Origin of the sequence: Novosphingobium rosa NBRC 15208, from assembly GCF_001598555.1 — a bacterium.
Taxonomy (GTDB): Bacteria; Pseudomonadota; Alphaproteobacteria; order Sphingomonadales; family Sphingomonadaceae; genus Novosphingobium; species Novosphingobium rosa.
The window spans coordinates 1-57,671 of sequence record NZ_BCZE01000022.1; the positions used below are offsets into that span (position 1 = coordinate 1).

Below are 57,671 nucleotides of genomic sequence, written 5' to 3' on the forward strand. Positions count from 1 at the left end.
GGCGCGGCAGGGGCCGGGCGCGGCACCGGCGCGGCAGCGCGCGGCGGTGGCGGGGCAGCGGGCGCGGGCGTTGCCGGGGCCGCTTCCACCGGGCGCGGAGCGCGGGGTGGCGGGGGCGCTGCGGGCGTGTCGTCCGAGCGCTCATTGGCCTTCACGGGCGAGGGGCGTGCTTTCAGCCCCAGGCGGTGCGCCTTGCCGATCACGGCATTGCGGCTGACTCCGCCCAGTTCTTCCGCGATCTGGGAGGCGGTGGAGCCGCCCTCCCACATGCGGGTGAGTTTGTCGATGCGTTCGTCGGTCCAGCTCATCGATTGTCCGAAATTCGAGTGTGGGTGACAAGCGGGCGCTTGCCAGCCGCGAAAGACCCCGATAGTCGCCTAGCCATGGCCGATCAACCCCGCATTGCCGCTGAAAACGCCCTTGGGGCACAGCACGCCAAACCTGCCCTGTTGCCGCGCGGTTTCCCGCCCCAGGGTGAGCCGATCATCCATGGCGTCAACCGCCTGGGCTTGTGGACCCTCTATATGAAGGAGGTCCGCCGGTTTTTAAAGGTGCATACGCAGACAATCTGGGCGCCTGCCGTCACCACGCTGCTTTTTCTGGTGATCTTCACTGTGGCGATGGGGCGCGGCAACCGCATGGTGCTGGGCGTGAACTTCGCCACCTTCGTGGCGCCGGGCCTGATCATGATGGGCATGATGAACAATGCCTTCCAGAATGCATCCTTCAGTTTTCTGGCCGGCAAGATGCAGGGCACGATCATCGATTTCCTGATGCCGCCGCTCTCCACCGGCGAGCTGATGGTGGGCATGCTGGCGGGCGCGATGACGCGTGGCATCATGGTGGGCTGCGCTCTGGCGGGCGCGATGCTGCTGTGGCCGGGGGTAAGCCTGAGTGTGGCGCATCCCTGGGCGCTGGTGTGGTTCGGGTTGATGGGGCCGCTGATGCTGGCGCAAATCGGCCTCATGTCCTCGATCTGGGCCGAGAAGTTCGACCATAACGCCGCCATCACCAATTTCGTGATCCAGCCGATGGCGCTGCTCTCGGGCACGTTTTACGTGATCGACAATCTTTCGCCCGCCTTCCAGTCGGTGAGCCGGGCGAATCCCTTCTTCTATGTGATCTCCGGCTTCCGCTTCGGTTTTCTGGGCCAGAGCGACATCGGCACGACGAATCAGGATGTGCTGCATGGCGCGCTGGGTCTGCTGGCGCTCAATGTGGTTCTGGGCTTTGCGGCCTATCGCCTGCTCAAGTCCGGCTGGAAGCTGAAAGGGTAAGCGTCTGTTTGAAAAAATGCGCGGAAGGGCGCATTTTTGCGGCCCCGGCCCACTCGCGTTGCCTGATTTCTGGCCCGGCCACCCACAGGATATGACCGAGGGATAGCAGGGCGGGAGAATGGTCCGGCGCCACTTCCTGCTGACGACAGCAAAAAGGGCGCCTTGCGGGGCGCCCTTTTCGTATCCGGCGATGGTTTGTTGGGCTCAGTGGCTCATGGCGCGGCGCAGCGGATAGCGGTTGCCGTCGAAATCCTCGAAAATCTGTTCGAGTTGGGGATGGTCCACCGGGCCGGTCTCGCTGTCGTCCAGCAGGTTCTGCTGGCTGACATAGGCGATATAGGCGCCATCCTCATTCTCGGCGAAGAGGTGGTAATAGGGCTGGTCGCGCCGGGGGCGCAGATCCTTGGGGATCGATTCGTACCATTCCTCGCTGTTGGCGAAGACGGGGTCGATATCGAAGACGACGCCCCGAAAATCATATTCGCGATGGCGTACCACATCGCCGATGGCAAAGCTAGCGTGGCTGGCGCGCGGCACATCGATGCGGCGGCCGGCCTGGGGTGAAAAGAAACTCGCACGGTCCATGAGGCTGAATATAGGCGCGGGGGCTGTGGAGAACAAGCAAGGCGAGAGGAAAATCCACCACCATGTCATTTTAAGGGCTTGGCAAGGTGAGAATCATTGGCTAGGGGGCGGCTCCCGACCGGATGAGGGTTCTTCCAGAGCTTTCATTCCTACCTTGCGGAGAGGTGGCAGAGTGGTCGAATGCACCGCACTCGAAATGCGGCATACTCGTGAGGGTATCCAGGGTTCGAATCCCTGCCTCTCCGCCAGCAACCCCTCCATAGGGGTTCGCACTCGTCCACTCGGATTGACGATTTTCTCCTGAAAACCGACGTTTACATGGCCTGAGCGTCCATACTCGTCCGCACGCCTCCGGTGATTCGTGTGGTACGAAACGTGGTATCGGCATTGGAAAAACGTGGTATCGGAGAATGCCCGTGTTGAACGATGCAAAACTGCGTGCGGCCAAGCCGCGCGACAAGGCTTACAAGCTTGGCGACAGCCATCGCCTCTATCTTCTCGTCACCCCCGGCGGCGGCAGGCTCTGGCGCTGGAACTATGCCTTCGACGGCAAGCAGAAGAGCATGGCCTTCGGGGTCTATCCGCTGATCAGCCTATTGGAGGCCCGCGCGATGCGGGATGACGCTCGGCAGCTGGTCAAGCAGGGGCAGGATCCTAACATCGCCAAGAAGCTGAAGACCGAGGCGACGATGGAGGCTGCCCGAGCGACCTTTGAAAAGGTGGCGCGGGAATGGCATGACAATGCCAAGGGCCAATGGGCGCGGGTTCACGCCAATGATGTGCTGAGAAGTCTCGAACGTGATGTGTTCCCGGTGATCGGACAGTTGCCGATCGCCCAGATCACGCCGCCGCTCGTGCTGGAGTTGCTTCGGGACGTCGAGGCGCGGGGGGCCCTTGAGACCGCCAAACGGACGCGGCAGCGGATTTCAGCGGTTTTTGTCCACGCCATTGCTGAAGGCATTGCGGAGAAAGACCCCGCCGAAAAGCTTGCTGCCGTTCTCAAGCCCCTGCGGAAGGGGCGGCAGCCTGCGATCACGGATCTGAAGCGCCTGCGCCAAATGATCAGCGATGCGGAAGAGGATTTCGCGCGACCGGTGACGCGCCTCGCCTTGAGGCTGCTTGCTCTCACGGCGGTGAGGCCCAATGAAATCCGTGGTGCAACCTGGGACGAATTTGAGGATCTCGATGGGCCCGAGCCTCTGTGGCGCATTCCAGCGTCTCGGATGAAGGGGACATTGGATCGCAAGGATGAGGTCGATGGCGATCACCTCGTCCCTCTGGCTCCTCAGAGCGTCGAGGTGCTCAGGGCGCTCTGGCCGCTGACCGGAAGTGCGCTGCTACTCTTTCCGAGCAACCGCCACCAGCATCGGCCCATGAGCGAAAACGCCATTGGCTATCTTCTGAACCGGGCGGGCTATCATGGTCACCACGTGCCCCATGGTTTCCGGGCGGCTTTCTCGACCATCATGAACGAGTGGGCGCAGAAGCAGGGGAATAAGGATGATCGCGCGATCATCGACCTGATGCTTGCGCACGTACCTCGAAACAAGGTGGAAGGCGCATACAATCGTGCGGCATATATGGAGAGGCGTCGCGAGCTTGCAGCGTTGTGGGCAGACATGCTGATCGACAAGTTGCCTCCGCCAAGGGTGCTGGTGGAACGCCCCTCGCAACCGACCAAGGAGAAATCTCGGCGTCGACCTCCGGCACCTGTCGCAATGGATTTCCGTTTTCCGGTCCGCAGTGCGACACGGGTAGCTGGAAGGCGTTGATCGCCTGTCCCACCGGCTCTCTTGTATATCGAGCTTGATGGTGACGTGTCTGGGCGAGTAGCCTGGGCACGTCAGCCTTGTACCTTCGCGAAGCGTTCGGCCACTTGTGGCTCCATCAGTGGAATGTTGCCAAAGGGTGACAATTGATGGCCTTTTTGTGACTACGCCATCTGACCGGTTGCCTATCGCTAAATCCACCATAGATTTTAATATGCGACGTGAATGCGCCGCCGAGGCTTGAGAACCTTGTCCGCGAACCAGTTCTGCTGCACTTGGCTGTGCGGCCGGGTGGCCCATGCTCTGTCCAGGCGGCTCGCGCTGCTAAAGGCATTGGCGCATGTCGTCGGACGTGTTCTCAACACCCGGTTTGCAGCCCTTCTCGCGTCGGCAGCGAGGAATGGGTCTGGCCATGCAAATGCAGCGGCGAAGTATTTCAGGGATTTGCAAGCTGCTCGCGGTCGAGAGCGGATCATGAGCATCCGGTATGACAAGTTAGCATCTGCTACGGCGGCCTCGGGAATAGGGGAAACCAATCCACCCGACCAACCCGCTGGAACCTCTTTTGGTAGGCGGGCGCTTGACGCTCTGTATCGATCTCAGGCGGGACGTCTCCTTCGATTGTTCAATAAACGCACTGACCCGCAAGATGCCGCTGATCTGGTTCAGGAAACTTTTGTCCGCTATGCTCATGCCACCCTGGAGCGTGAGGCATCCCCCGATTGCCCCGAAAGCTATCTGACGCAGGTAGCCGTCAACGTTCTCAATGACCGCGGACGAAGCCCGGCACGGCGGGCAGCGCTCTATTCCATTCCCATCGAAGATGCAGGGCTGACCTCGGCCGATGAAGTCGCAGCCATTGAAGCTAGGGACCTGCTCCAACGCGTTGAAGCGATTATCTTGCTGCTCAAACCTATGACTCGTGACATTTTCATTGCCCGTCGTATTCATGGTTTCAGCCGTGCGGAGATCGCCGAGCAAACAGGCCTGAGCGTGAAGGCGGTCGACAAGCATCTGGGGCGGGCATTCGATCATCTTCGCCGCCATCTGGGGGATCACGATGCCGAATGATAATGCCTCACGTGATGACCTTGACCGTATCGCACGAGACTGGGCTGTGCGGGTGCAACTCGGCGACGCTTCCGGGCCTGGGGAGACGGATGCCGCGCGCGCAGAGACCCTAGCGGAGTTCGAGCGATGGCTGGCCGAAGACCCGGCGCATGCTGCAGCATTTGATCGGATGGCGCGGGTCGCGGACACCTCGGACGTACTCGCACGGGGGCAAGTTGCCGCGCGCAGCCGGTTGAAGCAGGCTCCCCTTCCTCAGCGGTATCCGTTCATCACGGGTGCCATCGCGGCAACACTGGTGGCGGTCGGAAGCTTTTCTCTCTACCGGATGGGACAATCGAACCAGGGCTTGATCGGAACGCAAGGCGCCGTCGGCGAAACGCCGATTAGCACCGTCTATATGACGATGGCCGGGCAGAAACGGACGTATACGCTACCTGACGGATCGAGTTTGTACCTCGATGGGGGATCGCAGGTCCGTGTGCGTTACTCTGCCGGTGCCCGAAGCCTTCGGCTCGAGCGTGGGCGCGCGCAGTTCACTGTGGTTCACGATGTTGCACGGTCGTTCGCTGTCGATGTCGGGGATGGCCGTGTCATTGCCCATGGAACGATTTTTGAAGTGGCTCTGACGCAACGCGGTGTCCATGTCGCATTGGTCCGCGGATCTATCGAGGTGCAAAAGCTTCGCGGAAAGACAGAAAGGTCAGGTTCGCCGGATTCACGCTTCCTCGTCCCCGGGCAGAAACTCGACTTCACGCCCACCGACCCCTTGCCGGCTCCAACAGAGATTGCACCCGGTGAACTCAGTTGGGCCGATGGCCGGCTCTCGTTCCGTGATGTCCCGCTGGGGAACGCGGTCGTTGAAATCAATCGCACCAATTCGCGCAAAGTTGTCCTTGCCGACCCTTCGTTGGCAAACTTGAGAATTTCCGGGGGCTTTGATGCCCAGGCGCCGGAAAGCTTTGCCAAGGCTACGGCGCTTGCTCTCAATCTCAAACTGACGGTGCAGGTCGATGGGAATCTTCTGCTCTCGTCACGCGAAGGCCTAGCGACCCGATAAAATTCGCTTCGAGCAGGGGGGTAGGTTTTTCGCCCCCTCCGTCAAAGCCCCGAGACGCACACCGAAGTCGCGTCAGGGAGGCTTTACGATGCGTTCACGGAAATCTCGATGGCTGGTCGCCGTTGCGGCGGCAACGGTGGGCATGGGCGTAACTGGGCAAGCGCAGGCTCAAGCGCAGCCTGGGGCAAGGTATCAGATCGATCTGCCGGCTGAGTCACTCAGCGCGGCGATCCTTGACCTGGGCAACAGGACTCAGAGCACCATCGCTGCAGCGCCCCCAGTGATCGAGGGTAAGAGAGCTCCTGCGATAAGCGGGAATTTTACGGTCGAGGAAGCGCTGGAACACCTCTTGACGGGTAGTGGTCTGCGGATTGAATCCGTTGCCGACGGATACGTCATACAGCCTGCATCGCAATCGAACACGCCCAATGCAGATATCGTGGTAACCGGCACCCGGATTGCTGGCGCCCCCATCGCATCGCCGGTCATCTCGATCGATCGCAGTGCCATGCAGGAAAGTGGCTTTTCCGATCTGGGCAGCGTGGTCCGGAGCGTTCCGCAGAGCTTCGGCGGTGGTCAAAACCCTGGGGTGGGGACGAATGTGCCCTCCAACCGCGGCTATGATCTGGGCGGCGGCTCCTCGGTCAACCTGCGCGGGCTTGGAAGCGATGCCACGCTCACACTGCTTGACGGGCAGCGTGTCTCTTACACCGCCAGCGCTCAGAGCATTGACGTATCGGCCATCCCGTTCGGGCTTGTTGATCACATCGATATCGTCCCCGACGGCGCTTCCGCGCTCTACGGGTCAGACGCAGTGGCGGGTGTCGCGAACGTTGTCCTGCGTCGCGATATGAAGGGCATCGAAACGACCACACGCGTTGGCGGCTCCACAGATGGAGGCAATTTTCAGCAGCAGTATGGGGTTGCTGCAGGTAACAGTTGGAAGACCGGCGGCCTGATTGTCGCCTATGATCGTTCGTCGTCGGATGCTGTCTGGGGGCGTCAGCGTTCCTACACCAGCGCCATCGCTCCCAATCTGATGCTGATGCCGCAGCTGTGGCACGATAGTGTGGGCTTCAACGGTCATCAGGCACTGGCCAGCAACCTCACGTTCGAAACAAGCGCCTACTACAACAATCGCAACGAGTATGACGTCTTTCCCCAGACGGTCGGATCGGTCCTGGGGTCCGGGCAATTGGCCACCCGCGATCAGGTCTGGGGAATCGCTTCCAAGCTCAAACTGAAGCTGGGGGCCGATTGGCATCTGAACCTGCAGGGCTCGGTTGGGAAGGATCATGTCGATCTCTACAACGGCAATTGCGTGAACGGCACATGCTCGAAGACCAGCAGCAGCTTTTATCGCAACACCGCACATTCAATCGAAGTGAACGGTGACGGCAAGCTTTTTGATCTGCCCGGCGGCCCGTTAAAGGTGGCTCTGGGGGCGGGCTATCGCTCCATCTCACTGGGATATTACGCGGGCTCAGCCATCACCACTATTCAGCGTGGCCAGGACAGCAGCTATGTGTTTGGCGAATTGGCGATCCCGGTGGTCGGTGCTTCCCAGGATGTTCCCTTCATCAAGAGCCTGAGCGTCAGTGCAGCAGTGCGGTATGAGCGGTATCCCGGGATCGACAATGTGGCGACACCCAAATTCGGTCTGATCTATGCGCCGGATGACGATTTCGATTTCAAGGCGAGCTGGGGCAAATCGTTCCGCGCGCCCACGCTCTATGAACAGTATGTCGTGCGTGGCGCCTATGTTTATCCGGCAACGACCTTCGGTGTGTCGGGCTACCCGGCAACTGCGCAGGCTATCTATGTGGTGGGTGGGAGCCCCAACCTGAAGCCGGAGCGCGCCAATACCTGGTCTGCTGGTATGAGCTTTCATCCCCGGAGCGTTCCAGGCGCCAAGCTGGAGGTGAGCTATTACAACATCCACTATCGCGACCGGATCGTCAGCCCGATCACCGTGCCTTCGCAGGCATTGAGCAATCCAATCTATGCGTCACAAATCACTTTGGCACCCGATGCAGCAACCCAGGCGGCTGTGATTGCTTCGGCCAACCGTTACTTGAACGTCTCGTCCTATCCCTATGCGCCGGCCAATGTCGTCGCGATCGTCAACAATTCGACGGTCAACGCGGGCAATCAGTGGATCCAGGGTGTCGACATTCTGGCGGAATATGAACGGGATCTCGGCAAACGAGACCACCTGAAGGTTTCCGTCGATGTGGTCTACATCGACAGCAGGCAGCAGGTGAGTTCCAGTCAACCTATCCTGCCCCTCGCCGGAACGATCTTCAATCCGCCGCATTGGCGTGGGCAGGGCTTTCTGACCTGGAAGCACGATGCAATGACCGTAAACCTCGCGGCCCACTACATCGGCGCCCTTACGGACAATCGCACGACCACCTCATACCCGATCCCGAGCATGACAACCTTCGACACGACGATCGGCTATACCTTCCGCCGCGTGTTTGGGCCGCTCCAGGGCCTGACCCTGACCCTCTCTGCTCAGAATGTGTTCAATGCCAAACCCACGCAGATCGCGATAAAGTCCATGTACGATACGCCCTACGATTCAACAAATTACGCGCCTTTCGGGCGGGTTCTCAGCTTCGGGGTGAACACGAAATGGTGAGCCCCTTCGTGACTGCGCGGCGGATTGTGTTGCTTTCTTCAGCCTTCATCGGATCTTTTGGCTTTGGAGGCACCGCCCTGGCAGGATGTGAAAGCCTCTTGCCCTCGAACGATCCAGCGCACTTTCCCGCCAGGCTGCCAACCGCAAAGGATTTGGCTGAAATAAGGGATATCGGCCAATCGTCGATGATCCTGGGCAAGAGTCCCTTCTCACTCTCGCCCGATGGTAAGGAACTGGCCTTTATCCTGACCCGTGGGCAGGCACAGGATGACACGATCTGCCATGGCGTTGTTGTGCTGCGCCTGGCGGACCACGCGGTGCGCCTGATCGATCTTGGCGGTGAGCAGATCCTGAACTTCGGCAATTTGCGCGGCGCTGACCATCCATCAGGAGAAGCAGCGATTCTGCGTCCGGTCTGGTCTCCGGACGGGCAATGGATCGCCTATCTGCGCCGCGATCAGGGCATCACGCAGGCTTGGCGTGCCAAGGTGGACGGAAGCCACGTGGAAGCGATCACGAGTCTCAGCAGCGATGCCGAGGGTGTGGCATGGAGTTCTGATGGCCAGCGCCTTATTGTAGCCTGGCGCGCTGGGAGGGCTGAAGCCCGGCTCGGTATTGCTCGCGAGGGTGCAAAAGGCTGGCTCTACGACGCCCGCGTTACTCCTCACGAATCTGCGCAGCCAGGCCCGCCATCAGGATTGGTGCAAGGCCTCATCGCGGTTGATGTAGCTTCCCACACCGTGAAATCGGCGTCGTCTGCTGAGGAGGGGGACTTCCAGACCCAGGCGCTGTCCAACGATGCGGCCAAGCCGGAGGCATGGGCGCTGGACGGGTCTCATGCATGGACCCAGCCTCTCCGCAAGGAACTGCGCCCGCAATACCGCATCGAGATTAGCGGCTCTCAGCATCGGCCCATCGCCTGTTCGTGGGACGCGTGCCAAGGCACGATTTTGGGGTTGTGGTGGCAGGAGAAGCCCCGCACCCTGATTTTCCTGCGCAAGGAAGGCTGGAACGCCGGCTCCATGGCCCTTTATCGATGGAAGGCCGGGGGCAGTCCACCGCGGCGCATCCTTCAAACAGATGGAGTCATCAGCGGCTGCGTCGCGGCGGCGGGCGGACTCATATGCAATTCGGAAGAGGCACGTTCGCCTCGGCGGGTCGTTCGGATCGATCCTGGGACTGGCAGGCAATCCCTGTTGTTCGACCCAAATCCCGAATGGTCCCATTTCCAGCTTGGTCGTGTGAAACGGCTGACATGGATCAACAAGTTCGGCTTGCCCTCATGGGGCGACCTTGTGCTGCCATTCGGGTACAGACCTGGAACGCGGCTTCCGCTGATCATCACGCAATATACCAGCCGGGGCTTTCTGCGCGGTGGCACCGGTGACGAATTTCCTGTGTTTCCGTTCTCGGCGCGAGGGTTTGCAGTGCTTAGCCTTGAGAAGCCGCCTTTTTATGCAAGTGTGCTGCCCAATATCCAGACCTTTGACGAGGCGAACGCCGCCAATCAGAAGGACTGGATGGAGCGCCAGAACGTGCTGTCATCCCTGGCGATCGGCGTCGACAAGCTCGTTGAGATGGGGGTGGCAGATCCGAAGCGCGTCGGTATCACTGGTCTTAGCGACGGCGCGAGCACGGTTTCTTATGCTTTGATCAACCATCCGACCTTTGCTGCTGCCGCTATAAGCACGTGCTGTGACGGGCCTCATACCGCGATGACCTACGGCGGCATCGCCTGGGCCGATTGGCAGCACAAAGTCCTCGGCTTCCCCCTCGACATTGAAGACCAGCGTGAATTCTGGCGCCCGCTCGCTCTCTCGCTCAATGCGCGAAAGATCGACACGCCCTTGTTGATGCAACTCTCCGACAAGGAGTTTCGGCTGGGACTGGAGGCCTTCTCGGCTCTGCGTGAAGCCGGGAAGCCGGTTGAAATGCATGTTTTTCCAGATGAATATCATGAAAAGGTGAGGCCGCTCCATCGGTTGAACTCCTACAATCGGAGCATCGACTGGTTTGCCTTCTGGCTTCAGGGCAAGGAGGATCCAGATCCGGAAAAGGCCGAGCAATATCGCCGCTGGGAAAAGATGCGGGCGTCACAGCCAGCGGCAGCGGGGGAAGCAAGCATCAGTCCCACGAGCGAGCCCATGCCTCGGCATCCACCAGTTCCATAATCCGGGCAAATTGAAGGTCGCCTGCTGGGGCTGTATCGTCGATGATCCGGCGCAAAGCATCCAGGTTGAGCAATCCCAAGCCCGCAAGGCACCCTTCAAGGAGCATCTCCCGCACAACAGAGCGGTGTTGTTCGAACACCTCGTTGACGAAAGCCCCAGGCGTGCCCTTGGTACGGCGTTGGATTATGGGTGGAGGGAGGTCATCCTGGAATGCCATGCGCGCCGCCGCGCGGTTCAGGCCTGGGGAGAACCAACACCAGATTGGTATCCCCAACACTGTTTCAATGATCGGCTGGCTCAAGAAGGGAGAAAACTTCGGCAAGCCGCTGCAAGACCGATAACCCTGTTCGGTCGCCGTCTGTGCGGATGCAAGGAGGGCAACATGCGCGGCTTTGCCGGTAGGAATCCCTTTGGGTGGCGTATGCCAGGGGTGACGTGCCCGCAGAGCGACGGCCGCCCCGATGTCCGGCGAGAGAAGGGTGTCGCGAATTTCGAAGCGAAGCTGATTGTTGCGTCGAAAAGCCCGGTCCAGGGTTCGGAGTAAAACCTGTCCAAGACCTACCGATGTGAGGTCAGCAAAGGCTGCGCTGGCACGCAGGAAGCGAGCCCCGGGACCGCATTTACGCAGCACCTCGACCATGGCGGCCAAAGACATATAGTTGAAAAACAGATTGTCGCCACCGCCACCATGGACCACCGCGCTGGCGCCGGCCTTTTGAGCCCATGCAACAGCCTGATGGTCGCTTTCCTGAGTGAACGCGCGCGCATGCGGACGTGCAGCGCGAGCGGCATGCGATATCTTCAGATCGATCAGGCCGAAATCACGATACGCTTCGATTAGCGATGCCCCGGTGGCCTCGGCCGCAAGCCGCGCGAAATGCCGTTCATCGCCTTGGGCGGATTCCGTCACGAGGTTGAGTGCGTGGATCTCTCGATTGGCATGGCGCAAACAAGCCGCCAGGGCGGAGGAGTCGAAACCGCCTGAAAGTAATAAAATTACTGAGGTATGCTCGGCGACCAGAGCCGAGACGGACTGGATGAGCGTTTGATGCAGCAGGCTGGCGGCTTCTGTATGATTTCGAATGTGAGGGTGGTCACGGGTGAATCTCCAAGGCGACCAGAGCTGGTTGATTTCCGGGCCGGGGAGGGTCGAAGTTAGCCTTGTCCCGCCCTCCAGCGATTGAAGATCAGAAAGGCAGGTCTGAGCGGTGGCGACTTCCGGTTGTGTGATGTGCTGTGCGAGGGCTAGGCGATCGATGGTCATTCGTAACAAGCCGGACGCGGCAATGAGCGCGGCACTGGAGGCCAATGACAGCTTATCACCGACTCGTTGCCAATAGCAGGGAAGGGTTCCGAACGGCGCCCTCAAAACGCTGGTGGTCATTCGCCCATTGGGTGCAAGCTTTCTCAGGAAGGCAACATAGTTTCCCCAATAAAGGTCAATCAGGTTCTGGCCGCCGCTCTCCGTGATACTGAGCCAGGCGTCAGCCGAAAGAGTAGTCGCCGGTGCCATGCTCTCCCGGGAGTAGAGTGTCCCGACGATGATGCCATGTTCGGTTAGCTGGTACGGCGTGCCGGATTTGACGAGCAACCTGAGCCAGGGGTCGTCGGTGATGATCTCAAACCCGACCGGGCACGGCACGGCTCGAAACGGCATGATAGCGGACAGCGCAACCTGCGCAAAGAACTCGCCGTTCATCACGCCACCAGGATCGGCGTGAACGTACGCACGACATCGACGTCATCGCCCAGGAGTCGATCCCGATATTGCACCCAGCAATGCGCTTGAAATGGACCAAGCCGAACCCCGAGAATTACCTCGCATTCGACCCCCTGTCGTAGGAGGTAATGGGCAAGGCCGACGGAAACTGGCAGGCATTGGTCAAGGCGCGTCATATAGCGCCCGATCACCGCAAGGAGATTGGCTGCATTCCTGAGCGCGGGTGCGGGGTCATGGAGAAAGGAATTTCGGCTCGCTCGCAGTCGATGCAGTGCCTGCAGAGCCTTGTAAAGACCATGCCTTTTCAGCCGGCGCCGGGCGAGGTGAACATGCCAGGCGAACCTCAATTGGGCTAAAGCGGACACTGCCGGAGGGGTTGAGGACGTGATGGCTCGAGTGGGAACCCTGTGAACGCACGACCGAGGCGGATTTCCCCCTACTGAGATTTTGAGCAAGCCTTCGTCGATCAAGCCATCCATTTGCAGGCGCTCTCCGGCGGTGATTGCCGTGTTAGCTGCCACGGATCTGAAGGCTCGATCCTGATCGGGCGCCAGCGCCAGATAGCGATCAGCGATTTGGTCCAGGAAAATGATCCTGTTGTCGGCGAGACAAAAGCTCACCCCCGGCGGCAATGAAAAGCCGGAACAAGCGTTCTGCATGATGGTCTGCCAAATCATGGAAGGAAGCTGGAAGCCCGAAAACCACGCCCAGTTTAAACTGGGCGTGGTTCCTGGGTCAGTCTGCGACGATGCCGAGGAGGTTCTGACCGTCGACGTGGTCGATCACTGCGCCACCATTGCCCTTGGTCGCTTCGCTGGCAACGGCCAGCTTGATCACTGCATTGCGTTCCATGACTGTTACTCCTTTCTGCCACTTGAGCGTGGCAGGTCCATATTATGGAGGAGCAGCCCCAATCCAAAACTTATACGGCATATATTTGGCATTTATATCGAGTGGCTACTTTGGATATGACGTAATATAGGCCCGCACAGCCTTTTTCTTCGTGAAGTATAACGAGTTACATGCTTTCTCATTTCGGAGAACATGTTAAGGCCGAAGCCCAAAACCATCCCATGAAGTTCGTGTCCGTTTCCCTCGATCAGAAAATTTTCGACCATTCGAGCAGGTCGGAGACGTGCATTGATTCTCGCGATCGCCTTGCCGTGCTCAATGTTCGAGGATCCATCTCCGATCCATTGGAACATGGCCGCGATACGATCAGCGAGGTCAACGTTCTGCGCGTCCTTGATCTCTTCAGGTGCGGGGGCCGAATTTTCCGGCACCTGACAGTACAGCGCCGCAACGACGACATCTGCGTTCCAGGCGTAGAGATCGAAAAGCCCTTTTTCATCCAGCACAGGGGTTGTGAAGCCCCCATTGGGGAGAGCTGTCACCAGTTCCTCTCCGGCGAGGATATGGAGTGCGTCGCGCACGGGGGTTGGGCTGGTGCGGAGTTCGTCTGCCAGAAAAATGGGGTCCAGCCGTGTGCCTGGCCGGTATCCACGTTTCCGCAGTTGCTGCAGCAAGGCATCGTAGATGCGGGCGGAAGTCGGCCCTGCATTCATGACTGACTCTTCGCAAAATCGGCCACGGCTGCAACCTGGTCGGGCCGCAGGGCGTCTATCGCTCCTATAGGGACCAGCATGCGGTCGCCCAGCAGGAGGGAAGGACATCTGCCTTCGACATTGCCCAGGTTCGGGCGGTGTTGCTGGTATCCGACCAGTCCCGCCAATTCGGGTGAAAACGCTCTGGCGGTCGCTGGAGGATAGGTCAGCCATTGGTTTTCATACGGTTTAAGCCAACCGAGGCAGTAGCTGACGATCATGCCGCGGCGAACATCCTGCGACCGGTTGGCGCCGGCACCGTGCAGGGTGGAGCCTAGAAAGACCAGCGCCGATCCCGGGTTCATCTCCGCGATGACGGGCTCGCCATCGGGGGAGCGGTCCAGGCCAGAAGGCGCATGGCTATCAGGCCACAGGAGTGTCGCGCCATTGTCTGCGGTGTAATTCGTGAAGGGCCACATGACGTTGATCAGATATTCGATGCGGCCAACCTCGCCGCGCCACATGTCCTGATCCCGGTGCGGGAATTGTCGTGGCGCACCGGGGTAGATGGCCAGGCCCTGCGTCAGGTTGAGCTGGATCGTGTCGCAAAATGGGCCCAGAATGTTTCGACAGAGCTGGAGGATAATCGGGTGCATCACGAAATCCGCGGCGTGGGGCGAACGTGCGAGCAGTCCGCCGAAGCGCTGTGTCAGAGGCCCGTAAAAGTCGCCTTGGCAAAGCGGCGTCTCGGCGAAAGACGGAGCGAGATCGCTCAGAAGGTCATCGATCTTTTGGCGGGATACCAACTCCGGCAGGATCAGAAAGCCCTCTTCGGTCAGGTCCCGGGCCAGATCGGAACTGTTCATGCCAGTGGGCGGGAGGTCATGCTGCATGACGGACCTCCGCATCCCGGGTCGGCCGCTGGTAGATGCCAGTTGCGGCGAGAAGGGCGGGAGTCTCTTCTGATATGTCGATCTGCAATCCAGTAAGTGGCTGCCCCTGGCGCTCGGCTTGTCCTCCAAGAGCTCGGCAGGCCCAGCCGAATGCCTCGATCTGGCGATACCATGCCAATTCTGCGACGCCGCTGTAAGTCTTGATGCCGAAGGCGAGGGCATAGTCCGCCAGTGCGCTGACCAGTTCGTTTCGTGCCTTCAGACGCTCGCAGGCCTTGAGACGGCGCTCGAGGCAGAAGCGTGTGATCTCCCTTATGGCCGGACCCTTGGGCGGACGGGAACCGCACAGATCTGGAAAGAGAGTATCGAGCAGGTGAGGGCGACCGGTTGGGAGCAACCTGGTTGATGCCCTATGTTGTCCGTCGCGATCGCTCAGCACGAGGTAGACTGCCCCGGGTTCATCGAAGCGATCGAGTTCGTATGAACCATCAAGGGCAGGCAGATCCCATTTGAGCAGATCGATGAAGACGCGCTTGCGGGCATCGAACATCGAACGCAAAATGGGATCCGACCGCCATTCCGGCGTGTAGTGCAAGACGTGCAGCATGGCCGCTCTCCAAGTTACGAGGAGCGGATGCATCAGATAAAATGAGAGGTTTCCATATTCCCATAAATGGGAATGTCACATTGTGGCAAAGTCCCCCAGACTCAGCGTTCCATCCAGCAAAGCCTTGGTGATCAGCAATGTCTGCTTCTCGACCCCATACCGCTCGCGAGCGTGTTTGAGATGCCGCTCGGCTGTCGACTTCTTGTAGCCCTCGATCTGGCTTATCTCCCAGGCCGATTTCCCCACCATCGTCCAGCGGGCGCAGATGATCTGTGCCGGGGTCAGGAGTGGAATGCCAAGCGGCGGAGGTCGCATGCGCCAGAGATTACGGGCACAATCGAAGGCCCTGCGCGCAATATCCGAGGCAGCCATCAACATATGTTCGGGGATCGGCTTGCCGATTGCCATCGCGAAGGACACAGAGCCATTCGACTCACCGGGCACGTTTGCGGGGACGGTGTACCCTTCACCGATGCCGTACTGTCGCGCCAGCTCGATGATCGCCCAGTCTTCGGGACGCATCTGGATCATCCCGCCGATTTGGCTCCAGAGGAAACCATTGTTTTGGGTATGGCTGGCGCGATGGACCGGGTCTACGCGGCCCAACCTGCGCAGGTCGAACTGGCCGGCCCAGATCTCGGGGTAGTCATGAATGCGGATAACCTTGCTTCTGGGATCGAGGATATCGGCATGGTGGGTGAGTGCAAAGTAGTCGAACCCCATCGCGACCTTGGCCCGGAGGAGGGCACGCTTCAAACCGGCAACAGAATCCACTGTGGCGATCTCGGCCACAAATTCTTCGACAATACGGATTCGTATCATGCTGTCGTCGATCGGCATTGGACCAGCGCATCGGACCGCCTGTGGTCGCGCGATCGCCCTTCCCCTTTCTGGGGGCCGGCATTCGGCTTCTCACGCCGCCCGCTGGCCGAATGGAACCCAAGCGCCCATCCGGATTCGTACAGTGAATCCGATTAGGCATTCGTTTCATATGATATTTCGGCATATATGACAAAAATATTTCAAATCTGATTTTTGGGGCCGGGCATGTCTGGCGGTAAGATATTACACATTCCCCTTGCCACAGGGGGGCGCATTGGAGGACATGACGGAATGCGTACGGACCTCGATCATCTGCCTTTGCGTCAGCAAGCCGAGCTGGCTCGTGTGACGAACATGCTGTTGGAAGGCTTTGCGCAGGCAACCGCCTCGCGCTGCCAGCCGCATTTGAAGAATGGTAAGGTCTACAAGATCATCCTGTTTGGCAGTTACGCTAGGAACGACTGGGTGGATGAGCCCGAAAACGGCTATCAGTCGGATTTCGATCTCCTGGTGATCGTCAGTAACCCTGCTCTCACAGATATTGCTGATTACTGGTACGAGGTTGAAGACAGGGTCATGCGAGATCCCTCGATCGGCCGGTTGGTCAATATTATTGTCCATACCCTGGATGAAGTGAACCAGGGACTGCTGCGCGGCGACTATTTCTGGACCGACATTTCACGTGATGGTGTTCTACTACATGATGTGCCGGGGCACTCGTTGGCCACGCCGCGACCTCGCACAGCGAGAGACGCTTACTCCATGGCTAACGCCTATCATGTGAAGTGGCTAAAGCTTGTCGATGATGCGATAAAGGGGGCTGGCTTTTATGTCGAAAATGATGCGCTGCGGGATGCTGCGTTTATTTTGCATCAGGCAACAGAGCGCGCTTACAGCTGCTATTTGCTCGTCACAAGCTTCTACGTACCACGCTCGCATAATATCAAATTTCTTCGGTCACTCGTAGAGGATCGGGAGCCGCGTATTATAGAAGCGTGGCCTCGTATCCACCGTTCCGATCGACGGCTATTTGAGCTTCTCAAGCGTGCTTATGTCGAAGCCCGTTATTCGGACGAGTATCTCATTGAACGGACTGATCTTGAGATACTGACGAATTGGATTCGGGGACTTCGGGATCAGGTCGATGCTCTTTGCCTTGAACGAATTGAACGGCTGGCGATCGAGGTTAGCCAGATGGATAGCACTCAAGGCGATCAGCCATGAAGGTGGTTGGACCCGCCCAAGGACTTCCTATCGAAGCCTGACGGGGAGGGCGTTCCATGAGGCTCCATCGGCTGGTCGATACATTTGATGATCGAGCCGACCGATGCAGAAGCCAATCGGAACTGGGCGAACTCTTGTCCGAAACACTCCCCGATCTGGGCTTTGAATGGTTTTCTCTCATCCAGCCGCTTTGGTTTCAAACGCCCCATCCACGGCTGATCAAGATCGACAACTACGGCGATTTTGGTGAGCAATTCGTTGCACGAAAATATTACCTGAACGATCCAGTGATAATTGCATCTCAGCGTGCAAGCAGGGCATTTCCCTGGGGCCGCCTCGCGACGCTGACAGCGCTGGGTCACAGGCAACAAGATGTGCTGGAAGAAGGGCGGAGGAGGGGCATCTCCAACGGGATAACTCTCCCGATCAATGTAATCGGGGAGCCCTTCGGTCTATGCTCCTTTGCCACCACGAGTGGCCTCTTGCCCTCGCGCTGGCATTGCCGTGCCGCCGTCATCATTGGCGCCAGTGCGTTTCATGAAGCCCGGCGCATATGCAACTACCCCGCCCGCGGGACCGAATTACCCGTGCTCAGCGCCCGGAAGCTGGACGTGCTCCACTGTGCCGCGCTGGGTAAATCAGACCCCGAAATAGCAATGATCCTTGGTCTCAGCCGGGCGACAATCGAGACATATATGAAGCAGCTTCGGATCGCGCTGAATGCATGCAGCCGCACTCAGCTATGTGTTATGGCGCTCAGACTGGGATTGATCGCATTCTAAAAAACGGAGTAATTCCAGAGGGTAATTTAAAATACCTCGGTAATTTTACAGCGATCTGTTAAGATTGGTGGACGACTTTTACGCCGCCCGCAGCGGGCTTGCCCCGCCGCTACCGTGGCCGACTATTCCACCGCCGTTCTCAGCTCACAGCGTTACGCCGAATCGGGATTTCCAATCCGCGTATCGTAGCTCGGTATCCCTTTCACGATGTCGGGATGCGCATGGCCCATCAAGGCGTTGGGGTGATTACCACCTTGGAAAGCATGGTAAAGGCTCACGTTCCCGATGGAAGCCTGAAGCTAATCCGGCCGATTGGGGTCTGGGAGTGTCGGCTGTTTATAAATCCACGCATTGATCTCGTCCGTGCCCTTCAGCTTACAGATTTTTTCCAGAATATTTGCCTGGGAAAGCGGGGCAGCGATGAGGATGGCTTTGATAGTGGAAAGTCAAGTATCTGATAGGTTTCAGATTATTGCCAGTGATGATTATAAATCAAGCGAGCGGATATTTTCTCCGTTGGAGATTGCTCGTGGGGACGTCACGCGTGAGGCCTGCATCGTCGAGCAGACCTTCGGGTCCGTTGGGAATGATGGAGCTTGAGTAGAAAGCACATTCCATGAAATCGTGTCTGGTCAATCTGGCATCATTTGCTGCCATGCTCTTCAGTCCCTCAGCATCCTACGCCGATTCAGGCCTCGCCGCTATCTGTGGCGAGTGTGCGCCCCAGAGAATTGCCCAATGTGGTGGCTTCCTGGAGAGTCCTGCGATTGATTCAAAGGGCAGCGTATGGGTGAGCGACGTCGTAGGCGGGCGCGTCTTGCAGATTTCTCCGGAAGGAGATTGTAAAGCCAAATTCTTGACCGGGGGACATCCGAACGCTGCGAAATTTCGCTCCGACGGAAAGCTCCTCGTGGCGGATTGGCAAGGTCTGTTGCTCTACGATCCTGCGACAGCAACATCGCAATCACTTCCGCTAGAGTACAATGACGAAAAAATAACGGATTTGAATGATTTGGTCATAGACCGGGACGGTGGTGTCTACCTCACAGCCCCTGGGAAGTCGTCCCTCACAAACCCCGTCGGGCGCGTGTTCTATCGATCCGCCAGTGGCGAGGTCAGATTGATCGGTAAGGGGCTGGCCTATCCGAATGGGATTGCCCTCTCAGCCGACGGGGAAGCGGTGCTGGTTTCAGAATTTGCATCGAAGCGGATCATCTCGTTGCCGTCTGTCACGGCGAAGAGTCCCTTCGCAATGGCATATGTTTTCGCGCTTACCGAAGGGGGCGTGGGCGTGGACGGCATGGCGACTGATGGCAAAGGAAGGTTGTACGGTGCCAATTTGGCGGCAGGCGAAGTGCTCGTCTACGATCGCCGTGCAAAGCGCCTCGGCGCGATCGGCCTCCCCACTGGGGCTGGCGCGCTGACAACGAATGTCGCCATCGGTGGGGGGTACATTTACGTCACGGAAGCGGAAAAAGGGCAGGTTTGGCGGATGAAGATCGCAGAATAGGCTCCTCAACTCGCACTAGGGCGGTGAGCTGTCCGGTTGGTGTTTCCAGCGTGAATTAACCCGATCAGCTCGGACAGCGAACAGAGCAGTTTCGAAGCCATGCACGCAGGCTTCGGTATGTCGAGTTCTCTGTCCCAGCCTGGTGAAATTGTAAGGTCAAAGAAGATCGATCCACCAGAAGCCAAGCAGCAGGATGGCAATCGCAGGAATTGCCATGCACACCGCCGAGAAATTGGAGCACGTGGTGGCTGGCCTATGGCTCGAGCACCTGAAATGAGGCTGGCGTGCTTTTTGCTTGGTTCTGGTCATTGTATCCTCCCCGAAGTTTGAATCTAAAGTTTCACCCCAATTCGATTTCTTGATCTGAAACTTGGCGACGAGATCGCGGACGACCACCAAGCGACATGTGGCGGCGCCGGACCATAGGAGGGTGAACGACACCCATGTTGCCGGCGGCACGCCCCTCGCGGGTTTCAGTCCTCGACTCGCGCATCGATAACCAAGTCGCGCTGACGGGCTGCGGATTTCTCGGCAGCCTCGACGGTGTTAACGAGCAGCATCGCCACGGTCATCGGCCCCACCCCACCGGGGACAGGGGTTACCCGCGAAGCGCGGGCCCGGACACTCTCGAAGCTGACATCCCCGACGATGCGACCATCGGGAAGGCGATTGATCCCCACATCGATCACGATGGCGCCGGGCTTGATCATACCTCCGTTGATCAGATCGGGCACGCCGGCGGCCACGATCAGAACGTCGGCCATCGCCGTGAACTGAGCCAGGTTTCGTGTCTTCGCATGGCAGATCGAGACGGTTGCATGTCTCGCAGTGAGCATCGCTGCCATAGGCTTTCCGACGATGTTGCTGGCGCCGATCATGACGACGTTCTGGCCTTCAACCTCGATCTCCTCATGTTCGAGGAGCTTCATGATCCCGTAGGGCGTACATGGTGCGAAGACCGTCCTGCCGGAAACGAGCGCCCCCAGATTGTAGAGGTGGAAACCATCGACGTCCTTGTGCGGGGCGATCGTTTCCAGAACTGTTGCGACATCAATGCCGGCAGGGAGCGGGAGCTGCACGAGGATGCCATGCGTGTCATCGCAGGCGTTGAGCTCGACGATCAGAGCGAGCAGCTCGTCCTGGGATATACTCTCGGCCAGGTCAAAGGTTCGGGACTGGATCCCTGCCTTGCGGCAGGCCTCGATCTTGTTGCGTACATAGACCGAAGAAGCAGGGTCGCTACCGACGAGAATGACAGCGAGGCCGGGAGTAATCCCGGCTTCGCTTTCGAGTTTCCGGACGCGCGCGCCGCAATCCTCCCGAATGGAGCGGGCAATGGCGCGCCCGTCGATGATGTGTGCCGACATGGAGTGGCCTACACCTTGTGCATGTCGACCCGACGGTTGTCGGTCTTGTAGGGAGCGGGGGCGACCGTCGCGCGGATCTTTTGCTGGGGCTGTCCGGGTTCTCCCCAGATTACCGTGACCTCGGTGCCGATCTCGGCATGCGCGACATCGATGACACTGAGCGACAGCATTTCCCGGAAGAAATAGCTGTAGCCACGGGAGGTCGCGACACCGATGATCTTCCCGTCCAGCTCCACACGGTCGGCATACATGAAACCGCGCTGATCCCTGGGCATTTCCATGAAATGATAGGGGGTCTCCTTGCTGAACAGCGAGGCATAGGTCGCGATCACGTCCTCCGAGTTCCACACCAGCGTGCGGATGACGCGGCGGGGTTTGGCAACTTCGGCTTCGAGCGCCTCGCGGCCCAGAAAGTCGTGATCGAACTTGATGTTCTTGCCCCAGCCGAGCTCGACCGGACTGCGATACCAGTCCGACACCTCATCCGAGGCAAAGCTTCCGGCGATGTTGAAGGTGGAGGCAAAGGAGGGCAGACCGGCTTTGAACTCGGCCAGGTAATCCGCCATGTCCTCGTCAAAAATGGCAGGAAGGTAATCCGTGACGATGGTGGGGAAGCAGGCTTCGAGGTGGTTGATAAAAGCGGCACGCCCGCCGAGCTTTCTGATGCCGAATTCAGCACCGGCCTCCACAACGGCCTCATAGACCCGGGGGGCATCCTCCATCGGGCCCTGAAGTTCCCAACCGGGTTCGCCCGACATGCCCTGGCGCAGCGCTACCACGATGCAGCCAGCGATGGTGCAATCCCCGTTCCGCATGAATTTGATGTCGCGGATCGAGTCGCCGACCAGCTTTTCCATGACGGCAGCCGCCTTCGGGCCGGCAACCTGGAAGTTGTATCCTTCCTCCGCGATCGACTGAACGTCGTAGTTGCCGCGACGCAGCTGATAGTCGATCCAGAAGGTGCCCCGGCCGAAGAGGCGGACTTCATCGTCGGCGAGGCGCGTCAGGATGCCCTCGGCGATGACCTTCCCCTTGCCGGTCGTGTGAGTCACATGCTTGGACTGGCCGAGGTCGAATTTCGCAAAGCTGTTGACGGAGAAGTCGGAAAACAGCTTCAGCACATCCGGTCCTTTGTACCGCCGCTGCCAGAGAAAGGACCAGTCGCCGATGTAGCAATTGTCCTTCCAGGACATGCTCTCGTCGATCCAGTCGGTGTATTCCGCGAGGCCCCACCGGGTGGTGAAATAGCCTTCGGGGGTCTTGCGCATTGCGATCGGATCCATGTTCGAAACTCCGGCCTTGGAAATCAGTTGGCGAAGACAACGGTGCGTTGACCGTTGATGATCGCTCGGTCTTCGAGGAACTGGTGGACTGCGCGTGAGAGCACGCGCCGCTCGATGTCGCGGCCCTTGCGCACCAGGTCGTCCGGTGTCGCATCGTGGCTGATGCGCTCGACGTCCTGCTCGATGATCGGGCCTTCATCGAGGTCAGCGGTCACGAAATGGGCTGTCGCACCGATCAGCTTCACGCCGCGGGCATGGGCCTGATGATAGGGCTTGGCGCCCTTGAAGCCAGGGAGGAAGCTGTGGTGGATGTTGATGCAGCGCCCGGACAGAAAAGCGGCCAGGTCGTCCGAGAGGATCTGCATGTAGCGTGCCAGGACAACGAGTTCGGCGCCCGTTTCGTCGACGATAGCCTTGATCCGAGCTTCCTGCTCCGGCTTGGTGTCCTTCGTGATCGGCAGATAATGGAAGGGTATCGAGCCGACATTGCTCACTGAAAGCGCTTCGCGGGGGTGGTTCGAGATGATCGCGACCACGTCCATGGGGAGCTCTCCCAGCCGGTGGCGGTAGAGAAGGTCGCCCAGGCAATGGTCGAATTTCGAGACCATGATGAGGACCTTCTTACGGCTCGATGTCGCCCGCAGGCTCCAGCTCATGCCGAATTCATCAGCGACTGGGGCAAAGGCTTTTCTCAGCTCTGTCTCAGTGAGCTGGGTACCGGTGAATTCGACGCGCATGAAGAACTTGCCCGACTCCAGGTCATCGAACTGCCGTGCTTCGAGAATGTTGGCGCGCACCTTGAAGATCTCGGTCGCCACCCGGGCGACGATTCCGGGGACGTCCCTGCATGCAAGGGTGAGAATGAAGCGCTCGGAAGAAGTGGATAGGGTCATGTCGGTTCCGTGATCTCGGTCGCCTTCTTGGCGCTCGCTGTGAGTGGGGTAGGAACGGCTGGTCCGTCGAAACTCACACAGGTGCCTCAGCCTCGCTCACCCGCCTGCCTCCCCATGTCGTAGCTGATTACGCGATATTGAATATCCAGAAGAATCCGATATTGGTTATTGGAATGGAGAATATCGGACGCCTCGACCTCAACCTGCTGTTGCTGCTGGACGCGCTTTATGCGGACATGAACCTGTCTGCGGCAGCGAGGCGGCTGCAGATCAGTCAGCCGACGGCCAGCACCAATCTGCTCAAACTCCGCGAGTTTTTCGGGGATCAGCTTTTCATCCGGACCGGGCGAGGGATGCGCCCGACACCCTTCGCGGAAAGCATCGCGCCTGCCATCCGGAACTGCCTCGAAATCCTTTCTCGGGACGTCTTGCGCAAGAAGCAGTTCGTGCCCGAAACCAGCGAGCGTGTGCTGCGCATCACCACCTCCGACGTGGGGGTGATGATCTTCATTCCACCACTGCTGGAAGCCATCCGGGTCATGGCGCCTCACGTCAACGTTCGTGTGGTGCCAGTGCCTCATGACGAGCTTGAGGGAGCCCTGGAGCAGAATGTTGTCGATCTGGCGGTCGGCTATTTTCCGGATCTGACCGGGAGCAACATCCTCACACAGACTCTGTTCGATCACACGTTTGCCTGCCTGGTCAGCAGCCGAAACAGCTCGATCACTGATAGCCTTTCGCTCCAGCAGTTTCTTGCGGCCGACCATATCGTCATCAACGAGCAGGGTCGTAGCCAGGAGCTGTTCGAAAGGAGGTTGCGCGAACTGGGACTGACGCGCCGGGTGCTGCTTCACCTGCCTCATTTCATGAGTGTCCCGCAATTGATCGCCCGCAGCAACATGATCGCCACGGTTCCGCGATCGCTGGGTGTCTGGTACCAGGACTCTGGAATCCGCATTTTTCCGCCACCGATCGAAGTGCCCGTCATCCAGTTGCGCCAGTTCTGGCACCGGCGCATGAATGACGATGCTGTCGTTCTCTGGCTGCGGAGGCTGATGGCGGAACTGCTCATTGGACGTGATCCGTCGCTCGCCTTCTCCAGCGACTATGGGCTGGTGGGACAGCCCTGAGGCAAACGGAAGCCGGCCTCTGTCATAAAGGCCGGCTTCGCGAGTGAGGTCAGGCGGCGTTCGCGACCATCCCATGGGGGTCAAGGACGAATTTCTGGGCAGCGCCGTGATCGAAGGTTTCATAACCCTTCGGCGCATCTTCCAGGGAAATGACCTTGGCATTGACGATGTCGGCGATGGGCAGTCGGCCATGAAGGATCGCCTGCAGCAATTGCCGGTTGTACTTGAGGACCGGAGTCTGACCGGTGTGGAAGGACTGAGCCTTTGCCCAGCCCAGGCCGAAACGCAGCGACAGGCTGCCCTGCTTGGCGGCGTCATCCACAGCGCCGGGATCTTCCGTAACATAGAGTCCGGGGATGCCGATCGAACCGGCCGCACGGGTGATCTCCATCATCTGGTTCAGGACGATCGCCGGCTGCTCCCCTCCGGTATGGCCGCGTGCCTCGAAGCCCACGGCGTCGATGGCCGCATCGACCTCATTGCTTCCGGTGATCTGCGCGATCAGATCGCCCAGGCGGTCGCTCTGCGAGAGGTCGACCGCTTCGAAGCCGACATTCGACGCGTGCTGAAGGCGGTCCTTGTTGAAGTCGCCGATCATCACCACAGCAGCGCCCAGAATGCGGGCCGAAGCGGCAGCGGCGAGCCCGACGGGGCCTGCGCCCGCGACATAGACGATCGAGCCGACACCGACGCCGGCCATCATCGCACCATGGAAGCCGGTCGGCAGAATGTCGGAGAGCATCGTGATATCGCGGATCCGTTCCATTGCGCGGTCGCGGTCACCGATCTTGAGCAGGTTGAAATCTGCATAGGGCACCATCACGTAACGGGCCTGGCCGCCGATCCAGCCGCCCATGTCGACATAGCCGTAGGCCCCGCCGGCACGCGAACCGTTGACCGTCAGACACACGCCCGTGTCCTGCGACTTGCAGGTCCGGCAGCGCCCGCAAGCCACATTGAAGGGGACCGAGACAATGTCCCCGATATCGAGCATCTCGACATCGGCGCCCTTCTCGACCACCTCGCCGGTGATTTCATGTCCGAGAACCAGCCCTGCAGGGGCCGTCGTGCGACCGCGCACCATATGCTGGTCGGAACCGCAGATGTTGGTGGTGATAACCTTCAGGATGACGCCGTGCTCGATCTTGCGGCCGTCGGGAGCCTCGAATTTGGGATCAGCGATCGACTGAACCTCGACCTTCCCGGGCCCCATATAGACGACACCTTTGTTGCCACTCATGTTCTCATCCTCTCATCCAGATTTGGGCCAATGGCCATTCAGCCGGCGGTGAGGGTGTCACCGGCGGCTAAATCGGGTCGAAACGTCAGCTGTGCGCTGTTTCCATGTCGTCTGCACCGGCCGGCTCCTGCAGGCCACGTTCGGCGGCGATGGCGCGGTCGATCATCATGCGCGAGCGAACCCCACCCGCATCGATGTTCAGCTTCAGCAGCCGCCGCTCGGGATAGAGCGTCAGATTGGCCTGCTGCTGCTCGAGCATGTCGAGATCCTCGCCGAAGATTTTGCCCTGTCCCTCGCGGATCTTGTCCGTCAATTCGTGATCATCAACGGCGAACTGACGGGCCATGCCCCAAAAATAGTGATGCGAGGTCTCGGTTTCCGGCGTGATGAAGTCGACCACGATGCTGGCCGCCTTCTTCGATTTCTCAGCATCGTAGCCGCCGTGGCCCTCGAGTGCGACGCCGACTTCGATCATCACATGGCTGGGCAGCGAGAAGCGGCAGACCTGCCAGCGATCGACTGTGGCGTCGCGGGGCAACCCCGCGCCTTCGAGCGCCATCTGCCAGAAGGGCGGTGCCTTCACCCCCTCCATGTTCCGGCTGGTATGGACCTCGTCGCCCACGACCCTGGTCTTCACCGGTGCCTCGTCGATCTCTTTCTGACCGATGCTGGAGGCGTGGACGTAGGTTTCATGGGTAAGATCCATGAGATTGTCTACCATCAAGCGATAGTCGCATTTGATGTGATAGAGGCCGCCGCCATACGCCCATTCGCTGCTCTCGGCCCATTCAAGGTGGTGAAGCTTGTCGGGCGAGGCTGCGGCAGGATCACCAGGCCACACCCAGATGAAGCCGTAGCGCTCGATGACCGGAAAGGTGCGGATGGGCGGAAACCCTTTCACGCGCTGGCCGGGCATCTCCTCTGCCTGACCTTTACAGCCCATAGCCAGCCCGTGATACCCGCAGACGAGCAGGTCGTCGCGCACGAAACCAAGCGAGAGCGGTGCGCCGCGATGGGGGCAGAAGTCTTCCAACGCCACAGCGTCACCGCTCGTCTTGCGGTAGAAGACCATGCGTTCATCGCAGATCTTGCGACCGAGCGGCTTTTCCGCGATTTCTTCGGCGGTGCATGCGACATACCAGGCGTTTACCGGCCACGGCGTGGCGGCGGTCGTATGAAGTCCACTCACGATATATGCTCCTGAATTCAATGTAGGGCCGGTGGCATGCGATCCGCAGATCGCTTGCCACGCCGCTCGGGTTAGGCCGCGACCATTCCCGGCTCGCGTTCTGCCTTCATCAGGCGGCGCAGCACCTGGCGGGCTTGACGGCTGCCGACATCGCTGGCGATATCGAGGAGCGGACGATCAGGTTCGGCCGAAATGCGCAACTGCTGAAGTTCGAGGACTTCCTGGTCCTCACGGAACGTATCGGCCGTTTGCTGGAACACCTTTTCAGGCACGCCGTCGGCGAGTGCGTCGGTCGCGACGGACCAGAAATAATGGGTAGTGGTTTCGGTCTCGGGCGTGATGCCATGGAACCCGACCATCGAGAAACCATGCTCGCGTTTGCCCTCATAGGCGCCGGTGTCGGCATCGCAGGCGCCGGTGTTGATGCGGATGAGAACCGGCATGAACTCGATTTCCTGCCACCGATCGACCTTTCCGGTGAAGCCCTTGGCAGTCTTATAAGTCGGAGGCGGTTCGGAGTTGGGCATATGCCGACTGACCCGAACCACATCGCCATCCCGAGTCGAGTTGGTCTTGATCCCGAAATGGAGTTCAGGGTTGCCGCCGATGGTCTGCGCGTGGATGTAGGGCAGGTGCGAGAGGTCCATCAGGTTCTCGATCATGAGTTCCCAATTTCCCTGGATGTCATAGTGGAAGCTCTTCCAGCGGAACCGCGGATTCGCATGCCAGGGATGCGCTGGGATCGCGGTTTCGTCGGCGAGGGCGGGCTCACCCATCCAGATCCACATGAGGGAATCGCGTTCGACGAGCGGATAGCGGCGCACGCAGGCGGTCGAGGGCACCTTGTCCTGCGCCGGAATTTTCTCGCATTTCCCTTGAGTGTTGAACTCCAGTCCGTGGTAGCTGCAGCGAATCCGCTCGCCTTCGACCATGCCGAAGCTGAGGGGCAGGGCGCGGTGACAACAACGGTCCTCAAGCGCCGAGACCTCGCCGCTCTGGGTCCGGAACAGGACGACCGGCTGATTGAGAAACGTCCTGCCGACTCGCTCGCCCGGGGCGAGATCCGTGCCCCAGCCGGCAACGTACCAGTTGTTGTAAAGGAAGCCTTCCTCCTTGGCCGCGGAAGTGCCGGGCATCTCTCTCTCCTGTGCTTGTGATTGGCTTGAACATACCCGGAGAAAGCGGTATAGGCATCACGTATCAAACTTATACATACTATAAACATGTCTAATTTAGATCTCGATCTCAACCTGCTCAAGGTGTTGGAGGTGCTCTTCCATCACCGCAACGTCTCGGCCGCCGCCCGCGCGCTGGGCGTGACGCAGCCGAGCGTCAGTCAGTCGCTCAAACGATTGCGCGAGCATTTCGGGGATGATCTCTTCGTACGCCAGGGCGGTGAGATGAGCCCGACCGCCGCAGCGGAGCGATTGCGGGGGCCGGTGATGCGCATCATGACGGCCGTGCATTCGGATATTGTACCATCCGGGCCTTTCGAGCCGGAGAAATCTGACCGCTGTTTCACCCTCAGCCTATCGGATCTGGGTGAGCTGAGCTTCCTGCCAGATTTAATGGTAGCCCTGCGTCGCCGGGCGCCTCGAATTACCGTACAGTCGGTCACGCTGCCTCCGCGCGAGTTGCGGGAAAGCCTGATCGGCGGTGAGATCGATCTGGCGCTCGGGTATTTCATCGAATTCGACGGCGATCACCTCTTTTCCCAGAAGCTGTTCGAGCAGAGCTTTGTCTGTCTCGTGAGCGAAGATCACCCCACGATCCGCGATTCCCTCACCGTCGAGCAGTTCGTGCAGGGCGAGCATGCGGTGATCGAGCAGGATGGTCGCAGCCAGGAGATCTTCGAGCGCAGACTGGTCGCCCTTGGGATACAGCGCCAGGTTGTGCTTCGCTCCCCTCATTTCATGAGCATCCCGTTGCTCATCGCTCATTCGGATATGATAGCGACCGTTCCTCTCGCGGTCGCCCGCATCTACACACGACTGACTCGCCTCAGGATGCTCGAACTACCCTTCAGCTGTCCCTCGGTCGAACTGAAGCAGTTTTGGCACAGGCGGTCCCATACCGATCCTGGGACCATTTGGTTGCGCAGATTGGTCGCTGAACTCTTTAAGGGACAGGATCCGACCGCAGGCGAGCGTTCTCCCTTCTGGCGAACCTTTTTGGATTCAGCATCGCGGGTTCCAGCACCTGGCGATCCCTCCGCGTCACGAGTGGGCTGAGGCGGCGATTTTTCAGGCCTCTCTGGTTACTGGCTCTGATATGACGTGTCCCATCTGTTTGAGAGAGTTTCTTCCGGCGCCCTATCGCCCGGGGGGATGTGGCTTGAACCGCCGCTGCTCCAGCGCGAGCACATGTGAGAAATGAGCGCGGAAGCATCGAGGCCTGATCGGCTCGACAGCGGTCAAACTGCGCCACTTTCCCGGAAATCCAGCGGCCGCCGGATCGAGTTGATGTCAGCTTCCATGTGACTTTCGATCAACCGGGGCGACTTTTGGTCGTTTGACGAGATTGGACCCCAGAGCGCATCGACACTGCGTTAACGGCCACACGGGCCGTGTACTCAAATCATTGGCATCGCGGTGCCATGGCTGTGGGGAGCGAAATGCGAGATTGGAATTATCGCGACAAAGCCTGCATTGTCGGCGTCGGATCGACTGACTACGGCGTGTTTCCGGAAACCGATGCGGTTGGACTGGGTGTCTCCGCTCTCAAGGCGGCGGTTGACGACGCCGGGATCACCTTCGATGACATCGATGGTGTGATCCTCAACCGGCTGCCGTACGACAGGTTTGCCGAGGTCTCGAACCTCAACACGCCCTATCTGCAGTCGACCCCGGCTCACGGACGATTCTCAGCCATCGCCCTGATGATGGCCGCGGAAGCCATCGCCTCGGGCGCCGCCACGACGATCGCGCTGGTCTACGGCAATGATGGTCGCTCCAACGCCATGAAATATGGTGGCGATCCCAATTTCTGGGCTCCTTGGGGCTTCACCTCGCCGGGCGCCTCACATGCGATGATGTTCCGCCGCCATATGGAGCAGTTCGGGACGACCTCGGAAGATCTGGCCCATATCGCCGTTTCCTTCCGCGAGCATGCGCTGAAGAATCCCGCAGCCGTGATGAAGAAACCGATCACCATCGAGGATCACCAGAAGAGCCGCTTCATTTGCGATCCCCTGCACCTTCTCGATTATTGCCTGATCAACGACGGCGGCGTGGCGTGGATCATGACCACGCCCGAGAAGGCCAAGGACATGAAGAAGAAGCCGGTCTTCGTGTCCGGCTTCGCGCGCCAGGATGATTTTTCCCAGAACTCGCTTCCGCCGAATGACTACTGGTATCCAGCTCTCCAGAAGGTGGAATCGCAGGTCTATGATCGTGCCGGGCTGACCCGCAACGACATCGACGGCCTGATGATCTATGACAATTTCTCGCCCACAGTCCTCTTCGCCCTCGAGGGCATGGGATTCTGTAAGCAGGGCGAGGGTGGGCAGTTCGTCAGGGACGGCATGCTCGAACTCGGGAAAGGGCGCTGGCCGACCAACACAAGCGGTGGCCATCTGTCCGAGAGCTACATGCAGGGATGGGCGCTGATCGTTGAAGGAGTGCGCCAGCTCCGCGGCGAAGTTCCGCCCGATCGGCAGATCAAGGACTGCAAAGCCCTCCAGTTCATTCTCGCAACCGCGGTTGCCGGCTCCATCATCATCAGGAACGACGCATGACCTATCTCAAGCCGCTGCCTGAGGCAGACAAGTGGAGCGGGCCGTTTTTTGAGGGCGCCCGCGAGGGCAAGCTTCTGGCCCAGCGTTGCAACACCTCCGGGAGGTTCTTCTTTCCCCCGTCCCCCGTTTCGCCGGTCACACGGGACGGCAACTGGTCCTGGGTCGAGCTCTCCGGGAAGGGCAAGATCGGTTCGTACGTCGTGATGCACCAGAAGTATTTCCCCGGTTTCGGGGATGAAGTCCCCTATCCGGTGATCGAGGTTGAGCTTGAGGAGGGCGTGCGCCTCCTTTCCTCGATCGTCGAGCTCGGCGACCGGGAACTCTCCGTTGGCATGCCTGTCGAGGTCGTCTTCGACAAGGTGACCGACGAAGTGACGCTGCCGAAGTTCCGTCCCGCGGCATGAGGACGTGAGGCACAAGCGGTCCCATGGCGGGGCCGCTTGCGCCAGAAAAACTCGGAAGAGGAGGGCTTGATGGGCATGAAAGACCAACTGAATCCGCAAGGCGAACTCTCGGAGCGGGTCAGGACGCAGTTCTACATCGATGGACGGTGGTGCGATGCGCGCAGCGCCGAGCGACTGGAGCTGGTGTCGCCAATCACCGAAAACGTCATTCTGACTGTCCCGGGCGGTTGCGCTGAGGACATGTCAGCCGCCGTCGATGCGGCGCGCCGGGCCTTTGATACCGGGCCCTGGCCGCGCATGGCGCCGAGTGAGCGTGCCCAAGTGCTGCGCCGTATCGGTCAGGCCATCGCTGTGCGTCAGGAACTCTTCGCCCGGGTTTGGACCGCGCAGGTGGGGGCCACCATCGGCTTCACCACGATGTTCTCAAGCCTGATTCCCGGCTATTACGATTATTACGCTTCGCTCGCGGATCACTACGCCTTCGAAGACGTACGCAAGACCGCCCAAGGGCATGCGCGTGTCGTGCGCGAGCCGGTCGGTGCCTGCGCCCTGATCCTGCCGTGGAACGCGCCGCTCATTCTCCTATCGCAGAAGCTTGCCGCCGGGCTTTTCGCCGGCTGCACCTTCGTGGTGAAGCCGAGTCCGGAAACTCCCCTCGACGCGCTTATCCTTGCGGAATGCGCGGAGGAAGCCGGTTTGCCACCGGGCGTTCTCAATATTGTGCCTGCGGGGCGCGAGGCTGGCGATGCGTTGATCCGGGATCCACGCATCGACAAGGTCAGCTTTACCGGTTCGACCGATGCCGGGCGGCATATCGGAGCGGTTTGCGCCAGTCGCATCGCTCGCTGCAGCCTTGAACTGGGGGGTAAATCCGCCGCCATCATCTGTGAGGATGCGGACCTGCAGACGGCGCTCGGAACGATCGTTCCCTTCGCTATGCCATTTTCCGGGCAGATCTGCTTCTCGCAGACCCGGGTGCTCGTCCCCCAAAGCCGGCATGACGAAATTCTGGACGCCTATGTCGAAGCGGTCGGTCATATCCGTCTCGGTGATCCGTGGGATACGGCGACGACCATGGGGCCATTGTCGATGGGGCGGCAGCGCGACCGTGTCCTGTCCTACATCGAGAAGGGTCGGGGCGAGGGAGCCCGCCTGGTCAAGGGTGGAGGAACGGGAGGCTTCAATCAGGGCTATTTCGTTGAGCCCACCATCTTTGACCGTGTCACCCCGGACATGGTTATCGCTCAGGAAGAGATCTTCGGTCCGGTGGTTTCCATCCTCACCTATTCCAACGAGGAAGAGGCTGTCGCAATCGCCAACAACAGCCAGTTCGGTCTGTCCGGGACGGTGTTCTCCAAGGACGTCGGTCGAGCGGAGTCCATCGCGCGCCGCGTGCGGACCGGCAATATTTCCATCAACGGCCTGCAGATCGATCCGAGCGTTCCCTTCGGCGGTTTCAAGCAGTCCGGGATCGGCAGGGAAGGCGGAGTCGAAGGCCTTGAGGTCTTCCTCGAACCCAAGGCGATCTACTTTCCCGCATAAGCCTGCAAGTTACGATTTCAACGCAGCGACACCGTTCGCGAGAGGCATTTGGAGTTCATCATGAGTGAAGAAAATCTGGTCGTTGTCGAGGAAAAGCAGGGCTATGCGATCATGCGCATCAACCGCCCTGCCAAGCGCAATGCGATGAGCAAGGCTGCGCGGATCGCCATGCTTGAGGCGATGGAGCAGCTCAAAGGCCGCTTCGGTGTTATCGTGCTGACCGGCACCGATGTCAGCTTCTGCGCCGGTCTCGACCTGAAGGAAGCCAGCGCCGAACGCGAGGCAGGGATCGAGCCGGACCCGGCGACCTCCTGGCAAGCAGTCAACGTTGCAATCCGCGCCCACCCCGCCGTGTTCATCGCTGCGGTCAACGGGTTGGCCCTGGGTGGCGGCGTGACCCTGATCAACGTCTGCGATCTGGCCATTGCCTCGGAGCGAGCCTCGATGGGCATGCCGGAAATGGGCTTTGCAACCTACCCCGGGCTTGCCGGCCCTTCGACGCAATATTCGCTGACCCGCAAGCGTCACGCCTGGATGATGTTCACGACCGACCGTATCGACGGTGCGACCGCCGAGCGCTGGGGCCTGGTCAACAAGGTGGTGCCCCACGAGGAACTGATGGCTGAAGCCGAGGCTGTTGCGGCCAAAATCGGTCAGTTCGACCCAGTTGCCCTCACCGTGAGCAAGGGGGCGATGGATCAGATTCCAGTTCAGATCGATTGGGACGGGGCCTTCACCTTTGGTGTAGGCAAGATCAACGAAATCAATAAAATGACCGCAGCAGGCAGTGAGGGGCTGGCTCGCTTTTCCCAGGGCGAGCGACTCGTCGGGCAGGGCTGAAGGCATAGCCGAACAAAAGCAGGCGTGATCGAGAGAGGCGGTGAAGTAGCGTGAAAAAATACCAGATGTTCATTGGCGGGGAATTTGTCGACGCCGCTGGCGGCGCAACCCTCGAGACACTGGAGCCTTGGTCAGGAAAGGCCTGGGCCAGCATTCCCCGTGGCGGAAGCGACGACGCTACACGCGCCGTTGAGGTCGCCCACGCGGCGCTGACGGGGCCTTGGGCGGGCCTGTCGGCTTCGGCCAGGGGAGCACTGTTGCGCAAACTCGCCGATCTTCTCGCTCACGCCGCTGGCGATCTCGCCGAGATTGAAGTGCGCGACAATGGCAAGCTGCTCACGGAGATGCGCGCCCAGACCGGATATCTCCCCGAGATCTACCATTACTTCGCGGGGTTGGCCGACAAGATTGAAGGGCGAGTCCCCCCGGTCGGCAGGCCAGGCGTTTTCGGGTATACCCGGCTCGAACCGGTCGGTGTCGTGCTTGCGATTACGCCCTGGAACTCCCCGCTGCTGCTGGCGGCGGCGAAAATCGCCCCGGCGCTCGCCGCGGGATGTACCGTCGTGCATAAGCCCTCTGAACACAGCTCGGCCTCCGCGCTTGAATTCGCCAGGCTGGTCAAGGAAGCTGGCTTTCCTGACGGCGTTTTCAATGTTGTAACCGGCCTCGGCAATGAGGTGGGCGCGTCATTGGTCGCCAATCCAAAGGTGGCCCGCATCAGCTTCACAGGGGGTGGCGGAGCCGGCCGTGCGATCAATCAGATCGCCGCAGCGCGCTTTGCTCGTTGTGACCTCGAACTGGGCGGAAAGTCCCCCAACATCGTTTTCGACGATGCCGATCTTGAAGTGGCAGTCAACGGAGCGGTATCGGGGATTTTTGCCGCTTCGGGGCAGTCCTGCATCGCCGGCTCTCGCCTGCTGGTCCAGGAAAGCATCCATGACGCTTTTGTCGAACGCCTTCTCAAGATCGCGGGCAACGCGGTGGTGGGGGAACCGATGGAGGCCGGTACGCAGATCGGCCCGGTGACGACGGCGGAACAGTTCAGCAAGGTCCTCGAGTATATCGACATCGCGAAAGGCGAGGGCGCTCAATGCGTCCTGGGTGGCGAAAAGCTTGATCGGCCGGGATGGTTCGTCAAGCCGACGATCTTTACCGGTGTCAACAATGGCATGCGCATCGCCCGCGAGGAGGTCTTTGGGCCAATCCTCTCGATCATCAAATTCAAGGATGAGGAAGATGCGCTCCGGATTGCCAATGACACCGACTTCGGATTGGCTGCTGGCGTGTGGACAAAGGACTTTGGCCGCGCTTTCCGCATGTCGGAGAAGCTTCAGGCCGGCACGGTCTGGGTCAACAGCTACCGCATGCTGAGCGTCACGATGCCGTTTGGTGGGATGAAGGACAGCGGTACGGGCCGCGAAAACGGTATCGACGCGATCATGGCGAACCTTGAAGCGAAGAGCGTCTTCCTCAATCACAGCGCGCCCGTCGCCAATCCATTTGTCATGAAACTCTAGGCGGTCGCTTGGTGCCCGGCCAGCGAGGCCTGAAAAGCGCTGCGACGGAAGAAAAAAGGGGAGGACCAAGTCCTCCCCTTTTTTCAATTGGCTACATTCGGGCCAGAGCGCAGCTTGAGGGGGCCAACAGCGCCATCGGGCGAAAACGTCAGGAAGAGGGACGCGAAGCAGGGGGGACTGCGAGAAAGCGCCGCACAGCGGCAATGCAGTCTTCGGAAGGCCTTAGCAAGACATCCTCTTGGGTCGCGTTGACAGGCAACAGCGTTGCTGATGGCAAGAGGTCGGCCAGATTTACCTGATATTCCACGCTTGCAGGACCATCCCGCATGGGAGCCATGACCAGCGTTGGCGCCGAGACTTCAGCGAGCATTCCGTCGAGTTCGGCGCTCGATGCGTTGCCGCAGAACTGCAGCTTGCCTTCGCTTCGCGAGCGCTTCGGGGCAGGTGAAGGCAGGTGGTCGGGAGCGCCACAGATAACGATCGAGCGCACACGGTCCGGGAAAAGCGCGGCCGTTGCCAGAGCGTGTGATGCGGCGCTGCCGATGCCCATGAGATTGATTGAACCAATCCCGAACTCCCGCAGAAAGGCGACAAGATCATTGGCCATTGCTTCGAGCGTCTGCGTAAGAGGACGTTGGCTCCCGACCTGCGAGATTGACCGGAAACCCCCGGTGGATGATCCGGTGATCCCCCAGCCGATCCGACCATCGCTGCCAGGCGTCCACCGTGTCGGTGGGGCGATGCAGAATGAGGATGGACTCATCCTGGATGCGCGTCCTCGCGGAGACATGGATTTCGAACCAGGTCTTGTGCTGATCGCTTTCGATATAAGGCACGATCCGCGCCTCCCCCATTTTCTAATGTTTCGAGCCGTTGGAAAGGCCCGTCGTTCAGCAATATCAGCCGAACCAACTGGCAGATGCACCCGCTGGTTCGGCCCGGATCAGCTCAGACGAGAGCTCCTTCATCCTGCAGCTGCTTGATCTCGGCAGTAGTAAGACCGGCACGCGTGCTGAAGACTTCGTCATTGTGTTCGCCCAGCAACGGAGCGGCAAAGCGGGGCCCTACTGCCTGCGACGCAAACTGGAATGGGGGACCGTTGTAGAGGCTGTCTCCCATTTCAGCGTGCTGCAAATAGCGCCAGTGGTCGCGGTGCCGCATTTGCGGATCATCATCCACCAGGTCGCGGGCATTCTGCACAACGCCTGCCGGAACACCTTTCTCCTGAAGTTTGCCCATAAGCTCATATCCATCCCAGAGCGCTGTCTTTCGGGCGATGAGGCTATCGATTTCCGGAATATCCATGGCACGCCTCTCGAGCGTGCCCCAGCGGGCATAAGCGCCCAATGCAGGCTCGAGGATCTGACACAGATCGCGCCATTGCTGATCGCTGGAAATACTGATCGCGATCCAGCGGTCTTCCCCGGATGTGGGATACACGCCGCGAGGCGCATAACCCGCCAGAGCGTTCCCTGTGCGCCCGATCACTCGCTTGTTCGCCGAATATTCCATCACCGGAGTGGGGATAAGGCTGAGCATGGGTTCAGTCTGGGCCATGTCGATCTTTTGACCCATCCCGGTACGCCGCTTGTGCCGGAGCGCACACATGATCGCGAAGGCCGCATGGCAAGGATTGGGTACGTGGTCAGGGTAATTGGTCCCTGTCCCGGTTGGGCCGCGCTCGGGATAGCCGCTGTAGCCGAGGAACCCGGTCAGGGCGGCGATTGTGATGCCGTAGCCGAGCATCGAGCGATCTGGTCCCTCGTCCCCGTTCATGGACATGCCGATGTAGATGAGGCCAGGGTTGATTTCGCTCAGCGCGTCGAAGCCGACGCCCAGCTTCTCCATCGTTCCGGGGCGGAAGTTGTTAGCGACGACGTCGCAGTCGCGGATCAGATTATGCGCGATCTCGACGCCGCGCGGATCCTTCATGTTGATCGTGATGCTGCGCTTCGAACTGTTGCGATCGGCAAAATAGCCGCTTCGGTTCACCCCTGCGATGCCGCCAGCATAGGGCGCTGCGAGCCTTAGGCTGTCGAGCGATTTCGAGCTCTCGACCTTGATGACATCCGCGCCCAGGTCAGCCAGCAGTTTCGTGGTGTAGGAGCCGGCGCCGATCCAGCAGAAGTCCACGATCTTGACGCCGGAAAGAGGTAGGTCAGTCATGGCTTTGAACGTCCTGCAAATCTGTGAGGTCAGCAAGATTGCCGTATTCACCCAGGCCGGGCGCGGCAGTGCGCAGAGCCCAGGGCGAGACGCTGAACTTGTAGGGAGCGCCCGGCATAGCGACCGGACCGATCGCGCTGCCTGACGGGGCGGTGACGAAGTATTGGCGGTGCAGCAACTGCGGGTTGGTCAGCAGATCGACCGCCGTTGACATCGGGGCAATGGGGACACCCCATCGCTTCCCGCCCTGATAGAGCTGGTCCTTCGTCCGGGCCTTTGCGAAAGGGAGAAAGACCGCGCGGAAGGCTTCATCCGCGCCCGGCGCCAGATCGTTCCAATCCGGATCCGAAAAGAGCTCGCAGCCCGTCACCTCTTCGGAGGCCATCCATTTGGCAAAGCTGCCCCACATGGCTGTCTCGCCGATACCGCCAGCCAGCAGATAGACTTCGCCGTCGCTGCAAGGAAAAATCCCCGTGCCTGCGCGCGCACTTGAGGCGGAGCGCTTCCGCACCTTGCCTTCGAGCTGATATGTCTGCGCGGCATTTTCCAGAGCCATGACGATTGCCTCCTGGATGGAGACATCAATGATCTCGCCTTGACCGGTGGCCTCTGCCCGCAACACGGCGGCCAAGGAGGCAACTGCGGCGAACTGGTCGCCGGCGAGCAAGCCTTGCTCGCCAAAAGCCACGACAGGCGCGCTATCTGGGTAACCGGCCATGGTCAGAAGACCACCCATCGCCATCAGAGTGAGATCGTCACCCTTGTATCCAGAATAAGGGCCACTTGTGCCGTATGGGGTGATGCGCGTGCAGACCAATCCGGGGTTTGCGAGGCGCAGCGCCTCCAGATCAACATGGGCGGTCTGGGGATGGTCCGAGAGGATCAGGAGGTCAGCCCGAGACGCCGCAGTAAATAGGGCCTTTTGACCTTCCTCAGTCCCGAGGTCGGCCACCACACTGCGCTTATTGGCCGCAAAATAATTGAAGGGTAGGCTAGTGTCAGGCGACGGCTCGTTGGCCAGAAACGGCGCCTTGGCGCGCATCGGTGAGCCTTCAGCCGTTTCGACCAGCGTGACGGATGCGCCCATGTCGGCAAAGAGCTTGCCGCAATAAGCGCCGTAAAGGCCGGAGAGTTCGAGAACTCTCAGCCCTTCTAGTGCGATGGCCCCGCTCACAGTTCGAAGGGCCTTCCGTCGCGCAGGAGCTCGCGAGCGATCATCCAGCGGTGGACCTCAGAGGGGCCCTCCACGATGCGGAGCACGCGGACCTCTCTGGCCATGAATTCGAGGGGCAGTTCCTTGCTGACTCCCATGCCGCCGAACATCTGAATTGCGCGGTCGATGACCCGGGTCGCCATTTCCGTTGCCTGGACTTTGACCATGGCCGCGCCGCGACGGATCTCGGCGCGCTTGGAGCCTTCCTGAACCTGGTCGAGCTGCCATGCGAGGCGGTAAGTGAGCAACTTGACCATCTCGATTTCCTGGAAGCTGTCGGCAATCCACCACTGGATGGTTTGGCGATCGGCGAGTGGAGCGCCGAAGGTAACCCGCGCCTTGGCCTGCTCGATCATCATATCGAGCGCGCGCTGGGCGTAGCCGAGGCACCAGCAGGCGGTCTCCATGCGGCGAATTCCGAGACGGTTCTGCAAGGGAGCAAACGCCTGCCCGACCTCGCCGAGAACCTGGTCGTCACTCACGGTCACATCGTCAAAATTGACCGAATAGGCATGAAAATTCCCGCCGATCACGGAAAATTCCTGTGGGACGGTCACGCCTGGCGTATCACGATCAATCAGGAACGCAGTCATCCCGCCACGCGTGCCCTTGGACTGATCTGTCGACGCGATGACGATCATGAAATCGGCGGTCCTTGCACCGCTGATCCACATCTTCTCGCCGTTGAGCACCCAGGAGTCGCCCTGCCGTACAGCCTTGAGGCGGATTCCGGCGGCATCCGAGCCAGCGCCTGCCTCAGTCAGGGCGAGACAGGATTTCTTTTCGCCGGAGGCATAAGGGAGGAGGTATCGTTCGATCTGGTTGCCCTTGCAGGACTCTGCCAGGAAATGGAGGTTCGGGCTGTCGGGCGGCAGTGTGAATGGGGTGATCGAGTAAAACATCTGCTCGGTCACGACGCATTTGATGAGCGCGCCCATGCCATGGCCGCCGAAGCGTTCGGGAACGTCGATGCCCCAGAGGCCAAGCTCCTTGGACCGCTCCTTGAGTTTGGCCTCGACCTCATGGGGAATAAGCGGATCGCCACCCATCCCGCGGGCCGCTTCGCGCTCAATGACCATCCGCTCGAGCGGTATCAATTCGTCGGCAACGAAGCGCGCGGTGAGTTCGCCGATCATCCTTGCTTCGTCAGGTAAAGTGAAGTCCATGCCGTCCCAGCCTCTCTGCAGGTTCTGTCCGCTAATTTGCGGCAAGATTGGAGCGCACGGCCGCATCCTTCAATCGAAACACTTTCAGGGTAGTTGACTTTTAGTCACAGGTTGCGCACCCTTTCCCCAGATACAAGGACCCGCTCAAGGGCTTGAGTCGCTGAAAACAGGCGATTGTTGGAGAGGATTTTGGGTATGCGCATTCCGCCGCTGACTGCCCTTCGAACGTTCGAATGCGCGGGCCGAAAGCTGAGCTTCACGCAAGCAGCTTCGGAATTGAGTGTAACCCCCGGTGCTGTAAGCCGTCAAATTCGCGTGCTCGAAGATTTTCTATCGGTTCAGTTGTTTCACCGTGCAAACCGCGAAGTGGGTCTTACGAAGGAAGGAAAGGAATATCTGTCCAGAATAACGGACGCCTTTTCTTTGATAAAATCGGCTACAGATGATTTGATGGATGTTCCGGAGGGTGCGCCTCTTCGGGTTTCGACGTCTTCGACATTCACCTTGCGGTGGCTTATGCCGAGAATGAACTCATTCTATTCGAGAAATCCTAAAAACAACCTTCAGTTAAGTATGAATCTTGCGGCGGTCGATTTCCAGCGCGACGATCTGGATGCCACGATCAAGCTGGGTCACGAAAACACGCCCCAATCCGTGGTGCGCAAGCTGTTCGATGCTGATCTGGTCGCGGTCTGCAGTCCTCGACTGCTTGAACGGCACGGGGAGCTCAAGGAGATCGGCGACCTCGCGAAGCTCACTCTGCTTCATTCCACGGCTCGGCCAGGCAATTGGAGTCTCTGGCTAAATGCGGCTGGTATGCCGAACTTTACCAACCGGAACGTGATGTATTTCGAGAGTTCGAGTCTCGCCTACCAAGCTGCGGCAGAGGGTGTGGGCGTCGCCATTGCGCAACTGCCGCTGGTGCTGGACGATCTTGAATCCGGGCATCTGGTCATGCCGTTTCCGATCGTTGCACCTGATGACGAGGTCTACAACCTGATCTGGCCGGATCGCTCACCCCGCAATCCCAGCTTCCGCCCATTCCGGGACTGGATGCTCGATGAGGCGCAAAAGACCACCGCGCGTGTTGCTGAGGTGATCGCTGCTATCCAGCAGCGCCGTCAGGGTGGGGGCTTTGCCAGAGTTGCATGATCTCGTGTGACTTGGACTCAATCGAAGTGCCCAATTGTCGTTTGAAGATCCGGCGCCCGGTACCGCACAGTCATTGAAAATCCACAGCGAACCCACCACCCGAGCGTGGCGTTCGATCGAGAGAGGTCAGATCATGTCGTTGGCTGGTAAAATCGCCTTGGTGACGGGCGCGGGTAGGGGCTTGGGACGCGAGCACGCACTGGCGCTGGCTCAGGCCGGAGCTACCGTGATCGTCAATGATCTGGGCGGATCGAACACTGGCGATGGGCACGATACCCGCCCCGCTCAAGACGTCGTCGCGGAGATCGAGGCCTCCGGTGGTCGAGCATTCGCGGATACGCGCAGTGTATCGGATTGGGGCGCAGCCCACGCGATGGTCGCGGATGCTGTCGAGCGCTTCGGCGACTTGGATATTCTCGTCAACAATGCCGGCATCAACCGCGCGGGCCTCCTGGGCGACATCACCGAGGCTGACTGGGATCTGGCATCGGCGGTAAATTTTAAGGGCGTCACGGCGACGATGAATGCCGCTGCGGCGCACTGGCGGCGCTCTGGTCCCAAGGCGGGCCGCGCGATTATCAACACCGCGTCGCCAGCGGGTCTTCACCCGATGCCCTTTATCGCCCTCTACAGCGCGACCAAGGCCGCGGTTGCCTCTCTGACGGTCTCGGCGGCACAGGAGCTCGCGCCCCTTGGCGTGAAGGTGAACGGGCTGGCTCCGATGGCTCGCACCCGCATGCTCGATGGAGCTCCCCAGGAAATGATCGACATGATGGCTCCGCGGGAGGGCTTTGACCCCAACGCCCCGGAACATGTCGCGCAAGTGGTTGCTTTCCTCGCCAGCTCGCAATGCCCCTTCACGGGCAGGGTCTTCGGGGCCTGGGGCGGGGATCTCTTCTTGTTCGATGAGTGGGACGCTGCCCACCACGTCAGCAGCAACGGCAAGAAGTGGACAAGCGAGACGCTTGCTGCCGCAACTGCGTCCTTTCCGGTGCAGCAGCGTCGCTGGACTCTTTTCCCCGGTGGACGGATCGAGGGTGAGAACCCGCCCAGCGAGGCTTTGGCCGCGTTGAAAGGCGTCGTCGAGACCGTTTGAGTGACCGCGCGTGCGGCGAGGCTTGGGAAAGGGTTACCCCAATGAGTGCCATTGAAATTCCTACCGCACCGCGTCGTCCGGGCGACGGCGTGCGTCTTTTCGCTTTCACGGTCGGTCACGTCCACATGCCTGTCTCCTATTTCATCGATGGTGAAGAGGGAGAGATCAGGGCCCCTGTGACCGCATTTTTGATCGATCATCCCAAGGGGGCTGTGCTTTTCGACACCGGGCTCGGGCAGCGCTTCGTTCGACCGAGGGGGACGGCGCGGGAGAGCTTCATCGATCTGGAGGCAGGCGAAACGATCGATGAAAAGCTCAGGGCAATTGGGGTGGAGCCGGCGGAGATCCGGTGGATCATCGTCTCGCATTTCCATACCGACCATGCCGGCGGGAACGCCTATTTCCCGAACGCCACAATCGTGACCCAGGAGGCAGAGTACGACTACGCCTTCAACAATGCGGGGGAAGATCCGATCTATGAGATCGCTGAATACGATCTCGGGCAACCCTTTCTCAAGGTTCGCGGCGAACATGACCTGTTTGGGGACGGCACGATCATCATTTTCCCGACTCTCGGGCACACGCCTGGTCACCAGTCGGCCAAAATCCGCACTGATGGCGGCGATGTCGTTCTGACCGGCGATTGCTGCAGCCTCCAGCGGTCGCTCGACGAATTCAAATTGCCCGCAAGTTGCCACGATGCGGACCAGTTTCTGGCTTCCCTCAAGCATCTGGCCTCCCTCCGCGATCGCGGCGCGAAGGTTCTGCCGAGCCATGATCCGGTTTTCTGGGCTGACATGCCCTTATCAGTACCTCTGAGCTGACGTATGTTTGTAGCGCAAACCGAGGTGCTGGCACGCGCAATGCTAGCGAGGGATCGTGCGACAGAATGGCTCAAGGGTCAGGTCGCGGCTGACGGAAAACCTGGCGACAGCGAAGATCGCAATGGATGGATGCGCCTCCCCTGGGGGCTTGCAATCTGCGGAAGGTCAGAGATTGGCGCTGCCGCAGCGCGATGGGTCGAGATCAATCAGTTACAGCCGGGCGGCGCTTTCAAGCCATTTCCCCTGACCGGACAGGCCTATGTGGAGCAATACCCGCACTACTGGCTCGGAACTTTTGTCGTCGGCGCCTGGCTGGTAGGAAGGCAGGACCTGGCCCTGCGCTCGATGCGGTGGCTGGCCTCGGCGCAGAGCCCTTCTGGCGGAATGCCGATGTTGCTGCCCGGTGCCAATGGACAGCCGGTCGACGACATTCTCTCGACGGGGCAGGTTGGGCTGGCCGCGCTGGTTTGTGGCGCGCACGACGTCGCACATAAATGCGCTGACTGGATGATGCGGATCGCTGAGCAGAACGCTGCGGAAACGATGACGTTTTACGCCTGCATGCAGGGAGCTGACCTCTGTACGGAACCTGATCCTTCGGCAAATTGGGCCTCGGTGATCCGGTTCGATCAACCACGGCAGGCCTATTATCCACCGGGCATGGGCGCAGTCTTCCTCGCCAACTATGCTCGCATCCACGACCATCCGCAGGCTTTGCAGGCTGCGCGCCGGCTTCTCGCGTTCAATATGCGGGGGCATGAGGCTCAGTTTACGGATATCGCCTCGGTACAGGCTTGCAAGTTTGGCTGGGCGGTGGGTGAAATGCACCTGACTGATCCCGACGGGGGCTGGTACCTGTGGGTCGAACGTATGACGGAGTGGTTCATCCAGCGTCAGGCGCCTGATGGATCATGGGGACCATCACGCTTCTCTGACACAGAGCCTACCCTTGCCGACCGGATGATCAAGACGGCTGAACACGTGATGGAGCTCACGGTGCTGATGAGGGCACTGGCGTCCGAGCAGAACAGCAGTCGCTGAAGGCCAATTTTATATACCGTCTGCGAGCGCCTTGAAAAATGGATGGTCGCGGGACGGAGCGGAGCAGGATGAACATGAAAGAGTTCGATTACATCGTCGTGGGTTCCGGCTCGGGAGGTGGCGTGGTTGCCTCCAGGCTTTCCGAGGATCGCGATAGCTCGGTGCTGGTCCTCGAAGCGGGTGGATCGGACTGGAACTTCGTGTTCCACATGGGGATCGGTTTCTATCGCAACCGACCGGCCAACCTCAACTGGGGCTTCAAGTCGCAGCCTGAGCCACATCTCAACCGCCGTTCTGTCGACCTGCCGCAAGGACACCTTCTGGGTGGATCGTCCTCGATCAATGGCAAGATATACTCGCGCGGCAATCCCATTGACTATGACGAGTGGCGGCAAATGGGCTGTGAGGGCTGGTCATTTGCCGAAGTGCTCCCTTATTTCAAGAAGGCTGAAGGGAGCTGGCGCCCGTCAGGCCGCTACCACAGCGCCGAAGGCCCGCTCGCGACAACCCATGTCAATCCCGATGGCATGCTGCAGGAACCGCTTCTCGAGGCAGCCCGCAAGCTTGGCTATCCGATCGTCGATGATCTCGATGCCCAGCCGTTCGAGGGCATCTCGCGTATGTCCGACATCACGGTCAACCGCCGGGGGCGCCGCTCCAGCACAGCGCGGACCTACCTGCGCCCCGCGTTGAAGCGACCGAACCTAAAACTCGAACTCCATGCCCGAACGACGAAAATCATCATCGAAGGCGGGCGGGCTGTTGGCGTCGAGTTCGTTCAGGGCGGCGTCAAGAAGCAGGTCAGGGCCCGCAAGGAAGTTATTCTTTCAGCAGGGGTTTACAACACCGCCAGGCTCCTTCTGCTGTCTGGCATCGGGCCGGCCGATGAGCTGGCGCAGGTGGGTATCAAGGCGGTAGTGGATTCACCCGAGGTCGGTAAGAATATCGCTGACCATGCGGCCTTCATGATGGAAAACCTCACGAAGGAGCCAGTGACGCCACTCAAGCAACTGCGCTTTGATCGGGTTGTGCGAAATTTCCTTCAATGGGCGCTGTTTGGCAAGGGCCCGTTCGCTACCCAGCCGCTCAGCGGTCAGGGATTGATCAAGACCCAGGAAGGCCTCGAGCGGCCTGACATCCAGGTCTTTTTCAATCCGCTCCGCCGCGATGCGCAAATCTATGTTCCCGGCCTGTCCAAGAGGCAGGAGCACCGGATCGAGGCAGGGGTCGTTCTTCTGCGCCCCCACAGCAAGGGTACGCTGACGCTTGCCAGTGCCAATCCTGACGACATGCCTCGGATCCAGCTCAATCTCCTGTCGGACAAGCGTGACATCGATACGATGTTGAGAGCCGTGCGGCAGGTGCGAAAGATCTATCAGACCCAGCCCCTCAAAGGCCTGCTCAAGCAAGAGGTGTCGCCTGGAGTGAACGCCCAGAGCGACGAGGAACTGACCGAATATCTGCGACGTTCGCTTTATACGGTCAGGCATCCCGTCGGCAGTTGCCGGATGGGAAGTGACCCGCACTCGGTCGTGGACCCCCAATTGCGGGTGCGCGGCGTCGCGGGGCTGCGGATCGCGGACGCATCCGTTATTCCGGCAATCCCGGGCGGCAACACCAATGCCCCGGTTATCATGATAGGGGAAAAGGCCGCCGACCTTATCCGGGGTCGGACACCTCTCGCTCCTATCGTCGATTGATCAAAAGTCATCGATCCTGAAAATTTAGCGCTGAGTCCGGCAGTTGGTTTCCGGTAGCTTGTCGGGGAAGAATTCAGGATCATCCGGTCACGGTGCGGAGCATCAGGATTGGATCACGACCGGCGGTTAATAGCTAAGCCGCGATGCGTCGGCAGGTCCAGATTTTCGATCCATAATGTAAATCATAATTCGAGGATGTTGGTAGTAATGGCTGAAATGTGGCAAGATCGTCTGGATCATTTCAAAGAGATGGTTCGCGATGACATCGCGAAGGGTCTCTATTACGGTGCAGCTATTCGCGTTGGGCGTGGGGGCAAGCTCGTTTTCAGCGATACCGTCGGCAACAAGTATGCTGACGGCGGACAGGCGATCGAGCCCAATTCGGTGTTCTCGATCTTTTCGATGACCAAGGCCTTCACCAACATCCTCACGCTGCGCGCGATCGAGATGGGGCGCTTTGCTCTCACCACGCGAGTGTCCGACATCATCCCGGAATTTGCCGGCCCCCCGCGCGATCAGGCTACGTTCTATCACCTCCTGACCCATACGGCGGGCTGGCCTGGTCTCTGGGAGGTCCGCCCCGGCGGGTTGCAGGATCAGCTTGCCGAGGTGATCGACGAAATCTGCACCTACGTTCATGGCACGACCGAGCCGGGCATGCGCTGCAATTACCAGCCGCTGATCAATCACGCGCTGATGGGGGAGGCCCTGCGGCGCACAGATCCCAAGCAACGCTCGTTGCGTGACATCTTCCGCGAGGATCTTTTCGAACCCCTCAAGATGTTCGATACCGCCATGGGTGTCCGGAAGGATCTGCAGCCACGGCATATCGTGCCCGACATGCGCGGGACGCTGCCCGTCCAGACGCCCGGCCATACCAACAAAAGCCCCTATGGCATGTTCGAGGAAGAGTTCGCCGAGATGCCCCACGTGGGCTGCGTCTCCACTGCCGATGACATGTGGCGCTTCACGGAAATGCTGCGCGGTGGCGGCGTCCTCGACGGGGCCCGCATCCTGTCGCCGCGGACGCTCAAGCTGGCGAGCACCAACCAAACCGGTGATATGGAGAACGAACTGTATCGCTGGCTGGCGTTGTCGATGGGATGGAAGCCCTATCAGGCCTATCTGGGGCTCGGCTTCTCGCTGAAAGGACCGGCCACCATCTACAGCCAGTATGGTACGCTCACGAGCGAGGGCACGTTCGGAAACAACGGCGCCGGCAGCTCGATTTATTGGGTCGATCCTGTCGCCGATGCGACCTTCGTCTGCCTGACGGCAGGCGTCATGCACGAGGGCGCAAACATCCTGCGCTTCCAGCGCTATTCCGACACGATCGCGTCCGCGATGATCTGAGGGAGACGTGGCATGGTAAAATATGACTTCAGCGGAAAAGTCGCTGTCGTTACCGGCAGCGCCTCAGGAATTGGTCGCGCGATCGCCGAGAAGCTCGCCGGCGCCGGATGCACCGTCGCTCTTTGCGATCTCAACCTTGAAGGCGCCCGAGAAATCGCTGCGTCCATCACGCAGGAAGGCGGGAAGGCGCACGCCTATCAGATGGACGTTTCCAATGAGACCTCCGTCATTCAGGCTATAACTGCCCTGCGGAGCGAATTGGGTGGCCTTGATATCGCGATCAACAACGCGGGTATCGAAGCTGACACTGTGCCGCTTGCTGATCTGGATAGCGACAATTTCCGGAAGGTCTCCGCAGTCAATCTCAGTTCAGTGTTCTACTGCATGAAGGCCGAGATCCGGACCTTCCTTAACCAGTCGGTCAAGGGTGTGATCCTGAACACGGCGTCGATCTCGGGGATTATCGGCGGCTACAATCTGTCGGCCTACACCGCGACCAAGCACGGTGTCATCGGCATGACGAAGGCTGCAGCCGTCGATTACGGTGCGAAGGGCATTCGGATCAATGCCCTTTGCCCCGGGCTCGTCGATACCCCGTTTGTCGCAGCGCTCCCTCAGCCGATGATTGACCGATTGGTCTTTTCGATCCCGGCTGGAAGGCCGGCGCAGGCCTCCGAAATTGCGAATGCCGCGCTCTGGCTCTGCTCTGACGATGCCTCCTACGTCACCGGACACTCCATGGTTGTTGACGGCGCTGCATCCCTTGGAGCTGCTGGCACGAGGTTCGATGACCTGATCTGACAGGTCGGATCGCCCTAAGATTTGAGAGGAAGTAAAAATGTCGACAGCGGATCTGGCTCGTATTCCCGAAGTTTCGCCCATGGCTACGCTGCAGGACTATGCGAAGGCACGTCGCGAGAGCTGGATAGGCCACAGCATGCGTGGTTTTGAGGTCCTGACTCACGACCAGGGCTGGGAGATCATGAGCAGCAAGGAGTTCGACATCGGGGGCGGCTTCGGCGTGGTTCTCGATGCCGTTGGGCTCACTTCCGGTCGATACCGCGAGGAATGGAACAAGCAGATTGTCTGCACGGAAGGCGAACTGCGCACCCGCATGCGTCAGCCCTACATGCGCCTGCTCAAGCCGCAGCAGGTTGCCAAGCTTCAGGGCTCGGTGCGTGAAATGATCCACGGCATTCTCGACGAGATCAAGGATCCGACCGATGTCGATTTCATGGCTGAGATCGCCTGGCGGCTCCCGACCCAGCTCTATTGCGACTTGATCTCGGCGCCGCGCGAGATGGCACCGTGGATTGGCAGGGTCACGGAAGCGATCAATCCCCCGCTCCTCATGATGGACCGCGATCGCCTGGGCGAGTCGGAGGCGGCATACTGGGAAGGGCTCGACTTCATCGAAAAGCATATCGATGAGAAGCGCAAGCATCTGGGGGATGATTTCACCTCCGAGCTCATTCGCTGCGAACTCGAAGGGCTCATCAGCCACGACGAGGTCAAGACCGTGGCGATGTCCCTGCTCATTGCCAGCATGGACAACACGCTGCATCAGCTTGGCTTGACGTTCGGGACGCTTTTGGAAGACCGTTCGCGTTGGGAGCAGACGCTTGCGCGCCCGACCGCAGCCCCGCAGGCGGCTGAGGAAACCTATCGTCTGTGCCCCCGCTTCGGGGTCATCGCACGGCACGCCTCGGTCGATATCCCTGTGAACGGCTTCACCATTCCCGCCGGGAACTGGGTCTGGATCTCAACGCGCTCGGGTGGGCGGGACGAGACGAAGTTTGAAGATCCCGACACCTTCAAGCTTGGACGGCCGGCGTCGCGGGCGCTGATGTTCGGCTCGAACCACTACAGCTGCCTGGGGGCGACGCTTGCTCGTCTCGAAATCACTGAAACGATCAAGATCATCGGGGAGCGCTTCCCGAACATTCACCTCAAGGGTGACTGGGCCAAACGCGAAGGACCGCTGGTGACCGAGGTCGAACACCTCCGGGTCTCACTCGTCTGACATGCGATCCCGTTGAGAGCGGGGCCAAAGGCGGTCGCCCGCCTGATACGAAACAAGGAGCTTGAAATTGGGTGAAATCGTTGTTGTGACTCGTGAGGGCACGGAGCACAAACTGGAAGCGGAAGCCGGGCGCAGCGTGATGGAAATCATCCGCGATGCCGGTATCGATGAGCTGCTGGCGCTGTGTGGCGGCTGCTGTTCCTGCGCGACCTGCCATGTCTTCGTCGAGGAAGAGCCGGGACAGACGCTTCCCGAGATGACCACCGATGAGGATGAACTCCTTGATGGCTCTGATCACCGCAATGAGCAGTCGCGGCTTTCTTGCCAACTCATCTACAGCGACGCGATGGATGGCCTGTGCGTGAAGATCGCACCGGAAGACTGAGCTGTTCGGTCAACGACCGGTACGGAAAATGAAAGACAACCTATGCCCTATTACCACGTTTTGATCGTTGGGGCGGGCCATGCCGGTGCCCAGGTCGCGGTTGCCTTAAGGCAGCGTGGCTTCGAGGGCACGATTGCGATCGTCGGCGATGAGCCTGAACCTCCTTATGAACGTCCACCATTGTCGAAGGATTATCTTTCCGGTGACAAGAGCTTCGAGCGGATACTCATCCGCCCCGTCGAGTTCTGGTCGCAGAAGAAAATCGACCTCGTGCTTGGCGTTAAGGTCGTCCGGGTCAATCCCAAAGAGAGCACGGTTGTGTTGGATAACGGGAAAGCACTCGGTTTCGGTCGATTGATCTGGGCCACTGGAGGTACTGCCCGCAAACTGAGCTGCGCTGGCCATGATCTGGCTAACGTTCACTATATCCGGACCAGGGCAGACGTCGATCATCTCTCGCGAGCCTTGGCGGGCGCCAGTAAGGTGGTTGTTATCGGCGGCGGCTACATTGGTCTGGAAGCCGCTGCCGTTTTGCGCAAGCACGGGAAAAATGTGGTGTTGGTCGAAGCGATGGACAGGGTGCTTGCTCGGGTTGCCGGCGAGGATTTGTCGCGCTTCTACGAAAAGGAACACCGTGAACATGGTGTCGACGTCCGGCTCGGGACGCTGGTCGATGGGATCGAGGGACGTGACGGACACGTCACCGGCGTGAGGCTGGCCGACGGAGAAGTCCTTCCTGCTGATCTCGCAGTCGTGGGGATCGGCATCATTCCCGCTGTTCAGCCGCTGGTGGACGCCGGTGCGAAGGTCGGGAACGGCGTCGAGGTCGATGAATTCTGTCGCACGACATTGCCCGATATCTTCGCGATCGGTGATTGCGCGGCGCACAGCAACCGCTATGCACGCGGCGCGAGCATTCGCCTGGAATGTGTGCAGAATGCCAATGATCAGGCAGCAACCGTCGCAAAATTCATCACCGGAACCCAGGAGCATTACGATGCCGTTCCCTGGTTCTGGTCGAACCAGTATGACCTCAAACTGCAGACAGTCGGTCTCTCGACGGGATTCGACGATACCGTGATCCGCGGTGACGTTGCCGAGCGCGAATTCTCGGTCATCTATCTCCATGAAGGCAAGGTGATCGCACTGGATTGCGTCAATGCCACGCGCGACTACGTCCAAGGGAAGTCCCTTATCGGCAAGAATATTGCAGGGCATGCGGCCGCCCTTGCCGATCGCACTGTACCCCTCAAGGATCTTGCGAAAGCGATTTGACCTCAGCCCCCTGCGCCTCGCCGGCGACGGGCGCGGGGCGTGTCACCGCCCCGTCGCTCGCGAGGCATATCCATGAGCACAATTGTTTTTTTGCCGGGCCTGTTGTGCGACGATGAACTCTGGACAGAGGCTTCGTCCCAGCTTGCACAGTTGCTCGGACCATGCCGGATCGAGATCCTGTCACTAGGTAACGGGGCGACAATCCCCGATATGGCGGACGCGATCGCATCCCGCTTTGCCGAGCAGGCGGTTGTCGTGGGGCATTCGCTCGGGGCGCTGGTCGCGCTTGAACTCGCGCTGCGCTATCCTGACCGCGTGGCCGCACTTGGCCTGGTCTGCATGGGGATCAGGTCGGTCGGAGCAGGGGAAGCTGAAGCCCGCCGACAGGTGGTGCGCGAGGCACTGGGCTCCGGAATCGGCGCCATCGCCGGGCAGTGGGGCGATGTGGTGTTGGGTCGCGATGCCGAGCCTGGGACCCGGGCGCGTGCGCTCGCAATGGCGGGCAGAATACCCGCCGAGCTCTATGCAGCCCAGATCGAGGCGTTCCTGTCGCGCATGCCCATCGAGGAACGGTTGCGCGCGATTGAGGTGCCAGCCGTCCTCGTGAACGGCGGGCGTGACGCGCTTGCTCCGCCCCAGGATGGTCAGTGGGCTGCCGATCGCATCGCCCGCTCGACAATGACAAGCGTGCCATGTGCCGCCCACCTCTTACCTCTCGAACAACCAGGTGCCTTGGCCCGGCTTCTTGCGAGCTTTATCCAGGCCCATTCTGACTACGCATGAGAGGGCGCGCTGGCGCCCGACTGGAACTCCACTTCGAATTCTCAACGTTTGATTCAGAATCATCGTGAATCGCCCTAATTGTCCGAGAAATTAGGGTTGGTGCGGGTATCATCGTTGATCTGAACTCACAAATAACGACCAGAATTGAGTTGTCCGATTTCGGTTGGGGAACGATGAGATCGACCTGTGATCAGGATGGTCGGTAGCCGGGTGAGCGTGCCTAGGGCTGCGCCGCAGACGGTTGGCTGCTCATTCCAGCCGGAGAGGAACCATAAACGATGAAGATCCTCGTGCCCGTGAAGCGGGTGATCGACTATAATGTGAAGCCTCGGGTCAAGTCGGATGGCAGTGGCGTCGATCTTGCCAACGTCAAGATGAGCATCAATCCATTCGATGAAATTGCCGTCGAAGAGGCTATCCGCATCAAGGAGGCCGGGAAGGCGACGGAGATCGTGGTTGTCTCAATCGGACCGGCCAAAGCCCAGGACGTGCTCCGCAGCGCTCTGGCAATGGGAGCCGATCGCGCGATCCTGGTTGAAACCGACGCCGATCTGGAGCCGCTCGCGGTCGCGAAGATTCTCAAGGCGATTGCTCTGGAAGTTGCGCCGGATCTTGTGATCCTGGGCAAGCAGGCGATCGATGACGACTCCAACCAAACCGGGCAGATGCTGGCAGCGTTACTCGCTCGCCCCCAAGGGACCTTCGCAAGCAAGGTGGACATCGATGGCGGACACGTCGTCGTGACGCGCGAAGTCGATGGCGGGCTTGAGACGATCCGTCTCACGCTTCCGGCTATCGTGACGACAGACCTGCGTCTGAACGAGCCGCGCTATGCTTCATTGCCCAACATCATGAAGGCCAAGAAGAAGCCTTTGGAAGTTCGAGCTCTGGCGGACTGCGGGGTCGATGCAACGCCGCGCCTCAAGGTGCTGCGCGTTACTGAACCGCCGGTTCGTGCCGGTGGCGTGAAGGTTGCTGATGTCGATGCGCTGGTTGCGATACTGAAAGAAGTGGGAGTCGCCTGATGAAGACGCTGGTCTGGGTTGAGCATGAAAATTCGCTCGTCAAGGATGCGACCCGTTCGACGGTGACCGCCGCGGCGAAGCTCGGCGAGGTCGATCTGTTGGTGGCTGGCGAGGGGGTAGGAAGCGTGGCGGAGATGGCCGCCCTGATTGCCGGTGTCGGCAAGGTCCATATCGCTGAAAGTCCAGCCTACGGGCATGCGCTGGCAGAGAATGTTGCGCCCGTGATCGTTGAACTGATGGCAGGTTACGATGCCTTTCTCGCCCCAGCGACCACCACCGGAAAAAACATCTCGCCACGGGTGGCAGCATTGCTCGACGTCGCACAGATTTCCGAGATACTGTCCGTTGAGGGCGAACGGACCTTCACTCGCCCAATTTATGCCGGCAACGCCATCGCAACTGTTGAGTCGAGCGACGCCAAGCTGGTGATCACCGTTCGTGCAACGGCCTTCGAAAAGGCTGAGATCGGGAGCGCGGGCGCCGCGGTCGCCTCCTTTGCGGGGCCTGGTGATGTCGGGCTCTCGGTCTTTGTCGGGGCGGAGATCGCCAAGTCTGACCGCCCTGAGCTGACGAGTGCCAAGATCATCGTTTCTGGCGGGCGGGCTCTCAAGGATGCGTCGACCTTCGCTGCCACGATCCTGCCGCTTGCCGACAAGCTCGGCGCTGCGGTCGGGGCATCGCGCGCCGCCGTCGACGCTGGATATGTGCCCAACGATTATCAGGTCGGCCAGACGGGTAAGATCGTGGCTCCCGACGTCTATATCGCGATCGGCATTTCCGGGGCGATTCAGCATCTGGCGGGCATGAAGGATTCCGGGATCATCGTTGCCATCAACAAGGATGAGGATGCCCCGATCTTCCAGGTCGCCAATTTCGGACTTGTCGCGGACCTTTTTACCGCCGTTCCGGAACTCACAGCCAAGCTTTGAGCTGACCTCGTGCCGCGGAGAGCCTAAGTGCCCAGCATCATTGATCGCGACGAGATGGTTTATGACGTCGTCATCGTTGGAGGGGGGCCGGCCGGTCTTGCCGCCTCCATCCGGCTCAAGCAGCTCGATCCAGATATCTCGGTCTGCCTGCTGGAAAAGGGCTCGGAGATCGGGGCTCATATTCTCTCGGGTGCGGTCATCGACCCGAGGGCGCTCGACGAACTTCTCCCCGATTGGAGAGAAAGCGATTGCCCGCTTATCGCAGTGCCCGTCGCGGAGAATCTGCATTGGTATCTGACGGCGAAGGCCAGCTACACTCTGCCTCACGCACTCATGCCGCCGCTGATGTCGAATGATGGCAATTTCACCTGCTCGCTGGGGAGCTTGTGCCGATGGCTCGCCGAAAAGGCAGAAGCTCTCGGCGTGGAGATTTTCGCGGGCTTTCCTGCTGCGGAGGTTCTTTACGATGCCGCTGGCGCTGTGATCGGTGTGCAGACCGGTGACATGGGGGTAGATCATAACGGGCTGCCAAAAGCGGATTTCCAACCCGGCATGAACCTTAAGGCCGACTATACGCTATTTTGCGAAGGAGCGAGGGGGCACCTCACCAAGCGCGTGAAAGCGCGATTTGATCTGGAGGCCGAATGCCAGCCTCAGGTCTATGGACTGGGGATCAAGGAGCTCTGGGACATAGACCCTGCCAGGCACATGAAGGGACGCGTGATCCATACGCAGGGCTGGCCGCTTAATGAGAGTGGCACGTGGGGAGGGGGCTTCCTCTACCATCAGGCCAACAATCAGGTCGCGCTCGGCCTGGTAACAGCTCTCGATTACGCCAATCCCTACGTCTATCCGTTCGAGGAATTCCAGCGCTGGAAGCAGCACCCGGCCATTCGCGCGGTGCTGGAGGGCGGCAGGCGGGTCGCTTACGGCGCCCGCGTGATCAACGAAGGCGGATGGCAGTCCGTGCCGCAGCTTTCCTTTCCTGGTGGCGTCCTCGCGGGCTGCTCGGCGGGCTTTGTCAACGTTCCCCGCATCAAGGGCACCCATACCGCGATGAAGAGCGGAATGCTGGCCGCTGAGGCGGTGCTGCGGGCAATTCGCAGCGGTCGCAAGCAGGATCGGCTTGTCGAGTATGACCGCTCGGTGCGTTCGAGCTGGATTTCACTGGAACTCCAACTGGTGCAGAACGCGCAGCCCTTGGTTACCAAGTGGAACGACAAACTCGGCACCTGCCTTGCCGGCGCGGACATGTGGCTGCGCACGTTGTTCGGCTTTGGATTGTCGCGTCCGATGCAACATCGGTCGGATGCCTCGCGCCTCGAGCGAGGAAAGAAACATCGACCGATCGCCTATCCCAGGCCGGACGGAGCGATCAGCTTCGACAGGCTGACCAGCGTCTCCTACTCCTTCACCAATCATGAGGAAGACCAGCCGGTTCACCTCCGATTGCGGGATTGCAAGGTTCCCATTGATCTCAATCTGGCAGTCTATGCCGGGCCTGAGGAGCGCTATTGTCCTGCCGGCGTCTACGAATTTGTCGGTCAGGGCGAGGGTGCTGTGGGGCTCCAGATCAACGCGCAAAACTGTCTCCACTGCAAGACCTGCGACATCAAGGATCCTTCGCAGAATATCGAATGGGTCTGCCCTGAGGGTGGGGGCGGACCGAATTATCCGAATATGTAGGGTTGCTGAGGTCTGTAAGGTCGCCTGCGGGCGATAGCTAGTGGATTTACGATCTCAACCGGCGACAGCCGGATGTGAATGCAATCAATTGAAAATAATGATGTTGTGCATCCTTTCATGTGACTCAAACTCAATCAAATCGAATTTTTCGCTAGGCTCGATTTCGCCAGAGTGGCGCTAAGAAGGTCTGGTTCTGACAAGAAAATGGTCCGCACGCATGATCAAGGCGTGCCGGAACCATATGCAATATAATGGGAGGGAATCATGAAGCTGAAGGCGTCAATCTATTCATCGGTCGCATTGGTGGGAATTGCTTTCTCGGGCGCGGCGCAGGCCCAGCAGGCCCCTGATGGCAACGCCGGTGCTCCGGCTGTGCATCAGCCCGTCAATGAGCAGGAAATCATCGTGACGGCCCGCAAGCGTAGCGAGCGTCTCCAGGACGTTCCCGCGGCGATCACCGCGGTGAGCTCGGAGCAGATCGCACGCTACAGCTCGAACAGCATCAATCAGATTTCCACGCAGGTCCCCCAGCTGCAGGTCGGACAGGTGAGCGGACCCGGCGGTGGGTCGATCAATCTGCGCGGTATCGGCTCGCCCGGCACCTCTCCCAGCGTTGACCAGGCCGTGTCGATCAACATCGATGGCATCCAGGTCAGCCAGGGCAATGCAATTTCGATGGGCATCTACGACCTTGATCGCGTCGAAGTGCTCAAGGGGCCGCAGGCGCTTTTCTACGGCAAGAACAGCCTGGGCGGCATCATTTCGCTGGTATCGGCTGATCCGGGGCGGAAGCTGGAATGGAAGCTCCGTGGGAGCTATGACTTCGAGGCCCATCGCCAGCAATACGAGGGCATGGTCTCGGTTCCCATCAACCAGAACCTGGGGGTGCGCATCGACGGCGCTTTCGGCGCCCAGGACGGCTACTTCTACAACACTCTGGCCAATGTCCCGGGCAATGTCGGAACCCAGACGTCGCGCGGCCCGAACGGCACGGATTACTTCTTCCGCGGCACGCTCAAATATCAGAGCGATGACAATCGCTTCGGTGCCAAGCTGAAAGTGGCCGTGGCGAACAAGAATCTCGACACGTCCTTGGCGTCCAACAGCCAGGTGTACTACTGCCCGCTGGGCGTGCCGCAGCTTCAGTTGTACGCCGGCAACACGTCCGGGGTGAACGATTGTTCGCTCAATCGAAACGCCCCGGCTCCGCGCATCTCCGCTGCCGTGGCCGCGAGTGACCCGTACTATTTCCGCAACGGCGACCCCTTCTTTGAGCAGCGCCAGTTCCTCTCGTCGCTGCAGCTCGACTTCAAGCCGGCCGACAAAGTGTCCCTGACCTCGGTCACGGGATACTACCATTACAAGGAGCGCTGGGACTGGAACGTGTCGGAAGGAGAGGTCGAAAGCCTTGATACCGCCGCGCGCGTCGAAGACGAACAGATTACCCAGGAAGTCCGCGCGACCACCTCTTTCGAATTTCCGTTCAACGTCGTGACTGGCGCTTACTACCAGAATTCCAAGAAGCACTTCGACGCTCCTTTGGTCGAAACAGGGTTTCTCACCGGCAACACCGGGCCGTTGGTCCTGACTGACGACCGCTTCCGCCAGTCAACCACAGCCTACTCCTTCTTCGCCCAGGGCGTTCTTACGCTTTCGCGGCAGCTGGAAATGACCGGCGGCGGTCGCCTCTCCTATGAGGACAAGTCGCTCCAGGCCCTGCGCTATCCGAGCCTCCTGTCGGGCTTCTCGCCGACGCCGGTTGCGATTGCTCTCAATCCGTCCAAGGTGCATTTCCAGAATTTCTCGCCTGAAGCGACGATCCGTTATCGACCGAACCGCGACATCACGATCTACGGCGCCTACCGCCAAGGCTTCACCTCGGGCGGTTTCAACACCGCGCCGGCTACGGCCGGCGGCGACCTGACCTATCGACAGGCGACGGCTGAAGGCTTCGAAGCTGGTATCAAGGGTTCGCTCTTTGACCATCAGCTGACCTTCGATACCTCGATCTACACATATAAATACAACGATTTGCAGCTCAACGCCTTCGATCCCGTTTCGGTCTCGGTGACGGTTCGCAATGCCGCCAGCGCTCGCACCAAGGGCGCGGAAATGGCCCTTGCGTTTTCACCGCATGGTGTTCCCGGGCTGACTCTGAAAGCCAACGTGGCCTATAACCACGCGCGCTATCTGAGCTATCTGGATGCCGCCTGCTACGCGGGACAGTCGATTGCACAGGGCTGCAACCGCAACCTGGTGGCGAGGACCAACCCGCTGACAGGTGCGTCGCTTGGATCGAGCTACTCCTCGCAAGACCTCTCGGGGGCGCCGCTGGAGCGCGCACCGGATTGGACGATGAGCCATGGCTTCTCCTATGAGACGAGTCTGGGACGGACCAAGAAACTGATGTTCGGCGGGGATGCGAGCTACACCAGCAGCTTCATGCCGGATTCGACCCACAACCCGCATGCCTGGCAGACGGCGGTATGGCGCCTGAATGCATTCGCGACCGTTTCGTCTCAGAACGATGGGTGGCAGCTGTCGCTCATCGGGCGCAATCTGGCGAACAAGCTGCGCATGCAGACCTCCTACGAATATCCGCTGACCGGTGCCTCCTATCCTGGCTACGCAACGCCGGGCCTCGGCGCTGATTTGGCGGGGGCACCGACTGAGCCCCGCTCCATCACGCTCCAGCTGACTGTGAAGAGCACCATTATGCAGTAAGCGGGAGTGATCTTCCCTCTCATCTGCTCGCCGGGGGGCGTCGTGCGGATGGGAGGGAAGTGAACCGCAGCAGGCGATAGGTCGGAAGCGTTCGGTGGACCGGTGCGGGGAAACGAGAGGCGCGAAGATTTCTAATCTGTCCGATCTGAAGGCCGGACTGCAAGGGCCGGGGCGGATCACTCGTATCGCGGTCATTCGCGCTGGTCGTGGTTGATACCGCTATGTTGCCGGGTTGCATGAGGGTGGGGCACAGCTGGAGGCCAACACATCGAGCGCCAGAGGATTTGCACGCCACCAGCCGCTGCCCGGTTGA

The 57,671-nt window shown here is 59.9% G+C and carries 49 protein-coding genes and 1 tRNA gene; 32 read left to right on the forward strand and 18 right to left on the reverse strand.

Annotated elements, in window-relative coordinates; genetic code table 11:
• Positions 1–308 (reverse strand): GcrA family cell cycle regulator (locus SR3_RS08630; RefSeq protein WP_218018781.1); only part of this gene is annotated, 308 nt, incomplete at its 3' end.
• Between the two features lie 75 nt (positions 309–383).
• Here SR3_RS08630 and SR3_RS08635 point away from each other — a divergent pair.
• Positions 384–1,277, forward strand: coding sequence for an ABC transporter permease (locus SR3_RS08635; protein WP_068083840.1), 894 nt, complete (start codon positions 384–386; stop codon positions 1,275–1,277).
• Between the two features lie 204 nt (positions 1,278–1,481).
• Here the strand turns inward: SR3_RS08635 and hspQ are convergent, their stop codons facing one another.
• On the reverse strand, positions 1,482–1,862 hold the full coding sequence (gene hspQ / locus SR3_RS08640) for a heat shock protein HspQ (RefSeq protein WP_068083843.1): 381 nt from the start codon (positions 1,860–1,862) through the stop codon (positions 1,482–1,484).
• 158 nt (positions 1,863–2,020) lie between these two features.
• Between hspQ and SR3_RS08645 the strand changes: the two genes are divergently transcribed.
• The 6 genes from SR3_RS08645 (at position 2,021) to SR3_RS08670 (ending at position 10,574) form a co-directional block, all read left to right on the forward strand.
• Positions 2,021–2,110, forward strand: a tRNA-Ser gene (locus tag SR3_RS08645).
• 168 nt (positions 2,111–2,278) lie between these two features.
• Positions 2,279–3,634, forward strand: coding sequence for a tyrosine-type recombinase/integrase (locus tag SR3_RS08650; protein ID WP_068084183.1), 1,356 nt, complete (start codon positions 2,279–2,281; stop codon positions 3,632–3,634).
• Between the two features lie 471 nt (positions 3,635–4,105).
• Entirely contained in the window at positions 4,106–4,702 is a 597-nt protein-coding gene (locus SR3_RS30500) for an RNA polymerase sigma factor (protein ID WP_169805587.1), read from the forward strand.
• On the forward strand, positions 4,692–5,759 hold the full coding sequence (locus SR3_RS08660; RefSeq protein ID WP_084455224.1) for a FecR family protein: 1,068 nt from the start codon (positions 4,692–4,694) through the stop codon (positions 5,757–5,759). Before SR3_RS30500 ends, SR3_RS08660 begins: the two co-directional genes overlap by 11 nt.
• Positions 5,760–5,847: 88 nt before the next feature.
• Positions 5,848–8,403 carry a TonB-dependent receptor gene (locus SR3_RS08665; protein ID WP_084455226.1) on the forward strand — a complete coding sequence of 852 codons (2,556 nt, stop codon included), beginning with the start codon at positions 5,848–5,850 and terminating at the stop codon, positions 8,401–8,403.
• Positions 8,397–10,574 (forward strand): Atxe2 family lasso peptide isopeptidase, encoded by a 2,178-nt coding sequence (locus SR3_RS08670; RefSeq protein ID WP_084455228.1) that lies wholly within the window; start codon positions 8,397–8,399, stop codon positions 10,572–10,574. The genes SR3_RS08665 and SR3_RS08670 overlap by 7 nt, the downstream gene beginning before the upstream one ends.
• Here SR3_RS08670 and SR3_RS08675 read toward each other — a convergent pair.
• The 6 genes from SR3_RS08675 to SR3_RS08700 form a co-directional block, all read right to left on the reverse strand.
• Positions 10,528–12,273 carry an asparagine synthase-related protein gene (locus SR3_RS08675; RefSeq protein WP_068083878.1) on the reverse strand — a complete coding sequence of 582 codons (1,746 nt, stop codon included), beginning with the start codon at positions 12,271–12,273 and terminating at the stop codon, positions 10,528–10,530. The genes SR3_RS08670 and SR3_RS08675 overlap by 47 nt on opposite strands.
• Positions 12,273–12,971 carry a lasso peptide biosynthesis B2 protein gene (locus SR3_RS08680; RefSeq protein WP_084455230.1) on the reverse strand — a complete coding sequence of 233 codons (699 nt, stop codon included), beginning with the start codon at positions 12,969–12,971 and terminating at the stop codon, positions 12,273–12,275. The genes SR3_RS08675 and SR3_RS08680 overlap by 1 nt, the downstream gene beginning before the upstream one ends.
• 267 nt (positions 12,972–13,238) lie before the next feature.
• Positions 13,239–13,859 (reverse strand): GntR family transcriptional regulator, encoded by a 621-nt coding sequence (locus SR3_RS30505; protein WP_169805588.1) that lies wholly within the window; start codon positions 13,857–13,859, stop codon positions 13,239–13,241.
• Complete coding sequence (locus SR3_RS08690; protein WP_068083892.1) at positions 13,856–14,731, reverse strand: phytanoyl-CoA dioxygenase family protein; 876 nt, start codon at positions 14,729–14,731, stop codon at positions 13,856–13,858. The genes SR3_RS30505 and SR3_RS08690 overlap by 4 nt, the downstream gene beginning before the upstream one ends.
• Positions 14,721–15,338: an acyl-homoserine-lactone synthase gene (locus SR3_RS08695; RefSeq protein ID WP_068083897.1), complete on the reverse strand. Its 618-nt coding sequence runs from the start codon at positions 15,336–15,338 to the stop codon at positions 14,721–14,723. The genes SR3_RS08690 and SR3_RS08695 overlap by 11 nt, the downstream gene beginning before the upstream one ends.
• 75 nt (positions 15,339–15,413) lie before the next feature.
• On the reverse strand, positions 15,414–16,178 hold the full coding sequence (locus SR3_RS08700; RefSeq protein ID WP_068083899.1) for a helix-turn-helix transcriptional regulator: 765 nt from the start codon (positions 16,176–16,178) through the stop codon (positions 15,414–15,416).
• A 273-nt stretch (positions 16,179–16,451) separates the two neighbouring features.
• On the opposite strand from SR3_RS08700, the gene SR3_RS08705 reads away from it, so the two are divergent.
• The 3 genes from SR3_RS08705 to SR3_RS08720 all read left to right on the forward strand — a co-directional run bounded on the left by SR3_RS08705 (position 16,452) and on the right by SR3_RS08720 (position 19,676).
• The gene (locus SR3_RS08705; RefSeq protein ID WP_084455235.1) at positions 16,452–17,384 is read left to right on the forward strand and encodes a HEPN domain-containing protein; all 933 of its coding nucleotides are present in this window, start codon (positions 16,452–16,454) and stop codon (positions 17,382–17,384) included.
• Positions 17,385–17,440: 56 nt separating this feature from the next.
• Positions 17,441–18,166, forward strand: coding sequence for a helix-turn-helix transcriptional regulator (locus SR3_RS08710; protein ID WP_068083903.1), 726 nt, complete (start codon positions 17,441–17,443; stop codon positions 18,164–18,166).
• A gap of 616 nt (positions 18,167–18,782) precedes the next feature.
• Positions 18,783–19,676 carry an SMP-30/gluconolactonase/LRE family protein gene (locus tag SR3_RS08720; protein ID WP_084455237.1) on the forward strand — a complete coding sequence of 298 codons (894 nt, stop codon included), beginning with the start codon at positions 18,783–18,785 and terminating at the stop codon, positions 19,674–19,676.
• A gap of 473 nt (positions 19,677–20,149) precedes the next feature.
• Here the strand turns inward: SR3_RS08720 and folD are convergent, their stop codons facing one another.
• The 3 genes from folD to purU are packed head-to-tail and all read right to left on the reverse strand — an operon-like array spanning position 20,150 to position 23,219.
• On the reverse strand, positions 20,150–21,043 hold the full coding sequence (gene folD, locus SR3_RS08725; protein WP_068083913.1) for a bifunctional methylenetetrahydrofolate dehydrogenase/methenyltetrahydrofolate cyclohydrolase FolD: 894 nt from the start codon (positions 21,041–21,043) through the stop codon (positions 20,150–20,152).
• A gap of 8 nt (positions 21,044–21,051) precedes the next feature.
• Positions 21,052–22,326, reverse strand: a complete 1,275-nt coding sequence (locus tag SR3_RS08730; protein WP_068083917.1) for an aminomethyltransferase family protein — start codon at positions 22,324–22,326, stop codon at positions 21,052–21,054.
• A 23-nt stretch (positions 22,327–22,349) separates the two neighbouring features.
• Positions 22,350–23,219 (reverse strand): formyltetrahydrofolate deformylase, encoded by an 870-nt coding sequence (purU, locus tag SR3_RS08735; protein ID WP_068083921.1) that lies wholly within the window; start codon positions 23,217–23,219, stop codon positions 22,350–22,352.
• Between the two features lie 137 nt (positions 23,220–23,356).
• On the opposite strand from purU, the gene SR3_RS08740 reads away from it, so the two are divergent.
• Positions 23,357–24,349 (forward strand): LysR family transcriptional regulator, encoded by a 993-nt coding sequence (locus SR3_RS08740; protein ID WP_218018782.1) that lies wholly within the window; start codon positions 23,357–23,359, stop codon positions 24,347–24,349.
• A 49-nt stretch (positions 24,350–24,398) separates the two neighbouring features.
• Here SR3_RS08740 and fdhA read toward each other — a convergent pair whose 3' ends face one another.
• The 3 genes from fdhA to SR3_RS08755 form a co-directional block, all read right to left on the reverse strand.
• Positions 24,399–25,589, reverse strand: coding sequence for a formaldehyde dehydrogenase, glutathione-independent (fdhA, locus tag SR3_RS08745; RefSeq protein WP_068083928.1), 1,191 nt, complete (start codon positions 25,587–25,589; stop codon positions 24,399–24,401).
• 85 nt (positions 25,590–25,674) lie between these two features.
• Positions 25,675–26,778 (reverse strand): aromatic ring-hydroxylating oxygenase subunit alpha, encoded by a 1,104-nt coding sequence (locus SR3_RS08750; RefSeq protein WP_068083933.1) that lies wholly within the window; start codon positions 26,776–26,778, stop codon positions 25,675–25,677.
• A 71-nt stretch (positions 26,779–26,849) separates the two neighbouring features.
• Positions 26,850–27,914, reverse strand: a complete 1,065-nt coding sequence (locus tag SR3_RS08755; RefSeq protein WP_068083938.1) for an aromatic ring-hydroxylating dioxygenase subunit alpha — start codon at positions 27,912–27,914, stop codon at positions 26,850–26,852.
• Positions 27,915–28,001: 87 nt separating this feature from the next.
• On the opposite strand from SR3_RS08755, the gene SR3_RS08760 reads away from it, so the two are divergent.
• From SR3_RS08760 to SR3_RS08785, 6 genes are all read left to right on the forward strand, one after another.
• Positions 28,002–29,009, forward strand: coding sequence for a LysR family transcriptional regulator (locus SR3_RS08760; RefSeq protein WP_068083942.1), 1,008 nt, complete (start codon positions 28,002–28,004; stop codon positions 29,007–29,009).
• Between the two features lie 383 nt (positions 29,010–29,392).
• Positions 29,393–30,514 carry a thiolase family protein gene (locus SR3_RS08765; RefSeq protein ID WP_218018783.1) on the forward strand — a complete coding sequence of 374 codons (1,122 nt, stop codon included), beginning with the start codon at positions 29,393–29,395 and terminating at the stop codon, positions 30,512–30,514.
• On the forward strand, positions 30,511–30,918 hold the full coding sequence (locus SR3_RS08770) for a Zn-ribbon domain-containing OB-fold protein (RefSeq protein ID WP_068083946.1): 408 nt from the start codon (positions 30,511–30,513) through the stop codon (positions 30,916–30,918). The genes SR3_RS08765 and SR3_RS08770 overlap by 4 nt, the downstream gene beginning before the upstream one ends.
• 69 nt (positions 30,919–30,987) lie before the next feature.
• On the forward strand, positions 30,988–32,460 hold the full coding sequence (locus SR3_RS08775) for an aldehyde dehydrogenase (RefSeq protein ID WP_245653832.1): 1,473 nt from the start codon (positions 30,988–30,990) through the stop codon (positions 32,458–32,460).
• Positions 32,461–32,520: 60 nt separating this feature from the next.
• The gene (locus tag SR3_RS08780) at positions 32,521–33,300 is read left to right on the forward strand and encodes an enoyl-CoA hydratase/isomerase family protein (RefSeq protein WP_157098725.1); all 780 of its coding nucleotides are present in this window, start codon (positions 32,521–32,523) and stop codon (positions 33,298–33,300) included.
• 50 nt (positions 33,301–33,350) lie between these two features.
• A complete protein-coding gene (locus SR3_RS08785; RefSeq protein WP_068083950.1) occupies positions 33,351–34,817 on the forward strand; it encodes an aldehyde dehydrogenase in 1,467 nt (488 codons plus the stop codon).
• A 148-nt stretch (positions 34,818–34,965) separates the two neighbouring features.
• On the opposite strand, the gene SR3_RS31195 is transcribed toward SR3_RS08785, so the two are convergent.
• The 4 genes from SR3_RS31195 to SR3_RS08805 form a co-directional block, all read right to left on the reverse strand.
• Complete coding sequence (locus tag SR3_RS31195) at positions 34,966–35,607, reverse strand: alpha/beta fold hydrolase (RefSeq protein ID WP_157098726.1); 642 nt, start codon at positions 35,605–35,607, stop codon at positions 34,966–34,968.
• 158 nt (positions 35,608–35,765) lie between these two features.
• Entirely contained in the window at positions 35,766–36,983 is a 1,218-nt protein-coding gene (locus SR3_RS08795) for a CaiB/BaiF CoA transferase family protein (protein WP_068083954.1), read from the reverse strand.
• The gene (locus SR3_RS08800; protein WP_169805590.1) at positions 36,976–38,157 is read right to left on the reverse strand and encodes a CaiB/BaiF CoA transferase family protein; all 1,182 of its coding nucleotides are present in this window, start codon (positions 38,155–38,157) and stop codon (positions 36,976–36,978) included. Before SR3_RS08800 ends, SR3_RS08795 begins: the two co-directional genes overlap by 8 nt.
• Positions 38,154–39,332, reverse strand: a complete 1,179-nt coding sequence (locus SR3_RS08805; protein WP_218018784.1) for an acyl-CoA dehydrogenase family protein — start codon at positions 39,330–39,332, stop codon at positions 38,154–38,156. Before SR3_RS08805 ends, SR3_RS08800 begins: the two co-directional genes overlap by 4 nt.
• 225 nt (positions 39,333–39,557) lie before the next feature.
• On the opposite strand from SR3_RS08805, the gene gcvA reads away from it, so the two are divergent.
• From gcvA to SR3_RS08880, 15 genes are all read left to right on the forward strand, one after another.
• A complete protein-coding gene (gene gcvA / locus SR3_RS30510; RefSeq protein ID WP_157098727.1) occupies positions 39,558–40,514 on the forward strand; it encodes a transcriptional regulator GcvA in 957 nt (318 codons plus the stop codon).
• Between the two features lie 34 nt (positions 40,515–40,548).
• Positions 40,549–41,610 (forward strand): SDR family NAD(P)-dependent oxidoreductase, encoded by a 1,062-nt coding sequence (locus SR3_RS08815; protein ID WP_068083968.1) that lies wholly within the window; start codon positions 40,549–40,551, stop codon positions 41,608–41,610.
• 41 nt (positions 41,611–41,651) lie between these two features.
• The gene (locus tag SR3_RS08820; protein ID WP_068083971.1) at positions 41,652–42,434 is read left to right on the forward strand and encodes an N-acyl homoserine lactonase family protein; all 783 of its coding nucleotides are present in this window, start codon (positions 41,652–41,654) and stop codon (positions 42,432–42,434) included.
• 3 nt (positions 42,435–42,437) lie between these two features.
• The gene (locus SR3_RS08825; RefSeq protein ID WP_068083976.1) at positions 42,438–43,475 is read left to right on the forward strand and encodes a hypothetical protein; all 1,038 of its coding nucleotides are present in this window, start codon (positions 42,438–42,440) and stop codon (positions 43,473–43,475) included.
• Positions 43,476–43,549: 74 nt separating this feature from the next.
• A complete protein-coding gene (locus SR3_RS08830) occupies positions 43,550–45,175 on the forward strand; it encodes a GMC family oxidoreductase (RefSeq protein WP_068084191.1) in 1,626 nt (541 codons plus the stop codon).
• Positions 45,176–45,382: 207 nt separating this feature from the next.
• Positions 45,383–46,528 carry a serine hydrolase domain-containing protein gene (locus tag SR3_RS08835; RefSeq protein WP_068083979.1) on the forward strand — a complete coding sequence of 382 codons (1,146 nt, stop codon included), beginning with the start codon at positions 45,383–45,385 and terminating at the stop codon, positions 46,526–46,528.
• A 12-nt stretch (positions 46,529–46,540) separates the two neighbouring features.
• A complete protein-coding gene (locus SR3_RS08840; protein ID WP_068083982.1) occupies positions 46,541–47,329 on the forward strand; it encodes an SDR family NAD(P)-dependent oxidoreductase in 789 nt (262 codons plus the stop codon).
• Positions 47,330–47,366: 37 nt separating this feature from the next.
• On the forward strand, positions 47,367–48,551 hold the full coding sequence (locus SR3_RS08845; RefSeq protein WP_068083984.1) for a cytochrome P450: 1,185 nt from the start codon (positions 47,367–47,369) through the stop codon (positions 48,549–48,551).
• Between the two features lie 67 nt (positions 48,552–48,618).
• Positions 48,619–48,936: a 2Fe-2S iron-sulfur cluster-binding protein gene (locus SR3_RS08850; RefSeq protein ID WP_068083987.1), complete on the forward strand. Its 318-nt coding sequence runs from the start codon at positions 48,619–48,621 to the stop codon at positions 48,934–48,936.
• A gap of 42 nt (positions 48,937–48,978) precedes the next feature.
• Positions 48,979–50,211 (forward strand): NAD(P)/FAD-dependent oxidoreductase, encoded by a 1,233-nt coding sequence (locus SR3_RS08855; RefSeq protein WP_068083990.1) that lies wholly within the window; start codon positions 48,979–48,981, stop codon positions 50,209–50,211.
• A gap of 72 nt (positions 50,212–50,283) precedes the next feature.
• Complete coding sequence (locus SR3_RS08860; protein ID WP_084455247.1) at positions 50,284–50,994, forward strand: alpha/beta fold hydrolase; 711 nt, start codon at positions 50,284–50,286, stop codon at positions 50,992–50,994.
• A gap of 278 nt (positions 50,995–51,272) precedes the next feature.
• Positions 51,273–52,019 carry an electron transfer flavoprotein subunit beta/FixA family protein gene (locus SR3_RS08865; protein WP_068083997.1) on the forward strand — a complete coding sequence of 249 codons (747 nt, stop codon included), beginning with the start codon at positions 51,273–51,275 and terminating at the stop codon, positions 52,017–52,019.
• Entirely contained in the window at positions 52,019–52,948 is a 930-nt protein-coding gene (locus SR3_RS08870; RefSeq protein WP_068084000.1) for an electron transfer flavoprotein subunit alpha/FixB family protein, read from the forward strand. The genes SR3_RS08865 and SR3_RS08870 overlap by 1 nt, the downstream gene beginning before the upstream one ends.
• 54 nt (positions 52,949–53,002) lie before the next feature.
• Positions 53,003–54,634, forward strand: a complete 1,632-nt coding sequence (locus SR3_RS08875; RefSeq protein WP_407668158.1) for an electron transfer flavoprotein-ubiquinone oxidoreductase — start codon at positions 53,003–53,005, stop codon at positions 54,632–54,634.
• A gap of 264 nt (positions 54,635–54,898) precedes the next feature.
• Positions 54,899–57,358: a TonB-dependent receptor gene (locus tag SR3_RS08880; protein WP_068084003.1), complete on the forward strand. Its 2,460-nt coding sequence runs from the start codon at positions 54,899–54,901 to the stop codon at positions 57,356–57,358.
• Positions 57,359–57,671 lie beyond the last annotated feature (313 nt).

What these genes read in the sequence shown, in the direction of transcription:
- SR3_RS08635 (WP_068083840.1), top strand. Translation starts at nt 384, where the DNA reads ATGGCCGATCAACCCCGCATTGCCGCTGAAAACGCCCTTGGGGCACAG.
- hspQ (WP_068083843.1), bottom strand. Translation starts at nt 1,862, where the DNA reads ATGGACCGTGCGAGTTTCTTTTCACCCCAGGCCGGCCGCCGCATCGAT.
- SR3_RS30500 (WP_169805587.1), top strand. Translation starts at nt 4,106, where the DNA reads ATGAGCATCCGGTATGACAAGTTAGCATCTGCTACGGCGGCCTCGGGA.
- SR3_RS08660 (WP_084455224.1), top strand. Translation starts at nt 4,692, where the DNA reads ATGCCGAATGATAATGCCTCACGTGATGACCTTGACCGTATCGCACGA.
- SR3_RS08665 (WP_084455226.1), top strand. Translation starts at nt 5,848, where the DNA reads ATGCGTTCACGGAAATCTCGATGGCTGGTCGCCGTTGCGGCGGCAACG.
- SR3_RS08670 (WP_084455228.1), top strand. Translation starts at nt 8,397, where the DNA reads ATGGTGAGCCCCTTCGTGACTGCGCGGCGGATTGTGTTGCTTTCTTCA.
- SR3_RS08675 (WP_068083878.1), bottom strand. Translation starts at nt 12,273, where the DNA reads ATGAACGGCGAGTTCTTTGCGCAGGTTGCGCTGTCCGCTATCATGCCG.
- SR3_RS08680 (WP_084455230.1), bottom strand. Translation starts at nt 12,971, where the DNA reads ATGATTTGGCAGACCATCATGCAGAACGCTTGTTCCGGCTTTTCATTG.
- SR3_RS30505 (WP_169805588.1), bottom strand. Translation starts at nt 13,859, where the DNA reads ATGAATGCAGGGCCGACTTCCGCCCGCATCTACGATGCCTTGCTGCAG.
- SR3_RS08690 (WP_068083892.1), bottom strand. Translation starts at nt 14,731, where the DNA reads ATGCAGCATGACCTCCCGCCCACTGGCATGAACAGTTCCGATCTGGCC.
- SR3_RS08695 (WP_068083897.1), bottom strand. Translation starts at nt 15,338, where the DNA reads ATGCTGCACGTCTTGCACTACACGCCGGAATGGCGGTCGGATCCCATT.
- SR3_RS08700 (WP_068083899.1), bottom strand. Translation starts at nt 16,178, where the DNA reads ATGCCGATCGACGACAGCATGATACGAATCCGTATTGTCGAAGAATTT.
- SR3_RS08705 (WP_084455235.1), top strand. Translation starts at nt 16,452, where the DNA reads ATGCGTACGGACCTCGATCATCTGCCTTTGCGTCAGCAAGCCGAGCTG.
- SR3_RS08710 (WP_068083903.1), top strand. Translation starts at nt 17,441, where the DNA reads ATGAGGCTCCATCGGCTGGTCGATACATTTGATGATCGAGCCGACCGA.
- SR3_RS08720 (WP_084455237.1), top strand. Translation starts at nt 18,783, where the DNA reads ATGAAATCGTGTCTGGTCAATCTGGCATCATTTGCTGCCATGCTCTTC.
- folD (WP_068083913.1), bottom strand. Translation starts at nt 21,043, where the DNA reads ATGTCGGCACACATCATCGACGGGCGCGCCATTGCCCGCTCCATTCGG.
- SR3_RS08730 (WP_068083917.1), bottom strand. Translation starts at nt 22,326, where the DNA reads ATGGATCCGATCGCAATGCGCAAGACCCCCGAAGGCTATTTCACCACC.
- purU (WP_068083921.1), bottom strand. Translation starts at nt 23,219, where the DNA reads ATGACCCTATCCACTTCTTCCGAGCGCTTCATTCTCACCCTTGCATGC.
- fdhA (WP_068083928.1), bottom strand. Translation starts at nt 25,589, where the DNA reads ATGAGTGGCAACAAAGGTGTCGTCTATATGGGGCCCGGGAAGGTCGAG.
- SR3_RS08755 (WP_068083938.1), bottom strand. Translation starts at nt 27,914, where the DNA reads ATGCCCGGCACTTCCGCGGCCAAGGAGGAAGGCTTCCTTTACAACAAC.
- SR3_RS08760 (WP_068083942.1), top strand. Translation starts at nt 28,002, where the DNA reads ATGTCTAATTTAGATCTCGATCTCAACCTGCTCAAGGTGTTGGAGGTG.
- SR3_RS08765 (WP_218018783.1), top strand. Translation starts at nt 29,393, where the DNA reads ATGCGAGATTGGAATTATCGCGACAAAGCCTGCATTGTCGGCGTCGGA.
- SR3_RS08770 (WP_068083946.1), top strand. Translation starts at nt 30,511, where the DNA reads ATGACCTATCTCAAGCCGCTGCCTGAGGCAGACAAGTGGAGCGGGCCG.
- SR3_RS08775 (WP_245653832.1), top strand. Translation starts at nt 30,988, where the DNA reads ATGGGCATGAAAGACCAACTGAATCCGCAAGGCGAACTCTCGGAGCGG.
- SR3_RS08780 (WP_157098725.1), top strand. Translation starts at nt 32,521, where the DNA reads ATGAGTGAAGAAAATCTGGTCGTTGTCGAGGAAAAGCAGGGCTATGCG.
- SR3_RS31195 (WP_157098726.1), bottom strand. Translation starts at nt 35,607, where the DNA reads ATGTCTCCGCGAGGACGCGCATCCAGGATGAGTCCATCCTCATTCTGC.
- SR3_RS08795 (WP_068083954.1), bottom strand. Translation starts at nt 36,983, where the DNA reads ATGACTGACCTACCTCTTTCCGGCGTCAAGATCGTGGACTTCTGCTGG.
- SR3_RS08805 (WP_218018784.1), bottom strand. Translation starts at nt 39,332, where the DNA reads ATGATCGGCGAACTCACCGCGCGCTTCGTTGCCGACGAATTGATACCG.
- gcvA (WP_157098727.1), top strand. Translation starts at nt 39,558, where the DNA reads ATGCGCATTCCGCCGCTGACTGCCCTTCGAACGTTCGAATGCGCGGGC.
- SR3_RS08820 (WP_068083971.1), top strand. Translation starts at nt 41,652, where the DNA reads ATGAGTGCCATTGAAATTCCTACCGCACCGCGTCGTCCGGGCGACGGC.
- SR3_RS08825 (WP_068083976.1), top strand. Translation starts at nt 42,438, where the DNA reads ATGTTTGTAGCGCAAACCGAGGTGCTGGCACGCGCAATGCTAGCGAGG.
- SR3_RS08830 (WP_068084191.1), top strand. Translation starts at nt 43,550, where the DNA reads ATGAAAGAGTTCGATTACATCGTCGTGGGTTCCGGCTCGGGAGGTGGC.
- SR3_RS08835 (WP_068083979.1), top strand. Translation starts at nt 45,383, where the DNA reads ATGGCTGAAATGTGGCAAGATCGTCTGGATCATTTCAAAGAGATGGTT.
- SR3_RS08840 (WP_068083982.1), top strand. Translation starts at nt 46,541, where the DNA reads ATGGTAAAATATGACTTCAGCGGAAAAGTCGCTGTCGTTACCGGCAGC.
- SR3_RS08845 (WP_068083984.1), top strand. Translation starts at nt 47,367, where the DNA reads ATGTCGACAGCGGATCTGGCTCGTATTCCCGAAGTTTCGCCCATGGCT.
- SR3_RS08855 (WP_068083990.1), top strand. Translation starts at nt 48,979, where the DNA reads ATGCCCTATTACCACGTTTTGATCGTTGGGGCGGGCCATGCCGGTGCC.
- SR3_RS08860 (WP_084455247.1), top strand. Translation starts at nt 50,284, where the DNA reads ATGAGCACAATTGTTTTTTTGCCGGGCCTGTTGTGCGACGATGAACTC.
- SR3_RS08865 (WP_068083997.1), top strand. Translation starts at nt 51,273, where the DNA reads ATGAAGATCCTCGTGCCCGTGAAGCGGGTGATCGACTATAATGTGAAG.
- SR3_RS08870 (WP_068084000.1), top strand. Translation starts at nt 52,019, where the DNA reads ATGAAGACGCTGGTCTGGGTTGAGCATGAAAATTCGCTCGTCAAGGAT.
- SR3_RS08875 (WP_407668158.1), top strand. Translation starts at nt 53,003, where the DNA reads ATGGTTTATGACGTCGTCATCGTTGGAGGGGGGCCGGCCGGTCTTGCC.
- SR3_RS08880 (WP_068084003.1), top strand. Translation starts at nt 54,899, where the DNA reads ATGAAGCTGAAGGCGTCAATCTATTCATCGGTCGCATTGGTGGGAATT.